Annotated in this window: 55 protein-coding genes and 1 tRNA gene (1 of these 56 only partly in view); 25 read left to right on the forward strand and 31 right to left on the reverse strand. The window is 60.0% G+C overall.

The features are described from left to right. Positions 1-75 precede the first annotated feature (75 nt). On the forward strand, positions 76-1653 hold the full coding sequence (nadB, locus tag AT959_RS12595) for an L-aspartate oxidase (protein ID WP_066883604.1): 1578 nt from the start codon (positions 76-78) through the stop codon (positions 1651-1653). Here the strand turns inward: nadB and AT959_RS21185 are convergent. The 9 genes from AT959_RS21185 to AT959_RS12635 form a co-directional block, all read right to left on the reverse strand. Next, positions 1628-2065: a protein YgfX gene (locus AT959_RS21185; RefSeq protein WP_157651295.1), complete on the reverse strand. Its 438-nt coding sequence runs from the start codon at positions 2063-2065 to the stop codon at positions 1628-1630. The genes nadB and AT959_RS21185 overlap by 26 nt on opposite strands. A 24-nt stretch (positions 2066-2089) precedes the next feature. Further along, positions 2090-3325, reverse strand: a complete 1236-nt coding sequence (fabF, locus tag AT959_RS12600; protein WP_066883605.1) for a beta-ketoacyl-ACP synthase II — start codon at positions 3323-3325, stop codon at positions 2090-2092. A 72-nt stretch (positions 3326-3397) separates the two neighbouring features. Beyond that, the gene (gene acpP, locus AT959_RS12605; protein ID WP_066883607.1) at positions 3398-3634 is read right to left on the reverse strand and encodes an acyl carrier protein; all 237 of its coding nucleotides are present in this window, start codon (positions 3632-3634) and stop codon (positions 3398-3400) included. Between the two features lie 73 nt (positions 3635-3707). Next, on the reverse strand, positions 3708-4448 hold the full coding sequence (gene fabG, locus AT959_RS12610; RefSeq protein WP_066883609.1) for a 3-oxoacyl-ACP reductase FabG: 741 nt from the start codon (positions 4446-4448) through the stop codon (positions 3708-3710). Positions 4449-4451: 3 nt separating this feature from the next. Further along, a complete protein-coding gene (fabD, locus tag AT959_RS12615) occupies positions 4452-5378 on the reverse strand; it encodes an ACP S-malonyltransferase (RefSeq protein ID WP_066883611.1) in 927 nt (308 codons plus the stop codon). A 17-nt stretch (positions 5379-5395) separates the two neighbouring features. Then, entirely contained in the window at positions 5396-6355 is a 960-nt protein-coding gene (locus AT959_RS12620; protein WP_066883613.1) for a beta-ketoacyl-ACP synthase III, read from the reverse strand. Further along, entirely contained in the window at positions 6356-7375 is a 1020-nt protein-coding gene (gene plsX, locus AT959_RS12625; protein WP_066883615.1) for a phosphate acyltransferase PlsX, read from the reverse strand. A 54-nt stretch (positions 7376-7429) separates the two neighbouring features. Continuing rightward, positions 7430-7609 carry a 50S ribosomal protein L32 gene (gene rpmF, locus AT959_RS12630; RefSeq protein WP_066883617.1) on the reverse strand — a complete coding sequence of 60 codons (180 nt, stop codon included), beginning with the start codon at positions 7607-7609 and terminating at the stop codon, positions 7430-7432. An 18-nt stretch (positions 7610-7627) separates the two neighbouring features. Continuing rightward, complete coding sequence (locus AT959_RS12635) at positions 7628-8191, reverse strand: YceD family protein (protein ID WP_066883619.1); 564 nt, start codon at positions 8189-8191, stop codon at positions 7628-7630. A 36-nt stretch (positions 8192-8227) separates the two neighbouring features. On the opposite strand from AT959_RS12635, the gene AT959_RS12640 reads away from it, so the two are divergent. After that, positions 8228-8812 (forward strand): Maf family protein, encoded by a 585-nt coding sequence (locus AT959_RS12640; RefSeq protein ID WP_066883621.1) that lies wholly within the window; start codon positions 8228-8230, stop codon positions 8810-8812. Next, positions 8809-9516, forward strand: coding sequence for an SAM-dependent methyltransferase (locus tag AT959_RS12645; RefSeq protein WP_066883623.1), 708 nt, complete (start codon positions 8809-8811; stop codon positions 9514-9516). The genes AT959_RS12640 and AT959_RS12645 overlap by 4 nt, the downstream gene beginning before the upstream one ends. 4 nt (positions 9517-9520) lie before the next feature. Here the strand turns inward: AT959_RS12645 and AT959_RS12650 are convergent, their stop codons facing one another. From AT959_RS12650 to AT959_RS12660, 4 genes are read right to left on the reverse strand one after another with little or no spacing between them, the layout of a single operon-like run. Further along, the gene (locus tag AT959_RS12650; protein ID WP_066883625.1) at positions 9521-10483 is read right to left on the reverse strand and encodes a S49 family peptidase; all 963 of its coding nucleotides are present in this window, start codon (positions 10481-10483) and stop codon (positions 9521-9523) included. Beyond that, positions 10476-10832, reverse strand: a complete 357-nt coding sequence (locus AT959_RS20560) for a Rieske (2Fe-2S) protein (RefSeq protein WP_083518388.1) — start codon at positions 10830-10832, stop codon at positions 10476-10478. Before AT959_RS20560 ends, AT959_RS12650 begins: the two co-directional genes overlap by 8 nt. Further along, on the reverse strand, positions 10811-11461 hold the full coding sequence (locus AT959_RS12655) for an HAD family hydrolase (protein ID WP_066883627.1): 651 nt from the start codon (positions 11459-11461) through the stop codon (positions 10811-10813). The genes AT959_RS20560 and AT959_RS12655 overlap by 22 nt, the downstream gene beginning before the upstream one ends. A 5-nt stretch (positions 11462-11466) precedes the next feature. Then, on the reverse strand, positions 11467-12474 hold the full coding sequence (locus AT959_RS12660) for an RluA family pseudouridine synthase (protein ID WP_066883629.1): 1008 nt from the start codon (positions 12472-12474) through the stop codon (positions 11467-11469). Between the two features lie 399 nt (positions 12475-12873). On the opposite strand from AT959_RS12660, the gene AT959_RS12665 reads away from it, so the two are divergent. Beyond that, positions 12874-15588: an Rne/Rng family ribonuclease gene (locus AT959_RS12665; protein ID WP_066883630.1), complete on the forward strand. Its 2715-nt coding sequence runs from the start codon at positions 12874-12876 to the stop codon at positions 15586-15588. An 80-nt stretch (positions 15589-15668) separates the two neighbouring features. Here AT959_RS12665 and AT959_RS12670 read toward each other — a convergent pair whose 3' ends face one another. After that, on the reverse strand, positions 15669-16151 hold the full coding sequence (locus AT959_RS12670; RefSeq protein WP_066883632.1) for a low molecular weight protein-tyrosine-phosphatase: 483 nt from the start codon (positions 16149-16151) through the stop codon (positions 15669-15671). Positions 16152-16164: 13 nt separating this feature from the next. Beyond that, positions 16165-18222: an excinuclease ABC subunit UvrB gene (gene uvrB / locus AT959_RS12675; protein WP_066883634.1), complete on the reverse strand. Its 2058-nt coding sequence runs from the start codon at positions 18220-18222 to the stop codon at positions 16165-16167. Between the two features lie 75 nt (positions 18223-18297). Here uvrB and AT959_RS12680 point away from each other — a divergent pair, with 75 nt between their 5' ends. After that, complete coding sequence (locus AT959_RS12680) at positions 18298-19506, forward strand: amino acid aminotransferase (RefSeq protein ID WP_066883635.1); 1209 nt, start codon at positions 18298-18300, stop codon at positions 19504-19506. Between the two features lie 48 nt (positions 19507-19554). On the opposite strand, the gene AT959_RS12685 is transcribed toward AT959_RS12680, so the two are convergent. Continuing rightward, positions 19555-21219: an AsmA family protein gene (locus AT959_RS12685; protein ID WP_066883637.1), complete on the reverse strand. Its 1665-nt coding sequence runs from the start codon at positions 21217-21219 to the stop codon at positions 19555-19557. Between the two features lie 78 nt (positions 21220-21297). Here AT959_RS12685 and AT959_RS12690 point away from each other — a divergent pair. The 3 genes from AT959_RS12690 (at position 21298) to AT959_RS12700 (ending at position 24823) form a co-directional block, all read left to right on the forward strand. Next, positions 21298-21373 (forward strand) — tRNA-Asn (locus tag AT959_RS12690). A 472-nt stretch (positions 21374-21845) separates the two neighbouring features. Continuing rightward, on the forward strand, positions 21846-22922 hold the full coding sequence (gene moaA, locus AT959_RS12695; protein ID WP_083518389.1) for a GTP 3',8-cyclase MoaA: 1077 nt from the start codon (positions 21846-21848) through the stop codon (positions 22920-22922). A 17-nt stretch (positions 22923-22939) separates the two neighbouring features. Beyond that, a complete protein-coding gene (locus AT959_RS12700; RefSeq protein ID WP_157651296.1) occupies positions 22940-24823 on the forward strand; it encodes a putative bifunctional diguanylate cyclase/phosphodiesterase in 1884 nt (627 codons plus the stop codon). Positions 24824-24976: 153 nt separating this feature from the next. Here the strand turns inward: AT959_RS12700 and AT959_RS12710 are convergent. Both AT959_RS12710 and AT959_RS12715 read right to left on the reverse strand, forming a co-directional pair. Beyond that, positions 24977-26451, reverse strand: a protein-coding gene (locus AT959_RS12710; protein WP_240481704.1) for an IS1182 family transposase whose coding sequence is annotated in 2 segments (ribosomal slippage) — positions 24977-25303 and positions 25306-26451 — 1473 coding nt in all. Because the reading frame shifts where the segments join, the coding sequence is not laid out codon by codon here. A gap of 104 nt (positions 26452-26555) precedes the next feature. Continuing rightward, positions 26556-28793, reverse strand: a complete 2238-nt coding sequence (locus AT959_RS12715; RefSeq protein ID WP_066883641.1) for an NADP-dependent isocitrate dehydrogenase — start codon at positions 28791-28793, stop codon at positions 26556-26558. Positions 28794-29017: 224 nt separating this feature from the next. Between AT959_RS12715 and aceK the strand changes: the two genes are divergently transcribed. Beyond that, a complete protein-coding gene (aceK, locus tag AT959_RS12720; RefSeq protein ID WP_066883643.1) occupies positions 29018-30790 on the forward strand; it encodes a bifunctional isocitrate dehydrogenase kinase/phosphatase in 1773 nt (590 codons plus the stop codon). A gap of 65 nt (positions 30791-30855) precedes the next feature. Here aceK and dut read toward each other — a convergent pair whose 3' ends face one another. Continuing rightward, positions 30856-31305 (reverse strand): dUTP diphosphatase, encoded by a 450-nt coding sequence (gene dut, locus AT959_RS12725; protein ID WP_066883645.1) that lies wholly within the window; start codon positions 31303-31305, stop codon positions 30856-30858. Beyond that, entirely contained in the window at positions 31305-32495 is a 1191-nt protein-coding gene (gene coaBC / locus AT959_RS12730; protein ID WP_066883647.1) for a bifunctional phosphopantothenoylcysteine decarboxylase/phosphopantothenate--cysteine ligase CoaBC, read from the reverse strand. The genes dut and coaBC overlap by 1 nt, the downstream gene beginning before the upstream one ends. Before the next feature lie 46 nt (positions 32496-32541). Here coaBC and radC point away from each other — a divergent pair, with 46 nt between their 5' ends. The 3 genes from radC to rpmG all read left to right on the forward strand — a co-directional run bounded on the left by radC (position 32542) and on the right by rpmG (position 33720). After that, entirely contained in the window at positions 32542-33222 is a 681-nt protein-coding gene (gene radC, locus AT959_RS12735; RefSeq protein WP_066883649.1) for a RadC family protein, read from the forward strand. Between the two features lie 76 nt (positions 33223-33298). Further along, positions 33299-33532 (forward strand): 50S ribosomal protein L28, encoded by a 234-nt coding sequence (gene rpmB / locus AT959_RS12740; RefSeq protein ID WP_066883651.1) that lies wholly within the window; start codon positions 33299-33301, stop codon positions 33530-33532. Positions 33533-33552: 20 nt separating this feature from the next. Further along, positions 33553-33720 carry a 50S ribosomal protein L33 gene (gene rpmG / locus AT959_RS12745; RefSeq protein WP_066883653.1) on the forward strand — a complete coding sequence of 56 codons (168 nt, stop codon included), beginning with the start codon at positions 33553-33555 and terminating at the stop codon, positions 33718-33720. A 66-nt stretch (positions 33721-33786) separates the two neighbouring features. Here the strand turns inward: rpmG and AT959_RS12750 are convergent, their stop codons facing one another. Continuing rightward, positions 33787-34242, reverse strand: coding sequence for a disulfide bond formation protein B (locus AT959_RS12750; RefSeq protein ID WP_240481826.1), 456 nt, complete (start codon positions 34240-34242; stop codon positions 33787-33789). Positions 34243-34520: 278 nt separating this feature from the next. Here AT959_RS12750 and AT959_RS12755 point away from each other — a divergent pair, with 278 nt between their 5' ends. Next, positions 34521-35666 carry an ABC transporter substrate-binding protein gene (locus tag AT959_RS12755; protein WP_066883655.1) on the forward strand — a complete coding sequence of 382 codons (1146 nt, stop codon included), beginning with the start codon at positions 34521-34523 and terminating at the stop codon, positions 35664-35666. 58 nt (positions 35667-35724) lie between these two features. Here the strand turns inward: AT959_RS12755 and cysS are convergent, their stop codons facing one another. Next, entirely contained in the window at positions 35725-37095 is a 1371-nt protein-coding gene (gene cysS / locus AT959_RS12760) for a cysteine--tRNA ligase (RefSeq protein ID WP_066884404.1), read from the reverse strand. A 106-nt stretch (positions 37096-37201) separates the two neighbouring features. Between cysS and AT959_RS12765 the strand changes: the two genes are divergently transcribed. From AT959_RS12765 to AT959_RS12795, 7 genes are read left to right on the forward strand one after another with little or no spacing between them, the layout of a single operon-like run. Beyond that, the gene (locus tag AT959_RS12765) at positions 37202-38326 is read left to right on the forward strand and encodes a L,D-transpeptidase Cds6 family protein (RefSeq protein WP_066883657.1); all 1125 of its coding nucleotides are present in this window, start codon (positions 37202-37204) and stop codon (positions 38324-38326) included. Further along, positions 38326-39663, forward strand: a complete 1338-nt coding sequence (locus tag AT959_RS12770) for a L,D-transpeptidase family protein (protein WP_240481827.1) — start codon at positions 38326-38328, stop codon at positions 39661-39663. The genes AT959_RS12765 and AT959_RS12770 overlap by 1 nt, the downstream gene beginning before the upstream one ends. After that, entirely contained in the window at positions 39663-40235 is a 573-nt protein-coding gene (locus tag AT959_RS12775) for a peptidylprolyl isomerase (RefSeq protein ID WP_205629913.1), read from the forward strand. Before AT959_RS12770 ends, AT959_RS12775 begins: the two co-directional genes overlap by 1 nt. A 10-nt stretch (positions 40236-40245) precedes the next feature. Continuing rightward, positions 40246-40737, forward strand: coding sequence for a peptidylprolyl isomerase (locus AT959_RS12780; RefSeq protein ID WP_066883659.1), 492 nt, complete (start codon positions 40246-40248; stop codon positions 40735-40737). A 53-nt stretch (positions 40738-40790) separates the two neighbouring features. Beyond that, complete coding sequence (locus AT959_RS12785; RefSeq protein WP_240481828.1) at positions 40791-41471, forward strand: UDP-2,3-diacylglucosamine diphosphatase; 681 nt, start codon at positions 40791-40793, stop codon at positions 41469-41471. Positions 41472-41475: 4 nt separating this feature from the next. Beyond that, on the forward strand, positions 41476-43302 hold the full coding sequence (gene recQ / locus AT959_RS12790; RefSeq protein WP_066883663.1) for a DNA helicase RecQ: 1827 nt from the start codon (positions 41476-41478) through the stop codon (positions 43300-43302). A gap of 1 nt (position 43303) precedes the next feature. After that, complete coding sequence (locus tag AT959_RS12795; protein ID WP_066883665.1) at positions 43304-43915, forward strand: DUF2238 domain-containing protein; 612 nt, start codon at positions 43304-43306, stop codon at positions 43913-43915. A 92-nt stretch (positions 43916-44007) separates the two neighbouring features. Here the strand turns inward: AT959_RS12795 and AT959_RS12800 are convergent, their stop codons facing one another. The 7 genes from AT959_RS12800 to AT959_RS12830 are packed head-to-tail and all read right to left on the reverse strand — an operon-like array spanning position 44008 to position 50325. Then, entirely contained in the window at positions 44008-45081 is a 1074-nt protein-coding gene (locus AT959_RS12800; RefSeq protein ID WP_066883667.1) for a tetratricopeptide repeat protein, read from the reverse strand. A 1-nt stretch (position 45082) separates the two neighbouring features. Further along, entirely contained in the window at positions 45083-45889 is an 807-nt protein-coding gene (locus AT959_RS12805) for an ExeA family protein (protein WP_240481829.1), read from the reverse strand. A 45-nt stretch (positions 45890-45934) separates the two neighbouring features. Next, complete coding sequence (gene mshL / locus AT959_RS12810; protein ID WP_066883671.1) at positions 45935-47668, reverse strand: pilus (MSHA type) biogenesis protein MshL; 1734 nt, start codon at positions 47666-47668, stop codon at positions 45935-45937. Beyond that, on the reverse strand, positions 47665-48057 hold the full coding sequence (locus tag AT959_RS12815; protein ID WP_066883673.1) for a hypothetical protein: 393 nt from the start codon (positions 48055-48057) through the stop codon (positions 47665-47667). Before AT959_RS12815 ends, mshL begins: the two co-directional genes overlap by 4 nt. Further along, the gene (gspM, locus tag AT959_RS12820; RefSeq protein WP_066883675.1) at positions 48054-48746 is read right to left on the reverse strand and encodes a type II secretion system protein GspM; all 693 of its coding nucleotides are present in this window, start codon (positions 48744-48746) and stop codon (positions 48054-48056) included. Before gspM ends, AT959_RS12815 begins: the two co-directional genes overlap by 4 nt. Beyond that, complete coding sequence (locus AT959_RS12825; RefSeq protein WP_066883677.1) at positions 48743-49402, reverse strand: PilN domain-containing protein; 660 nt, start codon at positions 49400-49402, stop codon at positions 48743-48745. Before AT959_RS12825 ends, gspM begins: the two co-directional genes overlap by 4 nt. Then, entirely contained in the window at positions 49399-50325 is a 927-nt protein-coding gene (locus tag AT959_RS12830) for a type IV pilus biogenesis protein PilM (protein WP_066883679.1), read from the reverse strand. The genes AT959_RS12825 and AT959_RS12830 overlap by 4 nt, the downstream gene beginning before the upstream one ends. A 55-nt stretch (positions 50326-50380) precedes the next feature. Here AT959_RS12830 and AT959_RS21190 point away from each other — a divergent pair, with 55 nt between their 5' ends. The 5 genes from AT959_RS21190 to AT959_RS12855 are packed head-to-tail and all read left to right on the forward strand — an operon-like array spanning position 50381 to position 56266. After that, complete coding sequence (locus AT959_RS21190) at positions 50381-54094, forward strand: DUF6701 domain-containing protein (RefSeq protein ID WP_157651297.1); 3714 nt, start codon at positions 50381-50383, stop codon at positions 54092-54094. Beyond that, positions 54094-54546: a type II secretion system protein gene (locus AT959_RS12840; RefSeq protein WP_066883683.1), complete on the forward strand. Its 453-nt coding sequence runs from the start codon at positions 54094-54096 to the stop codon at positions 54544-54546. Before AT959_RS21190 ends, AT959_RS12840 begins: the two co-directional genes overlap by 1 nt. After that, on the forward strand, positions 54533-54988 hold the full coding sequence (locus AT959_RS12845; RefSeq protein WP_066883685.1) for a type II secretion system protein: 456 nt from the start codon (positions 54533-54535) through the stop codon (positions 54986-54988). Before AT959_RS12840 ends, AT959_RS12845 begins: the two co-directional genes overlap by 14 nt. Beyond that, entirely contained in the window at positions 54988-55836 is an 849-nt protein-coding gene (locus AT959_RS12850) for a prepilin-type N-terminal cleavage/methylation domain-containing protein (RefSeq protein ID WP_066883687.1), read from the forward strand. Before AT959_RS12845 ends, AT959_RS12850 begins: the two co-directional genes overlap by 1 nt. Next, positions 55817-56266, forward strand: coding sequence for a hypothetical protein (locus AT959_RS12855; protein WP_157651298.1), 450 nt, complete (start codon positions 55817-55819; stop codon positions 56264-56266). The genes AT959_RS12850 and AT959_RS12855 overlap by 20 nt, the downstream gene beginning before the upstream one ends. A gap of 175 nt (positions 56267-56441) precedes the next feature. On the opposite strand, the gene AT959_RS22005 is transcribed toward AT959_RS12855, so the two are convergent. Together AT959_RS22005 and AT959_RS22010 are read right to left on the reverse strand one after the other, a co-directional pair. Beyond that, on the reverse strand, positions 56442-56855 hold the full coding sequence (locus AT959_RS22005; RefSeq protein ID WP_088178975.1) for a type II secretion system protein: 414 nt from the start codon (positions 56853-56855) through the stop codon (positions 56442-56444). Between the two features lie 23 nt (positions 56856-56878). Then, positions 56879-57298, reverse strand: partial view of a type II secretion system protein gene (locus AT959_RS22010; RefSeq protein WP_066884411.1) — the 3' portion only. Its footprint extends 156 nt past the window's final position; only the last 420 of its 576 coding nucleotides appear in the window; its start codon lies off the right edge, out of view — the gene reads right to left on this strand; it ends in the stop codon at positions 56879-56881.

Below are 57298 nucleotides of genomic sequence, written 5' to 3' on the forward strand. Positions count from 1 at the left end.
GTGACACTCTGTAACCAAGCGAAGCCTTTCTCACGTGCTATATTTCGAGCAAAACAAACCTACTTGAGAACAGCCGTGCAGAATTTTGATGTACTTATCATAGGCAGCGGTTTGGCCGGACAATCGGCCGCCCTTCGTTTGGCCAAGCATTGTCGTGTCGCCTTGGTCAGCAAACGAAGCCTTGAGGACTCGGCCTCGGGTTGGGCTCAAGGGGGTATTGCGGCAGTTCTCGACAGTCGCGACTCAATTGAAGCGCACATACAAGACACCTTGATCGCCGGCGCCTGGCTCAACGACGAACCCGCCACCCGCTTCGTTGTTGAAAACGGCCGCCATTCGATCGAATGGTTGATCGAACAGGGGGTGCCCTTCACAAAAGACGACGCCGGCTATCACCTGACCCGTGAAGGCGGCCACAGTGCTCGCCGAGTTATCCATGTCGCCGACGCCACCGGTCTGGCCGTACAGGATACGCTCACCAAGAAAGTTCGCGCTACGCCGAACATTACGGTCCTCGAAAGCCACATTGCCATTGATCTGATCACCGGCGAAAAACTGGGCACAGGTGAAAACCGTTGCTTCGGAGCCTATGTGCTGGATAGTCGCAACGGTGAAGTCATCACGATTGGCGCACCCAATACGCTGATCGCCACCGGTGGCGCGGGCAAGGTATACCTTTACACGACCAACCCGGACACCTCCACCGGTGACGGAATTGCGATGGCTTATCGTGCCGGGTGCCGGGTATCGAACATGGAATTTATCCAGTTCCACCCCACCTGCCTCTACCATCCGCAAGCCAAGTCGTTTTTGATTTCCGAAGCCGTGCGCGGGGAAGGCGGGCTTCTGCGCCTGCCCGACGGTACGCGCTTCATGCTGGAACATGACGAACGCGCCGAACTGGCGCCACGGGATATCGTGGCTCGCGCCATCGACTTTGAAATGAAAAAGCGTGGCCTGGACTGCGTCTTCCTCGATATCTCGCACAAAGGCGAGGATTTCATTCGCAACCATTTCCCAAATATTCACGCCCGTTGCCTTGAACTTGGCATCGACATCGCCAGCGAGCCAATTCCCGTCGTGCCGGCTGCGCACTACACCTGTGGCGGTATCGTCAGCGACCTGAAGGGAAGAACCGATGTCGCAGGCCTATATGTCGCAGGCGAGGCCTCATGCACGGGACTGCACGGCGCCAATCGCCTGGCCTCGAATTCGTTGCTTGAATGCCTTGTTTTCTCGGAGGCTGCGGTCAACGATATTTTGGCCAGCAAAACGAAAGCACTCCCTACCCTACCCCATTGGGACGAAAGCCGGGTTACTGATGCCGACGAAGAGGTGGTCATTTCCCACAATTGGGACGAACTGCGTCGTTTCATGTGGGACTATGTGGGCATCGTACGGACTACCAAACGACTGAAACGCGCCAAGCATCGGATCGGCTTGCTGATGCGTGAAATTGACGAGTTCTATGCCAATTTCCGGGTCAGCCACGACTTGATCGAGTTACGCAACCTTGTCGCGACTGCAGACTTAATCGTCCGCTGCGCCATGCAACGCAAGGAAAGTCGTGGTTTGCACTTTTCACGCGACTACCCGGAAATGCTCGGAAAGGCGAAAAACACCGTTCTCAGGCGTCGTCTGCCGAAGCATTGAAATCGGCCTGCCAGCGCAGGAAGACACGCAAGCGGCGGAAATCATCCTCTTTCAAGCCATCGACCGCAGCAATCAATGTAGATTGCTGCTTGGCATCAATTTCAAGGCGAATGATGGTCAGCCATGGATGCACACTCGACCCGGGCAATAAGCGGGCCGGGGCAAACGGAGCGCTGGCATCAATGGCAACGGAAATCTGCCCGCTTCGCTCAAGACGTAGCGCCGAGAATCGTGGTGTCAAACCTCGCCAAGCCATGGCCGCCAGAAACCATGTTGCCACCAGCACAAGCAATTGAGTTGTTATCGCCTGCGGCCAAAGCAGTATCGCCCCACTTGCCGACAATGCACTTAAAAGAACAAGCAGATCCAGAAAGCGCGAACGGTGCAGTCCGATGCTGATCGGAAACTGCACCGCTCAATTCCTTGCTGAAGAACGTCAGATGCGCTTGAAGACTAGCGATCCATTGGTTCCACCAAAGCCAAAATTATTTTTCAGGGCGATATCAATCTTCATCGGCCGCGCCACATTGGCACAGTAATCCAGGTCACACTCGGGATCCTGGTTGAAGATATTAATGGTTGGTGGAGAAATTTGGTGATGAAGGGCGAGCACCGTGAATAGCGACTCGATGCCACCAGCACCACCCAGCAGATGGCCGGTCATCGACTTGGTCGAATTGACCACCAATTTGTAGGCAGCATCACCAAAAGCCTGCTTGACCGCATCGGTTTCATTCTTGTCCCCAAGCGGCGTTGAGGTGCCATGCGCGTTCAAATACTGAACATCGGAAGGCGCCACGCCGGCGTTCCTCAAGGCGTTCAGCATTGATCGACGCGGACCATCCGTATTCGGCGCGGTGATGTGATAGGCATCGCCACTCATCCCGTAACCGGACAGTTCTGCGTAAATTTTTGCACCGCGCGCCTTGGCGTGCTCGTACTCTTCCAGCACCATGACACCGGCACCTTCACCCAGCACGAAGCCATCGCGGTCCTTGTCCCAGGGGCGACTAGCCGTGGCCGGATCATCGTTTCGAGTAGACAACGCGCGCGCGGCACAGAAACCGCCCATACCCAGCGGGGAAACGGTTGACTCGGCACCACCGGCAACCATTACATCCGCATCACCGTACTCGATGATACGAGCGGCTTCACCGATCGAATGCGTTCCCGTCGTGCAGGCGGTAACCAGTGCGATATTCGGGCCTTTGAAGCCGAACTGGATCGACAAGTTGCCTGAAATCATGTTGATGATCGAACCGGGCACGAAAAACGGCGACACCTTGCGCACACCACCGGCGATATATTCGTCTTTGGTTTGCTCAATCAGCGGCAACCCGCCAATGCCCGAGCCAATAGCGACACCGACTCGTTCGAGATCAGCGACGTTCTCTTTGTCCAGACCGGCATCGCGCACAGCCTGAATGCCTGCCGCCAGGCCGAAATGGATGAAATGATCCATGCGGCGGGCGTCTTTGGCCGGAATGTACTGAGTAATGTCGAAGTTCTTTACTTCCCCGCCAAACTGGACCGGGAAAGTGGAGGTATCGAACTTGGTGATGGGGGCAATGCCGGAGCGGCCAGCCAGAATATTCTGCCAGGCTTCTTCGACGGTGTTTCCGACCGGGCTAACGATACCCAGACCGGTAATTACGACTCTGCGACGTGCCAAGGTGCACTCCGAAAGCAAATGTAGCAAGGCCGGCCATGGGGGCCGGCCTTGCCTGGGTCAACCAGAATTGGATTATTTCTTGTTGGCGAGGATGAAATCGACAGCCTGCTGGACCGTGGTGATCTTTTCTGCCTGGTCGTCAGGGATTTCGCACTCGAATTCTTCTTCCAGCGCCATGACCAGTTCAACGGTATCCAGGGAATCCGCGCCCAGATCGTCCACGAAGGAAGACTCATTCTTGATGTCTGCTTCGTTCACGCCCAGTTGTTCGGCGACGATCTTTTTGACGCGCTCTACGATGTTATCCATTAGAAAAACTCCTTCCCCTCAGGGGTACGAAAAAAAACGTTACAAGTTTACCAAAAGCCGAGGCTTCAGGAAATCAATCCATGAACATACCGCCATTCACATGCACGGTTGTGCCTGTGACATAGGCGGCTGCCGGGGATACGAGAAAACCAACAGTACCGGCAATGTCTTCCGGCGTCCCAGCCCTGCCGAGGGGGATTGAAGCCAGCATTGCCTGCTTCTGCTCCTCCGTCAGAGCATGGGTCATATCTGTTGCAATAAAACCAGGGGCGACGCAATTTACAGTGATGTTACGACTACCCAATTCACGAGCCAAAGAGCGGCTCATGCCAGCCACCCCAGCCTTTGCCGCGCAATAATTAGCCTGCCCAGCATTGCCGGAGTAACCGACTACCGATGTGATATTAACAATGCGACCAAAGCGGGCCTTCATCATGCCACGCATCACGCCACGCGACAGTCGGAATACGGCCTTAAGATTGGTGTCGATCACCGCATCCCAGTCATCATCTCCCATCCGCATCGCCAGGTTATCGCGGGTGATACCTGCATTATTGACGAGGATGGAGATGGCACCGTACTCCTTGCTCAAGGCAGCAAGCGTCGCATCAGTCTGTGCCGCATCGCAAACATTCAACACAATTCCCTTGCCCTTGATCGATGCTTCAGCAAGATAGGCAGAAATCTTGGCAGCGCCATCTTCGCTGGTCGCAGTCCCGATGACGGTAGCTCCCTGCTTGCCAAGTTCCAACGCTATCGCGCGACCAATGCCACGGGTAGCTCCTGTAACAAGTGCGATATTGCTACTCAGCATTGTTCACTCCAGGTTCAGATTTGCATCGATGGCGGCAGCATCAGCCAAGGCAACGCCGGTGACACCGTCGGCACAACGCTTGGTCAGTCCAGCCAAAACCTTGCCCGGACCACATTCCGCAACCGTTGTTACCCCCAAGCCCGCCATCGATTGAATAGTCTCAACCCAGCGCACCGGATTGTAGGCCTGGCGGACCAATGCATCCTTGATCCGAGCCGGGTCATTTTCAATCGCCACGTCCACATTATTGATGACCGGAATCTGTGGCGCATTCAGCGTCAGCTCGGCCAGCCGGGCCGCCAGCTTGTCAGCCGCCGGACGAATCAAGGAAGAATGAAATGGCGCGGAAACCGGCAGGGCCTTTGCCATCTTGGCACCACGTGCCTTGCAGGCGTCCATGGCGCGCTCAACTGCCGCTTTGTGACCAGCAATTACCGTCTGGCCATTGGCATTGAAATTGACTGGCTCGACCACTTCACCTTGCGCCGCCTCGGCACAAGCCGCAACGATGCCTGCGTTATCCAGGCCAAGAATAGCTGCCATAGCACCCGTACCGACCGGGACAGCTTCCTGCATGGCAGCCGCCCGCAAGCGAACCAGGGGCACGGCATCCTTCAACTCGATGACACCGGCAACCACCAGTGCGGAATATTCACCCAGGCTGTGCCCAGCCACCAGCGCAGGCTTCCGCCCGCCTTTCTCTTGCCAGAGCCGCCATGCAGCCACCCCTGCGGTCAACATCACTGGCTGCGTGTTTACCGTTTGGGTCAAGACTTCTGCGGGGCCTTCAGCAACCATGGCCCAGAGATCCTCGCCAAGCGCGGCCGAAGCTTGTTCAAAGGTGGCGCGGACTACGGCAGCGTCACCGTAAGCCGACATCATGCCAACGCTCTGCGAGCCTTGGCCGGGAAATACGAAAGCAAAAGACATTCTCTACGTTTCCTGTATCAGAATTCGATGAGGGCTGCGCCCCAGGTAAAACCGCCGCCAACCCCTTCCAGCAGAACCTTTTGGCCACGCTGAATGCGTCCGTCACGCACCGCCTCGTCCAGTGCCAGCGGCACGGATGCGGCAGAGGTATTGCCATGCCGATCCACCGTCACAATCACATTTTCGCGATTGATACCGAGCCTCTTGCCCGTGGCCTCAATGATGCGGATATTGGCCTGATGCGGAATCAGCCAGTCCACGTCACCGGTTTCAATTCCAGCCACATGGCAAACCTCTTCGGCTATTTCAGCCAGCACGCGAACAGCGAACTTGAAAACAGCCTGCCCATCCATACGCAGGAAAGGATCGCCGGTGACTTGACCGCCGCAAATCTGCCCAGGGACATTCAAAATACCGCTCTGGCTGCCATCGGCGTGCATTGCGGTAGCGATGATTCCGGGCTTTTCCGAAGCTTCGAGCACGACAGCGCCGGCGCCATCGCCAAAGAGAACACAGGTGCCTCGATCGCTCCAGTCGAGGATGCGTGAGAACACCTCGGCGCCAATCACCAACGCCTTTTTGTGGCTGCCTGAGCGAATGAACTTGTCGGCAATCCCCAAGGCATAGGTAAAGCCACTGCAAACTGCTTGCACATCGAATGCAGCAGCCCCCTTATTACCCAGTCGGCCCTGAATCAGGCAAGCCGTGCTGGGAAAGATGAAATCGGGCGTCGAGGTGGCAACGATGATCAAATCGATTTCGCCCGCCGCCACCCCGGCCATCTCCAGAGCACGCTGCGCTGCGATCAGCCCCAACTCGCTGGAGGTCGTACCTGCATCTGCCAAGTAACGACTGCGGATGCCAGTACGAGTAACAATCCACTCATCATTGGTCTCAATGCCGCGTGCGGCAAGGTCGTTGTTGCTGACAGGACTTCCCGGAAGGCAACTGCCGGTACCGATCAAACGTGCGTACATTCAGACATTCTCCACAGCAATGGCTTGAGCCTGGGTCAGGCGCCCGGTGATGCGTTCAAGAACCCGGTTCTCCACCGCCTCGTACGCACGGGAAATAGCATTCCCAAAGGACAGAACATCGGCAGAACCGTGACTCTTCACCGAAATACCTTTAAGGCCGAGAAGAATGGCACCGTTGTAACGCCGGTGGTCAAAACGCTTCTTGAAATTATTAAGAACCGATATGGCGATCAATGCCGCAATCTTGGTTAACCAATTGCGCTTGAATTCGCTACGCAGCGAGGATGCCAGCATTTGCGCCAGGCCTTCCGAAGTCTTCAGGGCGACATTGCCGACAAAACCGTCGCAAACAATGACATCGGCCTCGCCCTTGTAAATCCCGTCGCCTTCGACATTGCCCACGAAGTTCAGATCGGAAGCACGCAGCAACTCGGCCGCCGCTTTGACGACTTCATTGCCTTTGATCTCTTCTTCGCCAATATTGAGGATGCCGACCGTCGGCCTATCCTTGTGCTCCATGGCTGAGACCAGCATGGCCCCCATGATACCGAACTGCAGCAAATGCTCTGGACCGCAATCGACGTTGGCACCGAGGTCCAGCATATGGGTGTGACCGTTAATGGTCGGCAATGGCGCGCAAATTGCCGGGCGCTCAATGCCAGGCAGCATCTTGAGCACAAAACGGGAAATTGCCATCAGCGCGCCAGTGTTTCCGGCAGAAACGCACGCGTCCGCCTCCCCTGCTTTAACGAGGTTGATGGCGACACGCATGGACGAGTCTTTTTTATTGCGCAGGGCGAGCGCCGGCGACTCGTCCATCCCCACAATCTCTGAGGCATGAACGATACGTAGACGAGGATTATCGACCTGAGACCCAAGCAACGGACGCAAAACATCCTCCTGACCAACAAGGATCAGCTTTGCTGCCGGATACTCCACAAGAAAATGGATAGCCGACGGAACCGTCACTGACGGACCGTGGTCACCCCCCATGCAATCAATAGCAATGCGGGCTGTCATGGCAAAAGAAAAGGCAGGCGGCTCACCAGGAACCGCCTGCCTTTCTATGAACGATTACTCGCCCTTGGCCTTCAGGACCTTCTTGCCACGGTAGAAACCGTTGGGGGAAATGTGGTGACGCAGATGCGTCTCACCAGTCGTCGGCTCAACGGCCAGCGGCGGGTTAACCAGGAAGTCGTGAGCGCGATGCATGCCACGCTTGGAAGGGGATTTTTTGTTCTGCTGAACGGCCATGTTGATACTCCAAAAAAATCAGTTCGGCTTGCCTTTAAGCCCCGACAACGCGGCAAACGGATTAATCCGCTCACCAGCACCGGCGGCACCAGGCAAACCACATTTTTCGTGCCGCGGCGCGACTGGCAGGGCCAGGAGAATTTCATCCTCCACCAATTCGGCCACATTCAGTTCGCCCGCCACCGGCAGGAAATCACGAGTGTCGTCTTCCAGCTCATCTTGCGACATATCGGCACCTTCCGGAACAATCTCCAGCAGGCTATCGACATCAAGATCAAAAGGGATGGCTTCCAGGCAGCGCTGGCAGGCCAGCGGCAGCAAACCGGTAACCACCAGATGCAGCAGATGCTCACCACGCTCGCCCTTGAAACCATGAAGCCGGAAACTCACCTCTCCCGAAACTTCTGCCAGCAAATCCTGCAGGCGTTCCAAACTGGAGATCGCCAGCGTTCCCTCGAGAACACGGCCATCTCTGGCAAACATGAAAGCGTCCGAAATCCTTTTCACTTTTGAGCTGTTGCGACTTAAACGCGAGATGATATTATTTTTGGCTTTCCAAGTCAAAACAAAGTGCCGCTTCAAGAAGTCAGCGCAACACCTTGTTGTATTGAAACTTTCATGCCCCAAACCCTGATCCTCGCCTCAACCTCTCCGTATCGCCGCGAACTCCTTGCCCGGCTTGGCCTCCCTTTCCAGGTAGCCAACCCCCAAACGGACGAGACACCATTACCCGCTGAACCACCCGAGGCCATGGCCCTTCGCCTATCCGAAGCCAAGGCTCGCGCCGTTGCAGACAGCTTTCCCGACGCACTCATTATCGGTAGCGACCAGGTTGCCACGGTAGACGGAAAAATATATGGAAAACCAGGCACCCATGAGCGGGCCGTCGATCAATTGCGCAACCTTTCCGGCAAGACCGTCAATTTTTTTACCGGGTTATGCCTGTACAACGCCCGCACCGGGCAAGCCGAAGTGCGTGGCATACCAACACTGGTCAGCTTTCGCCATCTAAGCGACAGCGAGATTGAAAACTACCTGCGCCGTGAGCCTGCCTACAATTGTGCCGGCTCAGCCAAATCGGAAGGACTGGGCATTGCCCTGCTGAGCAAAATGCAGGGCGAGGATCCGAATGCACTGGTCGGTTTGCCGCTGATCGCACTGTGCGACCTCTTGCGCAATCAGGGCCTGGAAATTCTGCAATGACCGGCACGCTATTCCTGATTCCGGTTCCACTGGGACCAACCCCCCCCATCCAATCATTGCCCGCCAACGTACTGACCACCATTCGCCCACTGACCCACTTTGTCGTCGAACAGGCAAAGACAGCGCGCGCCTTTCTGAAAGCAGCAGGAACCGACAAACCCCTGCAGGAGCTGCAACTCGAGGAGCTGAACGAGCACACTAAAGCCGATGCACTGGACCGCCTGTTGGCACCGCTGCGCGCCGGCAACGACGTCGGCCTGCTTTCCGAGGCTGGCTGCCCCGCCGTCGCCGACCCGGGCGCCGATCTTGTCGCACTAGCCCAAAATGAAGGCATTCGGGTCGCACCACTAATTGGCCCGTCGTCACTATTGCTGGCCCTGATGGCTTCCGGACTAAACGGCCAACGCTTCGCATTTCAAGGCTATTTACCCGCAAAGGATGGCGAGCGCAGCAAGGCGCTACAGGATCTTGAGAGCGAATCGCGCAAGCGCAAGCAGACCCAACTCTTCATTGAAACCCCTTATCGCAATCGCGCCATGTACGACTCCATTCTGCAGGCTTGCCAGCCGACAACCCGGCTGAGTGTGGCGACCGACCTGACATTGCCCGGCGAGTCGGTGGTGACGCGCACAATCCAGCAATGGAAAAAGCAAACGCCGCCCGAAATCGAGCGGCGTCCGACGGTATTTCTACTGCTGGCCTGAACTCTTAGCGCAGGCGAGCACTCAGCGCGCTTGCTGAAAACCCCTGCCAGAAGCCGTGCACCGCACCAGCCCCAAGCCGCTTGGCAAAGCGCTCGGCGATGTTGTCCTTGACTGAGTAATCAAGCACTTTCTCGGCCTGAATGACATCACGGGCAACCGAGTCGACGCTACCGAAGTCATCGGCCAGGCCCAACTGAACGCTCTGCACCCCGGTCCACATGAACCCGGAGAACATTTCCGGCGACTCTTTCAGGCGTTTGCCGCGCCCAGTTTTAACAACATCGATGAACTGCTGGTGAATGTCGTTGAGCAGCAACTGGGCGTGCGCTTTATGCGGCTCAGCCTGTGGCGAAAACGGATCAAGGAAACCCTTGTTCTCACCCGCTGTTAACAAGCGACGCTCGACACCCAGCTTGTCCATGGTTCCAGTAAAACCAAAACCATCCATCAAAACACCAATCGAGCCAACAATACTGGCCTTGTTCACGTAAATCTTGTCGGCCGCAGCCGCCACGTAATAACCACCCGAGGCGCACATGTCCTCGACCACTGCATACAGCGGCTTGTCCGGGTACTTGCCACGCAAGCGACGAATTTCATCGTTCACCATCCCAGCCTGCACCGGACTACCCCCAGGGCTATTGATCCGCAAGACAACGCCGGCCACATTTTTTTCCTCGAAGGCGCCATTCAAGGCGGCAATCAGGTTTTCGGCGCTGGCCTCACCCTTGGCCTCGATGACGCCGTTCAGCGTCACCATGGCCGTGTGGCGCTCCTGATGCTCGGCACCACCACCCCAGTCAACCACGGCAATCAGCACCACCAGCAAATAGACGAAGCCGAGCGCCTTGAAAAAAATCCCCCAGCGTCGCCGAGCCCTTTGCTCATCAAGCGCAGCAAAGGCCAGTTTTTCGAGAGCTTTTCGCTCCCAGGTCGAGTTGTTGTCGGGCTGTTGGGGGTTATCCATTATCTTGTTGCTCTAGAAATATTTGCTCTTCGATCTCGCAGACCTTCAGTGGTTTCAAACCCTTCCCCTGACAGCGCCCACCAAGACATCTACCCGTGTCAGGAGCATAAAGTGCGCCATGAATCGAGCAGATCAAGTATAGCTTGGAATCATCGAAGAACTCGCCAGGCTGCCAGTCAAGTTCGGCTGGAACATGGGCACATTCGTTGAAATAGCCATAAACATGGCCGTGATAGCGAATGACGAAGGCCGGCGCATCCCAGCCATGGCGCTTTATCGTAAAGCGGAATCCCTTGCCCGACTCGACCAGTTCACCACTTGCACAAATCAGGCGTAATTCTTTAGCCACAGATCGAGTTCCCGGACAGTGTGCAGGCAAGCCAGCGGCTTGTGCTCAAGCAGGTGCTCATGCGGATGCGCGCCATAAGTGACCGCCAGACTATCGACCCCGGCATTGCTGGCCATTAACAGGTCGTGCGACGTGTCGCCAATCATTACGGTCGACTCGAATGGAACGGCAAATTCGGCCACCAATTGATCAAGCATCTGCGGATGCGGCTTGGAGTGACATTCGTCGGCGCAGCGGGAGGCCTGGAAAAAGGAGCGTAAACCTGAATGATCGAGGGCACGATCCAGGCCGGCACGGCTTTTCCCGGTTGCGATGGTCAGAATATGACCGGCCGACTGCAGGGACGTCAGCATGTCGCGCACGCCCTCAAACAAAACCAACCGGTGATCACCGGAAAGATAATGAAAGCGATAGCGCTCGACCATGGCCTGGTAGTTTTCCGGCTCCAACTCAGGCACCGCGTGGCGCATGGCATCCACCAGGCCAAGGCCGATCACGTGCCGGGCCTGGGCATCACTGGGCTCAGGCAATTGCAGATCGCGACAGGCCGCCTGAATCGCTTGCACAATAGCGCCTGCGGAATCGAGCAAGGTGCCATCCCAATCAAAAACAACAAGCTCATACTTCATTTGCTTCAGCGCCCTTTCTCAAGAATGGCTTGCAGATCATCAACGGTGAATTCCCGTGTTTTTCTGACGTCGACCGCAGCAATATAAGCACCAATACTCTCCGGCAGCGGCGCCAGGCACTCCATTGGCGCCGCTGTCAGTGGATGCCGAAAAGCCATCCGCCAGGCATGCAACGCCATCCGTTTCAAACCGTCTCGCTTGAGGGTTTTGTTCAGCGCAAAATCGCCGTATTTTTCGTCACCAAGGATCGGAAAACCCAAATGCGAAAGATGGACACGAATTTGATGTGTTCGCCCGGTCTTTAGTTGCGCCTCAAGCAGGCTCATGTCCGGCCAGCGGGCCAGCAGGCGAAACACCGTGTGCGAAGCCTTGCCCTCGGGAGCCACGGAAACCCGGCGCTCGCCACCTTCCGTCAAATACTTATGAAGCGGCAACTTGACGTGCTGGGTATTATTCATCCAGCGCCCTTTGACCAATACCAGATAGCGCTTATCGGCCCCCGCCCCGTGCTCGCGGAACATGTCGTGCAGCGCAGTCAGCGCCAGACGCTTCTTGCCGACGAGCAAAACACCAGAAGTTTCACGATCAAGGCGATGCGCCAACTCAAGGAACTTGGCCAGGGGGCGCTGCCGACGCAGCGCCTCGATCACGCCAAAGCTGACTCCGCTGCCGCCATGAACTGCAATGCCTTCCGGTTTATCGATAACCAGCATCGCCTCATCTTCATAGATGATCGGCAGGTCGACACGCTGCTTGGCAGCCTCATCAACCTCGTTTTGGGGTCGCTCCGCGATGCGCATCGGCGGGATACGCAAATTATCGCCCTCGCATAGCCGATGGGTTGCATCGACCCGCTTACTGTTCACTCGGACCTCACCACTGCGCAGAATTCGATAGATGTGGCTCTTCGGAACGCCCTTGCAGCGGCGAATCAGGAAGTTATCCAGACGCTGGCCCTGCTCTTCTTCTGTGATCACGACATGGGTGACCGAATTGTTACCAGCACTGTTCATTTTCTAATATACTGCCCACGTTTTACGTCTCGGTTTGCAAGAGATTCAGAACCGTCAGACCGCTTGCCTCGCGCCACTAGCGCGACTGCCACGCGGCAGGCTCCGAAGTCTCACTTGCGCCACTTGCTCAAGCCAGACCAACGTAAAACGACTGGTTAAGTTCACTCACCAAAAGTAGTGATGTTAATGGATTAGCCCGCTGTAAGCACGCACGGATTGCCCGTTGCAGGAATTTTCAGGTTGCGCATTTCAATAAAAAACACGCAACCGTTTGTTGATCAGCACATTCATCGTCGCCTTTGCCCTCATCCTTAAATGACGCAACCCGATAAAGAACCTGTCGCTGCCTGAACGGGCGTTTCGTTGCCGCGTGCCCAAGCGCGCTGGAGCCCCAAAATAATGAAACGCATGCTTTTCAATGCGACACAGGCCGAAGAACTCCGTGTCGCCATTGTTGATGGTCAGAAACTAATTGATCTAGACATTGAATCGGCCGCCAAGGAACAACGCAAGAGCAACATCTACAAAGGGGTCATCACCCGCATCGAACCGAGTCTCGAAGCCTGCTTCGTTGATTACGGTGCCGATCGGCATGGCTTCCTTCCTTTCAAGGAAATCTCCCGCGCCTATTTCCAGCCAGGTGTCGAAGTCAGTCGTGCCAAGATCAACGAAGCCTTGAAAGAAGGCCAGGAGTTGATCGTTCAGGTCGACAAGGACGAACGTGGCAACAAGGGCGCCGCCCTCACCACCTACGTCTCGCTGGCCGGTCGTTACCTGGTCCTGATGCCGAACAATCCGCGCGGCGGCGGCGTTTCCCGCCGCGTTGACGGCGACGAACGCGCCGAACTGCGCGAAACCATGGATCAGCTTGAAGTGCCCAACGGCATGAGCCTGATCGCCCGCACCGCCGCCATCGGCCGCCAGGCCGAAGAACTGCAGTGGGACTTGAACTACCTGTTGCAACTGTGGAGCGCCATCGAAGGTGCAGCCAAACAACAGAACGGCGCTTTCCTGATTTATCTGGAAGGCAGCCTGGTCATCCGCGCTATTCGCGACTACTTCCACTCGGAAATCGGTGAAATCCTGATCGATACCGACGAGGTTTACGAACAGGCCCGCGCCTTCATGGGCACCGTGATGCCGGCCAACATCAATCGCGTTAAGCGCTATCGCGACGATGTGCCGCTGTTCTCCCGCTTCCAGATCGAACACCAGATCGAAACTGCCTTCGTCCGTCAGGTCAACCTGCCGTCCGGTGGCGCCATCGTCATCGACCACACCGAAGCGCTGGTCGCCGTCGACGTCAACTCCGGTCGCGCCACCAAGGGTGCCGACATCGAGGAAACCGCCTTCAAGACGAACCTGGAAGCCGCCGAAGAACTGGCGCGCCAGTTGCGCCTACGCGACCTCGGCGGCCTGATCGTGATCGACTTCATCGACATGGAGAACACCAAGAACCAGCGCGAAGTCGAAAACCGCCTGCGTGACGCGCTGCGCTTCGACCGTGCCCGCGTCCAGATGGGCAAGATCAGCCGCTTTGGCCTGATGGAACTATCCCGTCAGCGCCTGCGCCCCGCCCTGGCCGAAACCAGCTACATTTCCTGCCCGCGCTGCACCGGCACCGGCCACATCCGCTCCTGCGAATCGGCCGCGCTGCACATCCTGCGCATCCTCGAAGAGGAAGCGATGAAGGAAAACACCGGCGCCGTTCATGTTCAGGTTCCGGTCGATGTCGCCACCTTCCTGCTCAACGAAAAACGCCCGGACATCCAGGCCATCGAGTTGCGCCACAAGGTCACGATCCTGCTGATCCCCAACGTCCACCTGGAAACACCGGCTCACACGATCACCCGCCTGCGTCACGATGACCTGAACAACGACGATGCACGCGAACCATCTTACAAGATGGTCGACGCGCCGGTCGAAGAAGCCTCCAAGCCGGGCAATGGCAAGGACGAAGCAACCAAACCGCGCCAGGAAGCCGTGATCAAAGGCATTTCCCCGGAACAGCCGGCCCCGATCATGCCGGAAAAGGCCGAGCCAATCCCGCAGCCGGCTAGCACCCTGGTCGACCAGCCGGGCTTGTTTGCCCGCCTGTTTTCCTGGCTGCGCAGCGAGCCGAAGCCCGTTGCGCCGGAACCCGTTGCCCAGCCCGCCCCGAAAAAAGGACGCGAAGGCCGTGATAGCCGTCGTGAACGTGGCGAAGGTCGCGATGGCCGCCGCAATGGTCGCAATGCCAATCGACGCGACGAGGGCGAGCGCCAGGAACGCGGCAATCGCAACGAGCGTGGCGAACGCAATACCGAGAAAGCACCGCGCGAGGAAGCGGCTGTCGCACCGAGCGAGCAACGCCCGGAACGCCAGGAGCGCCGTCCGCGCGGCGAGCGCAAGGAGCGTCGCGAACGCCAGCAACCGGAAATCGCCGAGAACAAGCTGGCTCCGGAAGTCGTTGCCGCCGCTTCGCTCAACGCCCCGGCAAACAATGCCGAAGCACCGGACGCCGGCAACGCTGACGAACAAGGCAGCCGTCGCCGTGGTCGTCGCGGTGGTCGTGGCCGCAACGAACGTCGCAATGAAGGCGAGAACGGCAGCGTAGCAGCCGAGAGCACCGTTGAAGCGAATGTTGTCGCCCCCGCCATCGCTGAAGCGGCCTCTGCCGAGACGGTGAATCAGGAACCATTGCTTGTTGTCATTCCGGCTACGGAATCCAGCACGCAAGCTGAAGTTACGGCAGCAGCTCCGGTAGAAATTCCGGCCGCACCAATCGTCGAGGCCCAGCCTGTCGTCGAGGAAGTTGCCACTACTCTCACCGAAGAAGCTCCGGCTCCGGCCCCGGTCGTTGAAGCCGCGCCAGAAGCAATGCCGGCGGTCAACGTGATGGAAAGTGCAAAAACTATCGAAATCGCAACACCTGCCGCAGCTGCACCGGTTGTTGAGGCGGTCGACCTGGAAAAGACTTTGACCGAAAGCGGTCTGGTCATGGTTCAGACGACATCGGCTGCTGTTGTTGCCCAGCCGGAAGCACCGGTCAAGCTCGGCCGCCCGCGCAAGCAGAAGCAGCTTGCCGAGCAAACTGAAAGTGCACCGCTGGTCATGGTGGAAACTCAGAAGTAATACCCGGCGGCTACTGCCGACAAAAAGAAGGGGCGCCCGAGGGCGCCCCTTCTTTTATTGCATAAAGCAAATTGGCGGAATCAGGCGCGCCCCAGCTTTTGCTTGATCTCGTCGACCAGCCCGAGTGAGGCATCCTCGACCATATCCAGCACCAGGTCAAAGCCATGGCCCAGACCATAATAAGGGTCTGGCACTTCGTCGTCATCGAAGTTTCTGGCGTACTCCATGAACAGCTTGATCCGCTCCTGCTGCTCGGGTGCCGCCATGCGTTGCAGGTTATCGAAGTTGCTTTTATCCATCGCCAGAATCAGGTCGAAATAATCCAGATCCTGCCGGGCCACCTTGCGAGCCCGGAGTTGAGAAAGGTTATAGCCGCGCACCGCCGCCGCCCGCTGCGTCCGCGAATCTGGCGCCTCACCAACGTGATAGCCGTGCGTCCCGGCAGAGTCAACTTCAACTTTGTCGCCTAAGTTATTGATTTTTATAAAATGACGCAGCACCCCCTCGGCGGTTGGCGAGCGGCATATATTGCCCATACACACCAGTAGCACGCGAAAAGTCATCTTTTTGCCTCCGTCAGTCAGGGTCGTGGGGCGCCGCGCCGAACACTCGTTCCCTGAGCCGGAAGAGATCGTCGCGGGCCGCCGCCGCTTTTTCGAATTCCAGATTTTTTGCACATTCAAGCATCAGTTTTTCGAGACGCTTGATTTCCTTGGCTACGGTCTTTTCGTCCATGGCCTCATAGACTGCCTGCTGCTGCGCCGCCTTCAACTCAGTCTGGACAGACCCGGCGTCGTAGACGCCATCGATAATGTCCTTGATCTTCTTGGAAACCCCGCGCGGCGTAATGCCATGTTCCGAATTGAAACTGATCTGCTTTTCACGCCGCCGCCCGGTTTCAGCAATGGCACGCTGCATGGATTGTGTAATCGTATCAGCATAGAGGATTGCTGTGCCATGGATATGGCGCGCGGCCCTGCCCATTGTCTGGATTAGTGAACGTTCCGAGCGCAAAAAGCCCTCCTTGTCGGCATCAAGCACGGCGACCAAAGAAACTTCCGGGATATCCAGCCCCTCACGCAGCAAGTTGATACCAACCAGCACATCGAACTCACCGAGACGCAGGTCGCGAATGATTTCGACCCGTTCCACGGTATCAATATCCGAGTGCAGATAGCGCACCCTGATTTCGTTGTCCGCCAGAAAATCGGTCAGATCTTCAGCCATGCGCTTGGTCAAGGTGGTAACCAGCACGCGCTCCTCGACTGCGACCCGTTTCTTGATTTCCGAAAGCAGATCATCGACCTGAGTCGAGGCGGGCCGAACGATGACTTCCGGATCAATCAGTCCGGTCGGCCGGACCACCTGCTCGACGACCTGGCCGGCATGCTGATTTTCATAATCGGCCGGGGTTGCGGAAACGAAGACCGTTTGCCGCATGTGCGCCTCGAACTCGTTGAATTGCAACGGACGATTATCCAGCGCCGACGGCAGACGAAAACCGTAATCGACCAGGTTTTCCTTGCGCGAACGGTCCCCTTTGTACATCCCGCCCACCTGGCCGATGGTGACATGCGACTCGTCGATGAACATCAGCGCATCGGACGGCAGGTAGTCGATCAGCGTCGGCGGCGCCTCCCCGGCTTTTCTGCCGGAAAAATGCCGGGAGTAATTCTCGATGCCCTTGCAGAAACCGATCTGGTCCAGCAACTCGAGATCGAAGCGGGTGCGCTGTTCGATCCGTTGGGCCTCGACCAGCTTGTTGTTTTTGCTGAATAAATCGACCCGATCACGCAGTTCGCTTTTGATCGCCTCGACCGCCCGCAAAACAGTATCGCGCGGCGTTACGTAGTGCGAAGCCGGGAACACGGTAAAGCGGAGAGCCTTATGCAGCAAATGGCCGGTCAGCGGGTCAAAAAACTGCAGCGCCTCGACGTCGTCATCGAACAGCGAAACCCGAATGGCGTGCTCGGCGTGTTCGGCTGGAAAAATATCGATGATATCGCCACGTACGCGGAAGGTGCCACGATGGAAGTCGAGATCGTTTCGCTCGTACTGCATTTCGATCAGGCGCTTGACGATGGCCCGCTGATCCAGTTTGTCACCGACCCGCATGGTCAGGATCATGTTGTGATATTCGTCGCGATCGCCGATACCGTAGATGCAGGAAACCGTAGCGACGATAACGACATCGCGCCGCTCGATCAAGCTCTTGGTCGCCGACAGGCGCATCTGTTCGATGTGCTCGTTGATCGCACTGTCCTTTTCGATGAACAGGTCGCGCGACGGCACGTAGGCTTCCGGCTGATAGTAGTCGTAGTACGAAACGAAATACTCGACCGCATTTTCCGGAAAGAACTCCTTGAATTCCGAATAGAGCTGCGCCGCCAGGGTTTTGTTTGGCGCCAGAATCAAGGCCGGGCGGCCGGTGCGGGCGATGACATTGGCCATCGTATAGGTCTTGCCCGAGCCCGTTACCCCCAACAGCGTCTGGAAGGACAAACCATCCCCCAGCCCTTCGACCAACTGGCGAATGGCTTCCGGCTGATCACCGGCCGGCGGAAAGGGTTGATGAAGACGGAACGGGCTCCCTTCGAAGCAGACCACGGGAGTGCTGGCGGCGGTTTCTATCATGCTAAAATTCTTCGGTTTCTCTCGCGCGGCAAGGTTGCGGCGTGAATATTGTGCCTATTATTCCATGGAGTCCTTATGTCCTCTTCGATCTTTGCTGCGGTGGAAATGGCCCCGCGTGATCCGATCCTCGGTCTGAACGAATCATTCAATGCCGACACCCGTAGCACCAAGGTCAACCTCGGCGTTGGCGTTTACTTCGACGACAATGGCAAGATTCCCTTGCTGGCCGCCGTCAAGGCCGCCGAAGAGGCCCGCCTGAAAGCCGCCCCGCCGCGTGGCTACCAGCCGATTGAAGGCTCGCCGGCCTACAACCAGGCCGTGCAAAACCTGCTGCTCGGCAAGGATTCCGCCCTGATCGCCAACGGCCAGGTCATCACCGCCCAGGCCCTGGGCGGTACCGGCGCCCTGAAAATCGGCGCTGACTACCTGAAGCGCCTGTCGCCGAACGCCAAGGTTTACATCAGCGATCCGTCCTGGGAAAACCACCGCGCGCTGTTTGAATCGGCCGGTTTCGTCGTTGAAAACTACCCGTACTACGATGCTGCCACCCGCGGCGTCAATTTCGCTGGCATGAAGGCCTGTCTGAACAGCCTGGAGGCAGGCTCGATCATCATCCTGCACGCCTGCTGCCATAACCCGACCGGCGCCGACCTGTCTGACGCCCAGTGGCAGGAAGTCGTTGACGTCTGCCGCGCCCGCGGCCTGGTGCCCTTCCTCGACATGGCCTACCAGGGCTTTGCCGACGGTATCGATGCCGATGCCGTTGCCGTCCGCGCCTTCTCCGCTTCGGGTCTGCAATTCTTCGTTTCCAGCTCTTTCTCCAAGAGCTTCTCGCTCTACGGCGAACGCGTCGGTGCCCTGTCCGTCATCACCGCCAGCAAGGAAGAAGCCGGTCGCGTGCTATCCCAGGTCAAGCGCGTTATCCGCACCAACTACTCCAACCCGCCGATCCATGGCGGCGCTCTGGTTGCCGCCGTGCTCTCCTCGCCGGAACTGCGCCAGATGTGGGAAACCGAACTGGCTGGCATGCGCGACCGCATCCGCGCCATGCGCACCGGTCTGGTTGAGGCGATCAAGGCACAAGGCGTCGCGCAGGACTTCTCCTTTGTTGTCCAGCAACGCGGCATGTTCTCCTACACCGGCCTGACCGCCGCTCAAGTCGAGCGCATGAAGGACGAATTCGGCATCTACGCCGTGTCGACCGGCCGGATCTGCCTTGCCGCCCTGAATACCAAGAACCTGGAATACGTGGCCAAGGCGATTGCTGCCGTCACCAAGGCCTGAGTTCAACGACGACAAGCTGAAAAGGCTGGACTGCGGTCCTGCCTTTTTTTATTTGCTGACCGCGCTTAGATCGGGAAGCTCTCCGCTTACCCGGACCGGTGTCCTGATCGTCGATACCGATGTCTGCATCGTGACCATCAGGTTGCCATCGACTACGCCATCCCGCCCGGCCTGAAACTGGCCGTTTGCCGTGACCATTCCCGCCGTCATCTGAATATCACGGGCGCTGACCAATCGTGGATTTATCGTCACATTGGCCCGCAAACGGTCGAACTTGGTCGAACCACCGCGCACCACCGCACCAGGGCCGCGTCGGGCCACCTCGCCAAGATCCAGACCGTGCAGATTGCCACGGGTAATCTCGGCATCAAGCAAGGCTTCAACATTGCGCCAGAGCGTCGACCAGTCCTGGCCGCTTGAACGCAAACGCAAGCTTCCGGCCAGTTCGCCATCGAGATTCAGTGCAGGGATGAACACTGCACTCAGCTTCCGGCAATCCAGACGGCTCAAGCTCACATCCCCGGCCATGGCCAGCGCTTTGCTCCAGTCAAGCAGCCAACTGCCCTTGATTACCCCTCCCAGAAAGCTGCTGTCGAACTCGTGGATAAGCAGCTTGCCCTTCTGCAAAAGCCCTTTGGCCTGAAGCGCATTGAAACTCACCGCACTCCCCGCCGGCTTCCAGGCAACACCATCGATATTGAGCAGAATTCCCTGGGGACTTGGTATGGCGGCCAGGCGAAGGCTGCGGTCGACGGTCTCAAAAGTCGCTTTTTCAACACTGCCGTCAGGCTTGAAGAGAATTTCGCCGGAAAGATCGCGCAGCGACAAATCAAGCACGCTGACGGTCATTCGCTCGACGCGTAATTGACGAATCAGCAATCCGCCGCTACCGGGTGTCGGCGGCGCCGCCCAGAGGGGCAGCGTTGCCAAGCGGTCGGCCATGAACGATGCCCCGACCACTTCCATACTGGGCAACACATGCGGTGGCCTGCCGAGCAGTGCGAGCGGCGAAGCAATCCTTACCTGCTCAACCGTTGAGTCGCCAGCCTCACCGATACGGAGGCGGTCGATGACCAGCACCGGACGCGGCCAGACTGAAACCCCAACCCCGCCAACATGCACCGGCGTTTGCAATAGCCGAGAAGCGGCAGCCTCGATGCCGGGTTTCAAACTTTGATAGGGGTAGAACAAAACCAGCAGTACAAGCGCCAGACAAAGGCCGCCGACCCCCAACAGGAACCACTGCAACAGGCTTTTCCGCTTGCCACTGGAGGTCGGCCCCGCCGGTTCGGAGCCGGCCTTTCCAGAACCGTCAGGCAGCCCGGCGCTAGGCAAAATCGGCTTACCGAAAGTTGAAAAGCTACTGGCCGCGCTTTCCTCGGCGACGAACTCGGGAATGGTTTTCGAGCGCGGACCGAAAGTGGAGAATTGGGAGAGTGCCGACACCTGCCCGGTTTTCTGTACCTGACGCTTGCTTTCCTCCCAAACCGAAGCCGCCTCAAGGGTTGGCGCGATGAAGCCTCCTTCTTCCAGTTCTCGCAGAGCGTTTTCAACGAGACGAGGATTGCCGATTTTCACCGCCAACTCTCCGGCGCTAAGTTTGCCGTCCACCTGGACCAGCACCATGCGCAAGTTGCGCTGAACGACACGCGTACTCTGCCTGACCGCCTCATCCCCGGTCGGAGTCTTTGCATAAACCAGGCTTGAATCCATGTCAGAGGGTTCTTTTTCTTAAAATGTTACAAAAAGCTTGACAGACAAAGGGCTCAAAACTATACTGCGCGCCTCTGTTCCTCGATAGCTCAGTCGGTAGAGCGCCGGACTGTTAATCCGTAGGTCCCTGGTTCGAGCCCAGGTCGGGGAGCCAAAATTTGAACGGCCCGCAGCAATGCGGGCCGTTTTCATTTTCAGCGCAGCCATCTCGATTTTCATCTCCCCGCTGCACACAATATATTCCCCACAAAGATCACCGCACATAAACAAGTCACCTTGTTTCGAAAAATCGTCTTTAATCCTGCAGTTAGACTAGCCCCATTCTAACCTGCGGGCAAGATTTGCCAAATACAACAAGACCTTGCCGACCGGCTCAACTCGACCAAGCCAAGGCTGCAAGTATCAGGCGAGCGAGAAATCTCCGGCATCAATGTGCCACCACCAACGATGGCCACGAAACAGCCCCAACCTCCGAAAGCACCGTCACGGCAGGCAAAGCACGTATAGAATGAACTTTTGCATTTTTGATGTCTCCACTTGTCTGGAGAGCGGTGGCTATTGATAATCCACGATCGCCGCACTAAGTCGCTCTCACCTTTGGTCGCACCTTATCTAACACCCCATTCATGCACAACGAAACCCTGAGGCCCGAATCCACGCCAGCCGACGCCACCGGCTTCAAACCGGTCATCAGCGCCGCTGCTGCCAGCAGCCACCCCGCGGGAACACTGGTGGATAAATACGGGCGCCGCATCAGTTACGTTCGGCTGTCGATTACCGACCGCTGCGATTTTCGTTGCACTTATTGCATGGCCGAGGAAATGACTTTCCTACCGCGCGACGAGGTGATGAGCCTTGAAGAGTGCCTGCGCGTTGCCACGGTTTTTGTCGGACTGGGGGTAAACAAGCTGCGCATTACCGGCGGAGAACCACTGGTTCGCAAGGATGCGATGTGGCTGATCGAACGACTGGGCACCCTGCCCGGCCTCGACAACCTGGTGCTGACCACCAACGGCTCCCAGCTCGACCGTTTTGCTACCCCATTACGTGCAGCCGGCGTCAAGCGCCTGAACGTCAGCCTCGACACCCTGCGCACTGACCGCTTCAAGGCCATTACCCGGATTGGCGATATCAAAAAGGTTTTCAGCGGCATCGAGGCGGTCCGGGCGGCCGGCTTCAAGCGCACAAAATTGAATACTGTGATGATGCGCGGCACCAATGATGACGAATTTGTCGACCTGGTCCGCTACGCCGTCGATAACGAACTCGACATCTCCTTCATCGAGGAAATGCCACTCGGCGAAATCCACGGTCGCAGCAACACCTACATATCCTCCGAGGAAACCCGCGACAAGCTGGCCGAATATTTTGAACTGATCCCCTCCACCGAATCCTCCGGCGGCCCGGCACGCTACTGGCGAATACCGGGCTCGGAGTCGCGGATCGGCTTCATCTCGCCCCACAGCCATAACTTCTGCGATACCTGTAACCGGGTCCGCGTTACAGCCAAAGGCGAGCTCTACCCGTGCCTTGGCCAAAATGATGCGGCCAACCTGATGCAGGTCCTGCGCGCCGACAACAGCGAAGAAGGGTTGCGCCAGGCGATTGTCGACAGTATGGGCATCAAGCCGCTCGGTCATGACTTCACGCAGCAGATGGACTCACCGCAGGTTGTTCGCTTCATGTCGATGACCGGCGGCTGAGTACCGGACGCTCGGCAGTGCTATTTTCCCGGCTCTCCCGCTCAGCCTCGCTGAAGAACCGCAAGCGGCTTGCCGCCTTTCTTTTCGCTATGATCGTCGCCAGCCTGCTTGGTTCGCTACTGGCGCCGGGCAGGCTATTTTCCGTCTTGTTGGTAGCCAGCCTGCTGGGCTCGGCACTGTTTGCCTACGGCGGATGGCTGGACTTCCAGTCGATCCGCCGAGCCTACGACATGGCGATGCTCGCCGCACATGACGGTTTCTGGGAATGGGATCCGAGGACCAAAAAACTGCACGTGGGCACCCGCCTGCTCGAGATTCTCGGCTATCGCGAAGACTTTCTTCCGGATACGAATGCCTGGCTCAAGCTGGTCCACCCCGACGATATTGCGGTCTACAACAAGGCCGTCGCACAGCACCTGAAAGGGGAAAGCGATTTTTTTTACTGTGAGTATAGGGTGCTTGCCAGTGATGCCAACTATCGCTGGATAGCCTCCCGCGGACTGGCGGTTCGCGACCGGAAGGGAAAGGCTTACCAGATGGTCGGCTCAGTCACCGATATCACTGACCGTCGCCAGCACCAGGAGGAAATGGAGTTTCTCGCCCAGCACGACGCGCTGACCGGCCTGCCCAACCGCCTGCTCTTCGCCGAACATTTGCAGGAGGCGATTGGCCTGGCCAAAAGCTCGGGCAACAAGCTGGCCGTCCTCTTCATCGATCTCGACCGATTCAAAAACATCAACGACACCCTCGGTCACCGGGCCGGCGACCAGTTGCTGCAACTGGTCGCGCAATGCCTGCGCAGCGAGATGCCCACCGGGTGCAGCCTGTACAGACAAGGTGGCGATGAATTCATCGTGCTGATCACCTCGATCAGAGACGCCAAAGAGGCGACCGATACAGCCCTCCTGCTCAAGGAAAAAATCACCGCACCGCTCGCCGGCGGCGACAACGATTTCTTCACCAGCGCCAGCATCGGTATCAGCATTTTTCCCGAAGACGCCAGCGACGGCGAAACCCTGCTCCGCCATGCCGACACCGCCATGTACGAGGCCAAAGCGGCAGGCGGCAACGCCATTCGCTCGCATACACCGGTCATGGATCAACGGGTCACCTTCCGGATGTCACTGGAAACACGGCTGCGTCGCGCCTTGCAGGAAAAACAGTTCGAGTTGCATTATCAGCCGCAGGTTGATGCGACAAGCGGCAAGCTGATCGGCGCCGAGGCACTGATTCGCTGGCACGACGGTGAAAACTCGATTCGCCCGGACCAGTTCATTCCGGTTGCCGAAGAAAGCGGCCTGATCATCCCGATCGGCGAATGGGTGATCGATTGTGCCATTACCCAGATTGCCGCATGGCGCGAGTGTTTTGGCGAGATTCCGCCAATTGCCATCAATCTGTCACCCCGCCAGTTTTGGCGCCCATCGGTTTCGCGCCACATCATCGAGCACATGCAGGCTGCTGGCCTGCCCAGTTCAGCCCTTGAGGTCGAGATCACCGAGTCGGTGCTGCTCGATGCCGACGGTGGCAGTGTCGAAGAACTGATGCAGCTGCGCGCAGCGGGCATCGCCATTGCACTGGATGATTTCGGCACCGGCTATTCCTCGCTGTCCTACCTGCAGCGCCTGCCGATCAGCACCTTGAAAATCGACCGCTCCTTCATCAACAACCTCGTGCTGGATGATGGATCGTCGGGGAGCGAGCCACTGGTCCGCGCCATTATTGCAATGGCCAAGAGCCTATCGCTCAGCATTGTCGCCGAAGGTGTCGAAACCCAGCCCCAGCACCGGCAACTGAGAACGCTGGGCTGCGACATCATTCAGGGCTACTTGATCAGCCGACCGCTCGCTGCGACGGAATTTGCCGACAAATTTCTGGTTGACCGCAGCACTCCAGGCTAAGCCCGACCATGCAGGGTTAAACGCGCCCGACTTCAATCAACAAAGAGCAGAAATATAAAAGGCGACCCATTGGGTCGCCTTCAGACTGCTGACGAACCCCCGATTTTTCGGGGGTTTTGTTTTTCTGTTTGGAAATCAGGCTGATTTCCGGATTCAAGACGAAACGAGGCGGATTGTGAAGTTTGCCTGGAGAAACCCGACCTGCCAGCGATAGCGGGCGGATTGGGCGGAAAACTGGGTTCGGGCAAGGATTTTGAGCAGTAAGGCGGCGGCCTTCCTGGCCAGCAACAGGGCCATCTTCTTCATGTTCTGACAGGCAGCCGAGAGCAGGCACTGCGCCTGCACCTTGGCCAGCCCCCGGAAACGGGCGTAACGGTGGCCGTGCAACTCCTTGGCATCGGCAAAGCTGCGCTCCACGGTTTCCTTGCGTCGGGCGTACAGCCGTTTGCCCAGGTCGGTCAGGCGATTGGCGTTGATCGCGCTTCCTTGCACGCTTCCCAGAGATGCCGGGTGACGAGCTTCTGGTGACTCCTGCTCTGCGTACATTGCGCTCGTTGGGCACAATCGGCGCAATGTTTGGGATTTGAGGCATATTCCCGATAGCCCAGCCGGTTGGTCGTCCGGTACGGCAGGACTTCACCGGTCGGGCAGCGGTAGCAATCCTGTACCGCATCGTAGAGATAGTCCCGCTTGTAGAAATAGCCATCGCGGTGGCTCGGTCGCTTGTAGCCCATCACCCCGAACAGTTCCCGGTCAAGGATGCCCTTGCAGACTTGGGGAGTGAAATACCCGGCATCCAGACCGACGGCACCCACAGCCAACTCAAAGCGTTCCTTGGCCCGATCCAGGCGGGCAAGGTACGGTTGGCTGTCGTGGACATTGCCCGGCGTGACATGGGTATCGACGATCAGGGCATGCACGCCATCGACGGTGCGGTGATCCAGATAGAAGAAGCCGGTCGGCTTGTTGTCGCGGGCCATGAAGCCTGCGTCGGGATCGACCGTACTGACCTTAATTTCCTTGGTCGGCGGGGCCGAGTCATCGTCATCGCGCTTGAGCGGCTTCTTGCCGGCAGCGACCCGATCAGCCTCGATCGCCGCATCGAGTTCGGCCAGGTAGGCCGCCGGGGTTTGTTCAAGCTGATGGATTTCAAAGTGCCGTTTGTTGGCGTTGGCCTTCAGGTGGGTGCTGTCGGTGTAGAGCACACGCCCACCAATCAGCTTGTGCTCGATGGCTTGCTCGACAATACCGTCGAAGATGCGTTGCTCGATGTCCGTGCCGACAAACCGGCGACGACGGTTCTGCGACAGCGTTGAGGCATCCGGGACCTTGTCCGTCAGGCGAAAGCCGAGAAACCAGCGGTAGGCAACATTGACTTCGATTTCCTTGACCAGTCGCCGCTCGGAGCGAATCCCGAACAGATAGCCGATGAATAGCATTTTGAACAACACCACCGGATCAACGGCCGGTCGGCCATTGTTCTCGCAGTAAAGGTGCTGGGTCGCTTCGCGGATGAAATCAAACCGGATGTGCTGGTCGAGCAGTCGGAGCAAGTGGTCTTTCGGGACCAGTTGCTCCAACGTCACCATCTCCAGTTCCGTCTGGGCAGGGGAGGCAGGCTTGAGCATGCCAACATTATAAAAAAACAAAGCCCCCAAACGATTGGAGGCTTTGTCAGCAATCTGAGGAGGTCCGAAGACCTCCTCTGCCAACACGATCAGGACACAGCCGGTCAGGCGTTCGCGGCCTTCAGTGCAGCGTTCAGCGTCGGACTCGGGCGCATCACGGCCTTGGTCTTCTCCGGATCGGCCTTGTAGTAGCCACCGATATCAACCGGCTTGCCCTGCACCGTCTTCATCTCGGCGACGATCTGGGCTTCGTTGTCGGACAGGGCCTTGGCCAGCTTGACGAAATGGTCGGCCAGTTCCTTGTCCTCGGTCTGGGCAGCCAGTTCCTGCGCCCAGTACATGGCGAGGTAGAACTGCGAGCCGCGGTTGTCCAGCTCACCGGTTTTCGGCGACGGCGACTTGTTGTTGTCCAGCAGCTTGCCGGTCGCGGCATCGAGGGTCTTGGCCAGCAGCTTGGCACGGGCGTTGTTTTCCTTGATGCCGAGCTCTTCGAGCGACACGGCCAGGGCCAGGAACTCGCCGAGCGAATCCCAGCGCAGGTGGTTTTCCTGGGTCAATTGCTGGACGTGCTTCGGGGCCGAACCGCCGGCACCGGTTTCGTACATGCCGCCGCCGTTCATCAGCGGCACGATGGAAAGCATCTTGGCCGAGGTACCCAGTTCCATGATCGGGAACAGGTCGGTCAAGTAGTCGCGCAGAATGTTGCCGGTCACCGAGATGGTGTCGAGTCCGCGGGCGACGCGTTCCAGCGTGTAGCGCATGGCACGGACCTGCGACATGATCTGGATGTCGAGGCCGCTGGTATCGTGATCCTTGAGGTACTTCTGGACCTTCTTGATCAGCTCGTTTTCGTGCGGACGATAGGTATCCAGCCAGAAGATGGCCGGCATGCCAGAGTTGCGGGCGCGGGTAACAGCCAGCTTGACCCAGTCGCGAATCGGGGCATCCTTGACCTGGCACATGCGCCAGATGTCGCCAGCTTCGACGTTCTGGGTCAGCAGAACTTCGCCGGTATTGATGTCGACGATGTTGGCGATGCCGTCCTCGGCAATTTCGAAGGTCTTGTCGTGCGAGCCGTATTCCTCGGCCTGCTGGGCCATCAGGCCAACGTTCGGCACCGTGCCCATGGTCCGCGGATCGAAGTTGCCATGCCATTTGACGAAATTGATCATCTCCTGGTAGATGCGGGCGAAGGTCGATTCCGGCATGACACACTTGCTGTCGTACTGCTTGCCATCGGCACCCCACATCTTGCCGCCCTGGCGGATCATCGCCGGCATCGAGGCGTCGACGATGATGTCGTTCGGCGAGTGGAAGTTGGTGATGCCCTTGGCTGAATCGACCATGGCCAGACGCGGACGGTGTTCCTGGCAAGCGTGCAGGTCACGGATGATTTCGTCGCGCTTGGATTCCGGCAGGGTCTTGATCTTGTCGTACAGGTCGACCATGCCGTTATTGACGTTGATGCCCAGTTCGTCGAAGGTCTTGCCGTGCTTCTCGAAGGCGTCCTTGTAGTAGATCTTGACGCAGTGGCCGAAGACGATCGGGTGCGAAACCTTCATCATCGTCGCCTTGACGTGCAGCGAGAAGAGGATGCCGGACTCGCGGCAATCTTCCAGTTGGGCTTCGTAGAAGTCGCACAGCGCCTTCTTGCTCATGAACATCGAGTCGATGATCTCGCCTTCGAGCAGGGCGAGCTTCGGCTTCAGCACCGTGGTCTTGCCGCCCTTGGCGATCAGTTCCATGCGCACTTCGCGTGCCTTGTCGAGGGTCATCGACTTTTCGCCGTGGTAGAAGTCACCGTGTTCCATGTGCGAAACATGGGTCTGCGACCACTGCTTCCATTCGCCCATCGAGTGCGGACGCTTCTTGGCGTAATTCTTCACGGCACCCGGTGCGCGGCGGTCGGAGTTGCCTTCGCGCAGCACAGGGTTGACGGCGGAGCCGAGACACTTGCCGAAACGGGCCTTGAGAGCCTTCTCTTCATCGGTATTGGCCATTTCCGGATAGTCGGGGATGGCGTAACCCTTTTCCTGCAGTTCCTTGACGCAAGCCTTCAGCTGGGCGACGGAAGCAGAAATGTTCGGCAGCTTGATGATGTTGGTGTCCGGCAGCAGGCACTTCTTGCCCAGCTCTGCCAGGGTATTCGGCAGACGCTGCTCTTCGGTCAGGAACTCCGGGAATTCGGCGATGACACGGGCAGAAACCGAAATGTCAGCCTTTTCAATCTCGATGCCGGCCGGGCCGGTGAAAGTGCGGATGATCGGCAAAAACGCGCACGTCGCGAGCAACGGCGCTTCGTCGGTCAGCGTGTAAATGATTTTTGACTTTCCACCAGCCATAAATATCCCCTTGCGTTGGATTGAATTATTGGTCCGGGCGGGCCCCGGAACTTTTGTAAACCGGTTTGCAATAGCAAAACATTGGAAGTATCGACCTCCAGCGCATCCCAGTCAACGAAACAGCTTTTCACATCGCGGGCGAAACGCCGGCCAAGCACGACGCATCGGGCATCTTCGTCCATTGGCGGTGCTAAGATCAGCGCTTCTGCAGGAGACAAGACACAATGAAGATATCCGTGGGTCTCTACGGCACCAATGCCCACCAGATAGCGCTCGCCCTGATTCAGGGCTTCAACAAGCACTACACCCTGTTCCGCCAGACCTGCCGGGAGGCGAAGACCCGTTTCGAGCAAGGCGACTGGCTGGGTGTACACAAGGCAGTCAAGGAACGCATCCGTTTCTACGACGACCGGGTCGATGAATGCGTCGAACGCCTGCGCAACGATTTCGACGCCGGCACGATCGATCAACCGACCTGGCAGCAGATCAAGCTGCTCTACATTGGCCTGCTGCTCAACCACAAGCAGCCGGAACTGGCCGAAACCTTCTTCAATTCGGTGACCACCAAGATCCTGCACCGCAATTACTTCCACAACGATTTCATTTTCGTCCGGCCGACGGTGTCGACCGAAAACATCGAAGCCGACCACGATCCAACCTATCGCAGCTACTACGCCAAAGACGACGGGGTGCGCGGCGCGATGCTGGCCATCGTCCGGGACTTCGACTGGCAGCGCCCGTTTGCCGACCTGGAGCGCGACGTGGACCATGTTTATCAGGCGATTCACCGCTTTCTGAACGGCATCCCGCGGCGCGAAGTCAATTTCCAGATCCAGGTGCTGGCCTCCGCCTTCTATCGCAACAAGGCGGCCTACATCATCGGCAAGGCGGTCAACGGGGCCGCGGAGTATCCGTTCGCCATCCCGGTTATGCACGACGAAGACGGCAAGCTTTATCTCGACACCGTACTGCTCGACGCCTGGCGAATCGGCCTGCTTTTCTCGCTGTCACGGGCCTATTTCATGGTCGACATGGAAGTGCCCTCCGGCTACGTCCAGTTCCTGCGCTCCATCCTGCCCGCCAAGCCGCGTTCCGAGCTCTACATCATGCTCGGCCTCGGCAAGCAGGGCAAAACCATGTTCTTCCGCGACTTCATCTATCACCTGCACCATTCGGAAGACAAATTCATCATGGCCCCCGGCATCCGCGGCCTGGTCATGCTGGTCTTCACGCTACCGTCCTACCCTTACGTCTTCAAGATCATCCGGGATGTTTTCGGCGCCTCGAAAAACATGGATCGTGCCACCGTCAAAAAGAAATTCATGCTGGTCAAGCAGGTCGACCGCGTCGGTCGGATGGCCGACACGCTGGAATTCTCGAACGTGCTGTTCCCGCTCGACCGGTTCGACCCGGAGATACTCGACGAACTGGAAAAGCTTGCCCCCTCCTGCTACGAAATCGACGGAGAGCAGTTGATCATCAAGCACCTCTATATCGAGCGCCGGATGGAGCCGCTCAACATCCACCTCGAACGGATGGAACGCAGCAACAATATCGAAGGCCTCGAACACGCCATCAAGGAATACGGCAGCGCCATCCGCGAACTGGCGCAAGCCAACATCTTCCCCGGCGACATGCTGTGGAAGAATTTCGGCATCACCCGGTTCGGCCGGGTCGTCTTCTACGACTACGACGAAATCGAATACATGACGGACTGCAATTTCCGCCGGATTCCGCCCGCCCCCGATTTCGAAACCGAAATGTCCGGCGAGGTCTGGTACGCCGTGGCCAGAAACGATGTCTTTCCGGAAGAGTTCGCCACCTTCCTGCTCGCCTCACCCGTCGTCCGCAAGATTTTCTACAAGCATCACGCCGACCTGCTGTCCCCAAAGTTCTGGCAGGAGGCGCAGCAGAAAATCCGCGCCGGTCATGTCGAAGACTTCTTCCCCTACCCGCAGGAACTGCGCTTCGGCAACAGCAAGCCGGACGCAGCCTGAAGCTCCAAAAGAAAAAAGGCCGCAAGGCGACCTTTTGTCTTTCCAGCAGCCCGAATCACTCGGGTTCAGGCGTGCCCGGTACTCCCGAAGCCGCCTTCGCCCCGCTTGCTGGCATCGAACTCATCGACAATATTGAAGCCAACCTGCAGCACCGGCACGACCACCAACTGGGCAATACGATCGAGCGGATTGAGCGTGAAACTATCGTGCCCGCGGTTCCACACCGAGACCATCAACTCGCCCTGGTAATCGCTGTCGATCAGGCCGACCAGGTTGCCGAGCACGATGCCGTGCTTGTGACCAAGCCCCGAGCGCGGCAGGATCATCGCCGCCAGGCCGGGATCGGCCAGGTGAATCGCCATCCCGGTCGGGACCAGCGTCGTCTGCCCCGGCGCCAGATGCAGCGGTGCTTCGAGACAGGCGCGCAGGTCGAGGCCGGCCGAACCGGGCGTGGCATAGTGCGGCGGGTTGTCGCGCAGGCGGTTGTCGAGGATTTTTACGTCAATACGGTGCATCAGTGTTTTCCTGTCAAATGAGCGATATGTTCAACCAGTTGCCGGGCCAGCACCGATTTTGGAGCCGGGGCCAACGGGTGCGAACCGGCATCATCAAATAAAACCAGCCGGTTATCCTCGCCGCCGAAACCATCCTGAATCAGGTTGCCGGCGATCAGCGGGATCTTCTTCTTGCGCCGCTTGGTCTGCGCATATTCTTCGAGGTTCCGGCTCTCGGCGGCAAAGCCGACACAGAACGGGCCGTTCTTGAGAGCAGCCACTTCGGCCAGGATATCGGGATTCTCGACCAACTCGATCGGCGGGATGCCGCCAGTATCCTTCTTCAATTTGTGCTCGGCGGCATTGGCCACCCGGTAATCGGCCACCGCCGCCACGGCAATGAAGACATCCGCGCCAGCAGCCTGCGCCATCACCGCCGCATGCATATCAAGCGCACTTTTGACATTAATGCGGTCGACCCCTTGCGGCGGGCAAAAACCAACCGGCCCGGAAACCAGCGTCACCTCGGCACCGGCCTGCCGTGCCGCCCGCGCCACGGCGTAACCCATCCGCCCGGAGGACAGATTGGTAATGCCGCGCACCGGATCGATCGCCTCGAAAGTCGGCCCGGCGGTAATCAGCACCTTCCGGCCAGCCAGCAGCTTGGGCGTAAAGAACGCGATCACCTCTTCGAGAATTTCTTCCGGCTCCAGCATGCGACCGGCACCGACCTCGCCGCAGGCCTGCTCGCCGGAAGCCGGACCAAGAATATGGATGCCATCGGCCAGCAACTGATTCACGTTGCGCCGGGTGGCCGGGTTTTCCCACATCTGCCGGTTCATCGCCGGAGCCAGTAACAGCGGACAATCGCGGGCCAGCACCATGGTCGCCAGCAGGTCATCGGCCATGCCGTGGGCGATGCGCGCCATGAAATCGGCCGAGGCCGGGGCGACCAGGATCAGGTCGGCCTGCCGCGACAGATCGATATGCGCCATCGCATTCGGCATCCGCGCATCCCATTGGTCGGTAAATACCGGCCGGCCGGAGAGCGCCTGAAAAGTCGTCGCGGTGACGAAGTGGCTCGCCCCCTCCGTCATCGCCACTTGCACCTCGGCGCCCTGCTTGCCCAGCAGGCGAACCAGTTCGGCCGCCTTGTAGGCCGCGATACCGCCGGTCACGCCAAGAACGATGCGCTTTCCCTGTAATTCCATTGTCTTACCATTAGAATGTGAGCCTGCCAATTCTACTGGAAATAGCATGGCGATCACCGACTGGCCCGAGGGCGAACGACCGCGCGAACGCCTGCTCGCCCATGGCGCAGAAGCCCTGTCCGACGCCGAGTTGCTGGCCATCTACCTGCGCGTCGGCGTGCGTGGCAAAAGTGCCGTCGATCTCGCCCGCGACCTGCTGCAACGCTTCGACGGCCGCCTCGGCGTCCTGGCCGAAGCAACACTCGAAGAACTGGCCAGCGTCTCCGGGATCGGCATGGCCAAGGCGGCCCAGCTGAAAGCCAGCTTCGAACTGGCCCGCCGGGCACTCAGCCAGGAAATGGCCAGTCGCGACACGTTCTCCGCTCCCGGCCAGGTCCGCGACTGGCTGCGCCTGAAGCTGGGCAGTCGGCCGCACGAAGTATTCATGGCCCTGTGGCTCGATGCCCAAAATCGTCTACTAAGAGCAGAGGAATTATTTACCGGCTCGCTGACCCAGACTTCGGTCTATCCGCGCGAAGTGGTCAAGGCCGCGCTGGCCCACAATGCGGCCGCTGTCATCCTCGCCCACAACCACCCTTCCGGTGTCGCCGAGCCTTCGCGGGCCGACGAAATGCTGACCCGGACGCTGAAAGACGCGCTGGCCATGGTCGACGTCAAGCTGCTCGATCACTTCATTGTCGCCGGCACCCAGCCGCCCCTTTCTTTCGCCGAAAGAGGCTTGATTTAGAAAAATCGCTTGATATTTCCGGCTCTTATCCTTTAAAATCGCGGGCTTTCTTCTAGCAAATTCTGGAGCACCAATCATGGCGCGAGTCTGCCAAGTAACGGGTAAAGCCCCGATGGTTGGGAACAAGGTTTCCCACGCCAATAACAAAACGAAGCGCCGCTTCCTGCCGAATCTGCAGTATCGCCGCTTCTGGGTCGAAAGCGAAAACCGCTTCGTCCGTCTCCGCGTTTCCAACGCCGGTCTGCGTTTGATCGACAAGAACGGTATCGACACCGTCCTCGCCGACCTGCGTGCCCGCGGTGAAGTCTGATTTAAGGAAGGATAGATAAAATGGCTAAAGGCGGTCGCGAAAAAATCAAGCTGGAATCTACAGCTGGTACCGGTCACTTCTATACCACCTCCAAGAACAAGCGCACGACGCCTGAAAAGCTGGAGATGATGAAGTACGATCCGAAGGCCCGTAAGCACGTCGCTTACAAGGAAGTGAAGCTGAAGTAATTCAGCCCCCTCCAGCTTTCGACAAACCCGCCTTTCGGCGGGTTTTGTTTTTTCGGCAGCGGAAAATCAGAACTTCCGCCGCAACAGAAAAGCGGCATAGCCGACGATGCCGGCAAAGATCAGCAAGGACCAGTTGGCCATCGACAGGCCGAACATTTCCCAATCGCGGCTGCTGCAAAAGCCCGTCGCCAGGAACATCGAGGGAAATTGCATACCCAACCAATCAACCAGGCTTTCGATCAGGTTCGGATCGGTATAGCTGCACTCGCTGGCCAATTCAGGAAAAGCCTGCATCCAGGTCTGATAGCCGGCAACCCCCACTCCCAATACCGCCAGCAGCGCAACCAGGCCAGCCCACAATTGACGCAGCTTCGGCCACAGCGCGCCGATTAGCGCCAACACCCCGATCACGATGTAGAGCAGGCGCTGAAAAATACACAGCGGACAGGGCGCCAGACTCAGCATCGCCTGCAAGGCCATACCGACACCAACCAGACCGAAACAGCTGAGGGCCAGCGTCAAGAACCACGCCCTGAGCGGCACATTTGCAAAGACCATGAACAATACCCATTGAAAACGCGACCAAGGGCTGGAACGCCATATCGCACAAACGGAATTCTACGACACCGCAAGACTCGCACTCCTTAAAAGCGATGCACTTTGGAGACGAGCGCACTTGCCGAAAACAGGCAGCACTGACAGGGAATGGCGATTTATCACTTAAGTAAGCCTTGCAGCGCTCCCCACGCCGACTGGCGACTGTTAGAATCCCTGAAATAGTCAAATCGGGAGACAAAACAATGCGAGCCCTCAAGCGACTGGCCTGCCTTGGCGCCATTGCGTTTTCTACACTCAGTTGGGCGAGCGACCCCGGCATTACCGAGACCAGCATCACGCTCGGCATGTCCGCCCCACTCTCCGGCCCGAACGGCGCCTACGGGATGGACATGCGGCAAACCATCCAGACCTATTTCGAGCAGGTCAACAAATCCGGTGGCATCAATGGCCGCAAGCTGGAACTGGTCGCCCTCGACGATGGCTACGAAACAGAAAAAACGCTGAGCAACACCAAAACCCTGCTCAACGAGAAACACGCCTTTGCACTGCTCGCTTACTACGGCTCAAGCCCGACCACCGAGGCCATGAATACCATTTTCGGCCCGGCCAAGGTGCCGCTGGTCGGCACCATTTCCGGCGCCAGCAGCCTGCGCGAACCGATCGCCAGCAATCCGAACTCGCGCTACATGTTCAACGTGCGCGCCAGTTACGCCGACGAGACCGAAGCCATCGTCAACCAGATGGTCTCGCTCGGCCTGAAAAGCGTCGCCGTGCTCTACCAGAACGACGGTTTCGGCAAATCGGGACTCGATGGCGTCAGTGCCGCCCTCAAAAAACATGGCCTGACCCCCTCGGCAGTCGGCACCGTCGAACGCAACTCGCTGGATATCAGCAAAGCGCTCGACCCGATCAGCAAGGCCAATCCGCAGGCCGTCATCATGGTGACGCTTTACAAGCCGACTGCCGTCTTCGTCAAGGCGATGAAAAAGGCCGGCCAAAACCCGATGTTCATGACCCTGTCCCCGGTCGGCACCGAACAACTGGTCCAGGAACTTGGTGCCGACGCCCGCGGCATCGGCATCTCCCAGGTTGTCCCCTACCCGTGGAACGACATCATTCCGGTCGTCCGCGAATACCAGCGCCTGATCAACAAACCGGGCGCTTACTCCTATTACGGCATGGAAGCCTACCTGATGGCACGCACCATGGTCGAAGGCCTGCGCCGCGCCGGCAAGGATCTCAGCCGCGAAAAGCTGCAAAGCGCCCTGGAAAGCCTGAACAACATTGACTTCGGCGGCTATCGCATCAACTACGGCAACAATGGCCGCCAGGGGTCGCGCTACGTCGAACTGACCGTCGTCGGTCCAGGCGGCAAGATATTGAAGTAAGGCCTGCGGTAGACATCAAAAAACGGCCCTTTTTCAGGGCCGTTTTTATTTGTCGATTTCAGGCTCGGCGCCAGGTCGTGCCTTGCGCACTGTCATCGAGCGCAATACCGGCCGCCTTCAGCTCGTCGCGAATGCGGTCAGCCTCTGCAAAGTTGCGGCCCTGCTTCGCAGCCGCACGATCCGCGATCATTTGCTCGATAGCAGCCTCGTCGAGACCGCCCGCCGCAACATCCCCGCGCAGATAAACCATCGGCTCGCGCTCGAGCAGGCCAATGACGCCGCCCAAAGCCCTCAGCAAACCGGCCAGTGGCGCGCTGCGCTGCCGATTGACCTCGCCGGCCAGTTCGAAAAGCACCGAAATCGCGCCATGCGAGTCAAAGTCCTCGTTCAGCGCCACAGCAAAACGGGCCGCAAAATCGGAATTCCAGTCAATTTCGACGTCAACCGGCGGCACATCGCGCAGCGCGAAATACAGGCTATCCAGACTGCGCTTGGCGTCGTCGAGATGCGCATCGGAGTAGTTCAGCGGGCTGCGATAGTGAGCGCGCAGGATAAAGAAGCGGATCACTTCGGCATCGTAGCGTTCCAGCACCTCGCGGATGGTGAAGAAGTTGCCCAGCGATTTCGACATCTTTTCGTTATCGACCCGGACGAAACCGTTGTGCATCCAGTAATTCACATAGGAACACTGGTGTGCGCCTTCCGACTGGGCGATTTCATTTTCATGGTGCGGGAACTGCAGATCCTGGCCGCCACCGTGAATATCGAAATGCTTGCCGAGAATGCTCGAACTCATTGCCGAGCATTCGATATGCCAACCCGGACGGCCTTCGCCCCACGGTGACGCCCAGGCTGGCTCACCCGGCTTGGCATGCTTCCAGAGCACGAAGTCGAGCGGGTCCTGCTTGGCCGAATCGACCTCGACCCGCTCGCCGGCGCGCAGGTCGTCGAGCGACTTGCCGGACAGCTTGCCGTAGCCCTCGAACTTGCGCACCGCGTAATTCACATCGCCATCGACCGCCTGGTAAGCCAGGCCGTTGGCCTGCAGCCTGCCGATCAGGTCGAGCATCTGCGGCACGTACTCGGTCGCCCGCGGCTCGTGATCGGGACGCAGCACGCCCAGCGCATCGGCATCCTCATGCATGAAGGCGATGAAGCGATTGGTCAGCTGCTGGATGGTCTCGCCGTTCTCGATGGCCCGCCGGATGATCTTGTCGTCGATGTCGGTGATGTTTCGAACGTAAGTCACGTCATAACCGGCCGCCTTCAGCCAGCGGTAAACCATGTCGAAAACGACCATCACGCGCGCATGCCCGAGGTGGCAATAGTCATAAACCGTCATCCCGCAAACATACATGCGGACCTTGTTGGGCTCGATGGGCGTGAACGGCTGTTTTTCCCGTTGCAGGGAGTTGTAGATTTTTAGCATGGCGGAAGGCATTCCCGGCGCCGCCAGCGCAGAGCAAAACTATGGGAAGGGCGGCGTTTTTGGTAGAATCGAAAGATTGTAAAACACCGAAAATTATAGCATAGCGATGACCTCAACTTCCCTGCTCCAGCCCCGTTTCAAACAGCTGAAAACGCTGCGTGCACTGGCGATTGGCCTGGCGATTGGCCTGGCCATCGGCTTTGCCGTTCCGGCCTTTGCCGACAACCTGCCGGAAGTTCAGCGCCTGATCAAACAAGGTCAGTACCCGCAAGCCATGGAAAAGGTGGACGCTTATTTGAGCAGCAAGCCCAAGGATGCCCAGGGTCGCTTCCTCAAGGGTCTGATTTACACCGAAATGAACAAGCCGGCCGAGGCCATCGCCGTCTTCACCAAGCTGACCGAAGACTATCCGGAACTGCCGGAACCCTATAACAACCTGGCCGTGCTCTACGCCCAGCAGAAGCAGTACGACAAGGCCCGCACCGCGCTTGAAATGGCGATCCGGACCCATCCGTCCTACGCCATCGCCTACGAGAACCTCGGCGACATCTACGCCAAGCTGGCCAGCCAGGCCTACGACAAGGCCCTGCAGCTCGACAACGCCAATGCGGCAACGCAGAACAAGCTGGCGCTGATTCGCGACCTGATCACCACCTCCGGCAAGGGCAACGTCAAGCCCAGTGCCGCCCCCAGCTCCGCCGGGCTGGCCGTCCCGGCACCGACCGCCGCAGCGCCGGCCGCTGCCGTCAAGCCGGCCGCCGCGCCGAGCGCCAGCGTCGTCACCAGCACCCAGGGCGCCGCCTCGACCACCCCGGCCAAGCTGGTTGAAGCCAAACCGACCCCGGCCGCCGCACCGACCCCGCCGGCCCCGGTCGCCAACAAGGCCGACGCCGCCAGCGAAGATGTCGCCAAGGCGATCGCCGCCTGGGCCAACGCCTGGTCGCGCAAGGACGTCAAGGGCTATCTGGCGGCCTACGCCAACGATTTCAACACGCCCAAGGGCATGCCCCGCAAAGCCTGGGAGTCGGAGCGCGAAGACCGCATCGCCGGCAAGCCGGGCAAGATTTCGGTCACTTTCGATGAGCCGAAGATTTCGGTCAGCGGCGACAAGGCCAGCGCCAAGTTCCGCCAGCACTATCAGGCACCCGGCCTCTCCAGCTCGACGACCAAGACCCTGGTTTTTGTCCGCTCGGGTAACAAGTGGCTGATCAAGGAAGAAAACTCCCGTTGATGCAGGGTCGCAAGTTAATCCTTCTCGGATTGGCGGCTTGTCTGGCCGGCAGCGCGCTGGCCAAGCAGGCAAAAACGCAAACGCCGGTCGGCAAGACGGCGTCCAAAGCCGGCAAGAAGACAGGCAGCTCGGCTTCGCTAGCCAAGCTCGCCGCGCCGGTTGCCTTGGCCACGGCGGCCAAGGTAGCAAGCACGGCACCCGCCAAGCGTCTGCCGGTGACCGTTTCGGACTCCGGCCCGGAAGCCCAACTGGCCAAGATTTTCAAGGAAATCGAAGGCAACCGGCTGGGCAATGCCCTGCAACTGACCGAGTCGCTGCTGCAGCAACACCCGAACTACCGGCTGGCCCACCTGATCCGTGGCGACCTGCTGCTCGCCCGGACCCAGCCGATCCAGACTTTCGGTGCTCTGAATGGTGCTCCGGCCGACAAGGTGGCCGACCTGCGGGCCGAAGCCGTCGTCCGCCTGAAGGGCTATCGCGAAAAGCCGGAAGCCAATTTCGTGCCGCGCTACCTGCTGCAGATGCAGGCCGACCAGCGCTACGCCATTGTCGTCGACACCAAACGCTCGCGGCTCTACCTCTACGAGAACGACGTCGCCAACGGCGGGCGGCCGCGCTTCGTCGCCGATTACTACATTACGCAGGGCAAGCTGGGCGCCGAAAAGCTGGTCGAAGGCGACAAGAAGACACCGGTCGGCGTCTATCACGTCACCGCCAACCTGCCGCGGCAGAAGCTGGCCGACCTTTACGGTAGCGGCGCCTTCCCGATCAACTACCCGAACGAATGGGACAAGCAGCAAGGCCGCAAGGGCAGCGGCATCTGGCTGCACGGTACGCCATCTGACACCTTCGCGCGGCCGCCGCGCGCCTCCGACGGCTGCGTCGTGCTGACCAACCAGGATCTCGATGCCGTTGCCAAGAACCTGCAGGTCGGCCTGACCCCGGTCATCATCAGCAATTCAGTCGAATGGCTGTCGCTCGATGACTGGGCCAGGGAACGCAACGATCTGAACAAGACGATCGATGCCTGGCGGGCCGACTGGGAAAGCCGCGACACCGATCGCTACCTGCGCCATTACTCGAAGCGCTTCAAGTCGGCCGAGCAGAACTTCGACCAGTTCGCCGCCCAGAAAAAACAGGTCAATGCCGGCAAGGAGTGGATCAAGGTCAAGCTCGACAACCTGTCCGTCTTCCGCAACCCCGGCAAGGAAGAAGTCGTCGTCGTCACCTTCGACCAGGACTACCGCAGCAACAATCTGAACAACCAGATGAAGAAGCGGCAGTACTGGCTGCGGGAAGACGGCAAGTGGAAAATAATCTACGAAGGAAGTGCCTGATGCTGAAAAAAATCTCCGTGCTGGCCGCTGGTCTGCTCGCCTCGATCGCCGTCTGGGCGGCCCCGACGGTCGAAATGACGACCAACCTCGGCAAGTTCACCCTTGAGTTGTTCCCGGAAAAAGCGCCGAAGACGGTCGAGTTTTTCCTCTACAACGCCAAGCATGGCTTCTATGAAGCGACCATCTTTCATCGCGTCATCGACGGCTTCATGATCCAGGGCGGCGGCTTCACCAAAGCCATGGAAGAAAAGAAGACGCTGACCCCGGCCATCCAGAACGAATCGACCAGCGGCCTGGCCAACGAGCGCGGCACGGTCGCCATGGCCCGCACGCAGGATCCGCATTCGGCCCGTGTCCAGTTCTTCATCAACCTGAAGGACAACAGCTTCCTCAACCACCGTACTTCAGCCGACCCGCGCGGCTGGGGCTACACCGTGTTCGGCAAGGTGGTCCAGGGCATGGATGTCGTCGACAAGATTGCCAAGGTGCCGACCGGCAACGCTGGCTATTACGAAAACGTTCCGACGACCCCGGTTGTCATCCAGAACGTCAAAATCATCTCCGAGAAATAAGGATTACCCAATGATCAAGCTCACCACCAACCACGGTGTCATCACCCTCAACCTGGATGCCGAGAAGGCCCCGAAGACGGTTGCCAACTTCATCTCCTACGTCGAAGCCGGCCACTACAACAACACCATCTTCCACCGCGTCATCAAGAACTTCATGATCCAGGGCGGCGGCATGGAACCAGGCATGAACCAGAAGGAATGCCAGGCGCCGATCGAAAACGAGGCCGCCAATGGCCTGAAGAACAAGCGCGGCACCATCGCCATGGCCCGCACCAATGACCCGCACTCGGCCACCGCCCAGTTCTTCATCAACACCGTCGACAACGACTTCCTCGACTTCAAGGCACCGAGCGGCCAGGGTTGGGGCTACTGCGTATTCGGCGAAGTCGTCGAAGGGATGGACGTCGTCGACAAGATTCGCGCCGTCAAGACCGGCAACAAGGGCTTCCACCAGGACGTGCCGGCCGAAGACGTGATCATCGAAAAAGCTGAAATCGTTTGATCCTCTTCATTTCCGATCTGCACCTGTCGCCCCGGTCGCCCGGGGCGACTTGTTTGTTCCGCCAGTTTCTCGCCGGGCGTGCCCGGCAGGCGACGGAGTTGTTCATCCTCGGCGACCTGTTCGAAGCCTGGGTCGGCGATGACGACATCGACGAGCCCTACCATGCCGAACTGGTTGCCGCGCTCCGCGCCGCCAGCGAGGCCGGCCTGCAGATCAGCCTGCTGCATGGCAACCGCGACTTCCTGCTCGGCGCCGGCTTTGCTGCCGCTACCGGTGTCCGGCTGATTGGCGATCCTTACATCCTGTCCACGCCGGAATGGCAGTTTGTGCTCTCGCACGGCGATGCGCTGTGCCTGGACGACACTGCCTACATGGCTTTCCGCGCCCAGGTGCGCAATCCGGAATGGCAGGCGGCGCTGCTCGCCAAGCCGCTCGCCGAGCGCCGGGCGATCGCCGCCCACATGCGCGAAGTCAGCGAAGCCAGCCAGCGCGGCAAGGACAACCCCTATACCGACCTCGACCCGACCGCTACCGACGATTTCCTGCGCCAGCACGGCTACGCCACCTTCATCCACGGCCACACGCACCAGCCGGCCAAACATGATCACATCGTCGATGGCATTCACGTCGAACGCTGGGTGCTGGCCGACTGGCACGAAGCGTGTGGCGAATGCCTGGTCTGGGACGGCGAAGCGCTGAGCCGCGAAGCCGTGCTGCCTGAAAATCGGTCTTAAAGCAGTGTCGACCGCAGCACAACCCGCCAGCCGCGCGCTGACCATCCTGCGCGACGTTTTCGGCTACCCCGCCTTCCGCGGCGCCCAGGCCGAGATCATCGACCACGTCGGCAACGGCGGCGATGCATTGGTGCTGATGCCGACCGGCGGCGGCAAGAGCCTCTGCTACCAGATCCCCGCCCTGCTCCGCCCGGGCTGCGCCGTCGTCGTTTCGCCACTGATCGCGCTGATGCAGGACCAGGTCGACGCCCTGACCCAGCTCGGCGTCAAGGCCGCCTGCCTGAACTCGACGCTCGACTGGCGCGAGGCGCAGGCCATCGAACAGCAGATGTTCAGCGGCGGCATCGACCTCGTCTATATTGCCCCCGAGCGCCTGCTGCTCGACCGCACGCTGTCGATGATCGACGCCCTGTACGAGGCCGGCAAGCTGGCCCTGTTCGCGATCGACGAAGCGCATTGCGTCTCGCAATGGGGCCACGACTTCCGCCCTGAATACCTGCAGCTGTCGACGCTGCACGAGCGCTACCCGGACGTGCCGCGCATCGCGCTGACCGCCACCGCCGACACCGCGACGCAGAACGAAATGCTGGCCCGCCTCGGCCTAACCGAAGCCCGCGTGTTCCTGTCCAGCTTCGACCGGCCGAACATCCGCTATACCGTCGTCGAGAAGGACAACGCCAAGAAACAGCTGCTCGGCTTCCTGGCAGGCCGCCGCGGCCAGGCCGGCATCGTTTATTGCCTGTCGCGCAAGAAGGTCGAGGAAACCGCCGAATGGCTGTCGACCCAAGCCTATCCGGCGCTGCCTTACCACGCCGGCCTGCCCGCCCCGGAACGCGCCGCCAACCAGCGCCGCTTCCTGCGCGAGGAAGGCCTGATCATGTGCGCCACCATCGCCTTCGGCATGGGCATCGACAAGCCGGACGTGCGCTTCGTCGCCCACCTCGACCTGCCGAAGAGCATCGAGGCCTACTACCAGGAAACCGGCCGGGCCGGCCGCGACGGCGAACCGGCCGAAGCCTGGATGACCTACGGCATGCAGGACGTCGCGCTGCAACATGCGCGCATCGCCGAATCGGGCGCCGGCGAAGGCCAGAAAATCCTCGAATCGCAACGCTTGACCGCGCTGCTCGCCTACTGCGAAGCACCGCGCTGCCGCCGCCAGGTGCTGCTCAACTATTTCAGCGAAAGCCGCGAGCCTTGCGGCAACTGCGACGTCTGCCAGGAACCACCGGAACTGTGGGATGGCACGCTGGCCGCCCAGAAGGCGCTGTCGGCCATTTTCCGCACCGGCATGCGCTTCGGTGTCACCCACCTGACCGATATTCTGCGCGGCAAGGCGACCGACAAGGTCAAACAGTGGAATCACGACCAGCTACCGACTTTCGGCGTCGGCGGCGATCTCGACGATCATGGCTGGAAGAGCGTTTTCCGCCAGCTCGCCGCCGCCGGCCTGGTCCATGTCGACATGGCCGAGCACGGCGCGCTGCAACTGACCGATGCCGCGCGCAAGGTGCTGAAGGGGGAGCAGAAGGTGGAACTGCGCCGCCCGGTCAAGCGCAAGTCGGCACCGTCCAAAAGCAGCAACACCGTGGTCAGCGACCTGGCGCCGGCCGACGAAGCGCTCTTCCAGTTGCTGCGCCGCTGGCGGGCCGATACGGCCAAGGAACAGGGTGTCCCGGCTTACGTCATCCTGCACGACAAGACGCTGCGCGAACTGGCCGAAGTCCGCCCGGTCAGCCACGGCCTGCTGGCCAGCATCACCGGCATGGGTACCGCCAAGATCGAGCACTATGGCGAGGAACTGCTGCAGCTGATCCGCAACGAGGCCTGAAATGGACGCGCGCCAGTTGCTCAATGGCAGCCTGCTGACCGGCGTTGTCATCGCCCTCGTCATTTCCGGTATCGCCCCCTTCGAACGCCTGACCTGGCTGATGGAAGTGGCACCGGTCCTGATCGCGCTGCCCGTGCTGATCGCCACCCGCCAGCGCTATCCGCTGACGACGCTGCTCTACGTGCTGATCGCCGCCCATGCGCTGCTACTGATCGGCGGCGGCGCCTATTCCTATGCCCGCGTCCCGCTCGGCTTCTGGCTGCAGGATCTGCTCGGCACGATGCGCAATCCGTATGACAAGATCGGCCACTTCATGCAAGGCTTCGTGCCGGCCATGGTCGCCCGCGAAATCCTGCTGCGCGGCGGCCATGTCTGCGGCCGCCGGATGAGCGCCTTCCTGTGCCTCTGCGTCGCGCTGGCGATCAGCGCCAGCTACGAGCTGATCGAATGGGTGGCCGCCCTGTCGCTCGGCCAGGGGGCCGATGAATTCCTCGGCACTCAGGGCGATGTCTGGGATACCCAATCCGACATGTTCATGGCCCTGCTCGGAGCAAGCAGCGCGCTGCTCATGCTCAGCGGCTGGCACGACCGCCAGTTGGCAAAACTGCGCTAAGCACGGGCATTCCGGCGGTCGACCGGTCAAAACAGGCAAAATTCACCAGACAGTAAGCGCCCGCTCACTCGCGGCGGGCGGGCAAAGCCGATTCAGCGCAAATGCTGCTCGGCCACCGCCGTCAGTTCGCTCGACAAGGTCGCGCTGGCCAACGCCCGGCGCAACGCCTCCTTGCCCTCGCCGGGGCGACCGTCGGCTTCCAGCGCCAGGCCCAGACCAAGCCACCAACGCCCCTCCTGCGGAGCCAGCCGCGTCGCCCGCTGGTAATGGGCGGCTGCCTGGCGATGCGCATTCTGGCGCGATTTCAGATGGCCCTGGAAGCCGGCGTAATCGGCATAATTTTCGGCATAGGCCTGCGAGCGGGCCAGGGTCCGGTCGGCTGCGGCGAGATCGCCCTGCTCCAGTTGCAGGCGGGCCAGCGACATCGCCCAGCCGGTTTGCGCCGGCTGCAGTTCCAGACCGTCCTGCAGGACGACGATGGCCTCCTCCACTTTGCGGCTGTCGAGCAACTGGCGGAGCAGTGCCTGGCGCACCTGGACGTAGCCGGGGTCGTGCTTCAGGGCGGCCTTCAGAGCCTCCAGCGCTTCGCCGCTGCGGCCGGCGGCCTGGGCCTGCTCGGCCCGCCGGTATTCGGCATCGGCCCGGTCGCGTGGTGTCGCCAGTACCGGGCTTTTCTCGATCTTGACCGGGCCGCTCGGCTGCGCCGGCGCCGGCTTGATGGCCTCCGCCTCGACCTTGGCCGGAACGGCTGCCGGCAACGGGTCGTGCACCGCCAGCACCGGTGGCACCGGGCTCGGCAAGGCCGCCAGATCCTGGGCCAGGCGCAGGTTGTCGGAAATCAGGGCAGGCTGGACGTCGACCGCCGGATCGACCGCTGGAACGGGTGCTACCGGGCTGACCACCGGCGCTGGCGGCGCCGGCACGACCACCGCGACGACCGGCTCGGCTGGCAGGCCGGGCAGCGGCAGCAGTTCGCCTTTGGCGTGCAGCACGGCGGCAGCAACACCCAGCGTCGGCAAGCCGAGCAGCAGGAAAAGTTTGAAGAGGCCACCCCGGCGGGCCTGGGCGGCCGGCAGCGAACGGATCTCGCGCTGCAGGTTCTGCTTGGCCAGATCGTCCGGGCGCTTGGCCTCGAGATTGCGCAGCATGTCGTTGATCAGGCTCATCTCACCACCAGCCGGGCGCCCCGGCCCCTTCGGTATCGGCTGCCGCCTGCCGGACATGGCTGGCGCGCACGCTGTGCCGCCCTTCGCCAAAGACCGCGAGCAGCGACTTGTGGGCCAGGATGTTGAGCAGACGCGGCGTGCCGCGACTGGCCCGCAGCAGGCAGCGCACGGCGCGCGCTCCGAACACCCCTTCGCCACGGTAACCGGCGACCCGCAGGCGGTGGGCCAGATAGTTATCCACTTCCTGGCGATCCAGTCCGTCCAGCCGGTAATGGAAGGCGATCCGCTGCAGCAACTGGCGTACCGAGGGCTCGGCCAGCTTGCGGTCGAGTTCGGGCTGGCCGAACAGGATGATCTGCAGCAGCTTGCGCTTCTCGGTTTCCAGATTGGAGAGCAGGCGCAGCGACTCCAGGGTTTCGAGCGGCATCGCCTGTGCCTCGTCGATGCAGACAACAACCTGAGTGCCGGCCGCCGCATGCGCCATCAGCGCGCGGTTGACGCTCTGCAGCAGGTGATAATCGTCGCAGTCGATGCTGACGGCGAGCCCCAGTTCCTCGGCCAGCGCCAGCAGCAGGGTGCGCGGCGCCAGATAGGGATTGGGCAGGTAAGCCGAAATGCTGCCGGCCGGCAGCGCCTGCAACAGCCGGCGACAGAGCAGCGTCTTGCCGGTGCCGACTTCGCCGGTGATCTTGATGAAGCCTTCGCCGCTATTGAGTGCCACCAGCAGCGTGTTCAAGGCTTCCTGGTGGCTGCGGGTAATCACCGTAAAACTGGTATCCGGCGTAATGCCGAACGGCAGTTCGCTCAAGCCGAAATGGTCAAGGTACACGGCAAACGACCTGCAGCGACGGGCTTATTGCCATTCGAGCCGGCGGCGCTGGCTCGGGTCCAGCCCCTGCATGCGATCCTGAACTTCGCCGGCGGCCTCGCGCCAAGAATTTTCGCCCTTGATAACGGTCGACCGCATCAGGATGACCAATTCGCGCTTGCGGCTGGCGCCAGCCTTCTGGCCGAACAGCAGCCCTACCCCCGGCACATTGCTGATCCCCGGCAGGCCGAAACGGCTGGTCGTCTGCTCCTGGCTCATCAAGCCGCCGATGGCGACGATGCTGCCGTCCTGAACGCGGACGATGGAGTCGGTTTCGTTGATGCTGCTCGACGCGAGCGGCAGGGTGAAGGTGCCGAGATCGCCGAGATTGACGTTCTTGGTCTTTTCCTCGACGACGCTGACCGAAGGATGGACGTGCAGGATGATGTTGCCTTCGTCGTCGATCTGCGGCGTGACGTCAAGCGCGATGCCGGAGAAGAACGGTTGCAGCGTGATGTTCGGTGTCACGACATTGCCGCTGCTGCTGGCGGTCGTCGTGGTACTGACGCCGGTAACGAAATAGTCGTCGGTGCCGACCTTGAGTACGGCCTTCTGGTTGTTGGTGGTCGCAATGCGCGGGCTGGACAGCACCTGGACATCGCCCTGCCCTTCGAGGAAGGAGAGCAGCGCGGCGAAATCCTTGGACTGGAAGGATAGCCCGAAGAAACCGCGACCTGAGGACGAGGTCGCTATTGAACCATTCAGGCCGGGCGTGGCCGTGACCACCGAGCCGGCGGTAATACCGGTGGCCGAACCACTGAGCACGCCAGAGCCGGACAGCGCCGCCCCCGGTGCCAGCACGCCGAGCGCAAAACGGTCGGCGACGCCGGCGAACTGCGTCCAGTTGATACCGGTCTGGTAGGAATCGCTGAGCGACACTTCGATGATCTTGGCCTCCAGCATGACCTGGCGCTCGACGACCAGTTGCGTCGCCTTCAGGTAATCGTCGACGGCACGCAATTCGTTCGGCATGGCCTTGACCAGGACGACGCCGGAAGCGGCATTGACGATCACGTTGCGGCCCTCCTGGGTGCCGACGATCATGTTCAGCGCATTGCCGAGATCTTTCCAGAAGTCGAAATCGGAAGTGGTCTGGACACGCGAACTATCCGGTGTCCGCTGCTGCCCAGTGCTGCCGGGCCCCCCGGTGCTACCGGGCGTCTGCTGACCGGTACTCGAAGTAGTGCCGGTGGTCGGGGCCGCTGCCGTCGGCGAACTGCCGGTGACACGCATGTCGCTGACCCCCTGACGCCGGTTGGCCAGGTAATTGATCTTGAAAATACGGGTCTGGATGGTGTTGGACAAGACCGTGATGCGCTTGCCCTGCACCCGATAATCGTAACCATAGACATCGCGCAGCGTATCGAGCGCCTCGCGCACCGTCGCGTTCTTGAGATTCAGGCTGACCGTGCCGCCAACATCCGGGGAAAAGAGCATGCTGTAGGGCGTACCGGAAACCAGCGCGGTCAACACCTGGGTGACCGGCGCATTATTGACCGCCAGATTGAAGCGCGGCTCGGGCTTGGCGGCGGGCGGCGTCTCCTGCAGTAGCGGCGGCAGCATGGCCTGACCAACGGCATCGGCCGGCGTCCGCCGGGCGTTTTTGGATGCCTCTAGCTCCTGGCCGATGCGATCAAACGTATCGGCACGGCGCACCGGCTCACCGGTGCAAGCGGCCAGCAGCAAGCCCGACAAGGCGACAATCCCAATCCTGCTCATGGCAAATCCTTCCCCTGCCTGCTTTTCTTCGCGGAAGCAGCAGGCAACACAATCATTTGTTTCTTTACATCGGGCGTCAGATAGAGGCGAGTCAGCCCCTCCGGCCCCTGCAGCACGGCTGCGTGCTCGGTCAAGCGGATCAGGCGGGCTTCACCCAGCCGCCCGCCGAGTGGAACCGTCCTGCCGCCGATGATGGCGACCGGCTTGCCGCGCTGCGGCCACAAGACCGACTGCAGGCGCCAGTCGACTTTATCTTTGGCCGTTTCGGCGGCGTCCGGTCTGCCCTGCAGCCAGCCGGCTGGCGGCCGGGTCGGATCGCCTTCGGCCAACGCCGGCAGCGCCGCCAAGACACCCAACACGATGGCGAGGTAACGCAGACGCGCGTTCATAAGGCGAGCCATGCCCGTTCCGGACTCAGCGTGTATACCATCAGGCTCATTTCGGCCTGCGGATACTCCCGGACCTTGTAACGCAACGCCCCCCACAGCAAACCTTGCTGAAGTTGTTCCAACTGGCCGAGATAGGCCTGCAAATCGGCGTAATTGCCTTCGAGATGAATCTCGACGCCATGCCGGTAGAGATCATATTGCTTGTCGGCCGCTGGAGCGCTTGCCCCCTTGGCGGGCACCTTGCTCTGATCGGCCAGCACACTGCTCGGCGCCAGCGTCTTCAGGCTGATCAGGCGCAAACCGGCGTGCCGGGCGAGCAGGCGCTCAAGCAAACCGTTCATCTGTTCCGGCCGAACCAGCGTCGACGCATAGCGCAGCAAATCGTCGTCGAGTTTCTTTTGCTCGGCCTGCAGCGTCGCCAGTGCAGCCTTGTTGGCGGCATCCGGGTCGGTCGCCATCTTCTGCTGCAAGGTCGCCAGTTGCGCCTGCATTTCGGCCAGCGTGGCCGACTGGCTGGCGATACTGTGTTGCAGGCTGCCGGCCTTGGCCAGTTGCGGATCGATCATCAGGGCATTGCCGATCAACAGCGGCCCGAGGACCAGGGCCGCCGCGACCAGGCCGCGCTCACGCCGACTGAGCGCGACATAGCGGGCATTCAGGTGCTGCCAATGCGAGCGTAAAGCCTTCATGGGGTTTTCTCGGGCGGCGGCGCCAATTCGGTGCGCAGCACAAATTCGGTATAACGCTTGCCAACCGGCTTGGCCGCGGCCGTGCGATCGGCTTCGGGCTTCTCGGCGGCCGGGTCGACACCCTTCATTTCCAGTGCAGCAAAACGTCGACCGGCGAAGGCTGGATCGGCATTCAGTCGGGAGATATAGGCCGGCAACAGCGCCGGATCGACCAGGCGGCCCCTGATCTCGACGCCGTCCGGGCTCAACCCGAAGGCGACCAGCCACACACCATCGAGCGCCTGGCGCGAAAAGCCCTGCAAGATATTCAGAAAACCGCCGCCCTGGCTCTTGTCGTGGCGCCCGATGAAGTCGAGGACTTCCTGGCGCTGGGCGACGCCGGTCTTGGCATAGTCGATTTCCGGCAGCAAGGCCGCATTCGGTTGGCGATTGCCGAGAACCTGCCCCAGCGCCTGGACCTGCTGCCGCAGATTCAGCAACTGACCATTGAGCGTCGCCTCTTCTGCCTTTAGCCGGGCAACCCGCATCGACTGACTCTGGGCCAGAGCAAGCAGCAGGAGCAGCGCGAGCAAAGTGGCAGCGGCGACGACCGGCAGGGCCAGCCAGTCGAAACGGGGCCGCAACTCCGGCAGCAACAGGTTGATCTGCTGACTCATGCGGCAGCCCTCAAGGCAGCGCCAATCGCCAGCAGCCCCTGCACCTGCCGTTCAAGCTGGCGCAACTCCGGCAAGCTGTCGAAATCGGCGACCTGCACCAGATCCATGGCCTGCACCGGGACGTAGAGATTATCGGCCAGCCCGGCGACCAGGCCGGCACTGTCATGCTCGGTGGCGACCATCAGGCGCGACACCGAAATGAAGCTGTATTGGCGGTCGAAGGTATCGAGGGTGCGCTGCAGTTCAAGAGCCAGACGTTCCAGCATCTGCTGCCGCCGCTCCGGATCTTCCGAGGCCAGCGCTTCCGGTGACATTTCGATGCGCCGCGACAGGCACAACTCGCCCTGATAGGTAATGATCAGCAGACTGACGCCCTTATTCAACGCCAAGAAAGCCAGGCCACGATTGCTTTCCTCAAACAATGCCGCGACATTGCGCAACGCCATTTCAGGAATGTCGATCGCCTCCAGCGCTACCTTGGCTTCGCGGAACAACGCCATCCGCTCACCAATCACAGCGGACGGCGCGGCCACCGCAAACACGTTGGCCTGGCGGTTGCCTTCAGTCGGAATATCGGCCACAGCCAGCGCCGCGCTCTCGGCAGGAAAATCGAGTTGATCCTTGAGTCGCCAGCGGGTGGCCTGAACACGCTCCTCGGCCGGCACATTCGGCGCTTCCACCTGGACGATGCGATAGTCGCTCTCGGCCAGGAGGGTGGCGCAGCGATAGCGCTTCAGATTGCGGCTCTGGGCCAGACGGGACAGGGCATCACTCTCATCCTTCTCGATGCGAAACGAGTCGCAGAGCCGGACCTCAGGACGCTTGCCGACAGCGCGTATGACATGCGCAAGGTCGAGACGATCACCCTGCCGGACTACCGCCAACCACCCTTCGTCATATTTTGCCGCAAACTTCGGCCACATCGTCCCTATACCTCATGTTTTTTCGCAAGGATAGCCAGTAACACTTTATTTTTCAATGAAATTCCACAAAAATAAGTTTACTGAAGATAAAGTAGAAAAAGCTGCTGCCGCAGATTTCCCTCATCCATTCGCACCACCCCATTCCGACGCATGCCAGGCATTACTTGGGGCAACCACCCAATCGAATTATCCTTGCCATATGAAACAACAGTTACTCACCTGTTTGCGCCGCCAGCCTCCCTGCGGAGTGTCAGTCCGCGTCTGTTTGCTGCTCCGCGGACTTGCTTTGAGCATTCTGCAGTTGCTGTTCGCCCCTGTCGTATGGGCTGCCAGCTACACGCTCCCCAGTAGCCCATTACCGAGCGGCTGCACCGCCAACGGCACGCAGATCAACTGCACCAACGTCTCGCTGGGTAATAACGATGTCGTCACAATCAGTGGCAACGTCACGTGGAACGTCGTTAACCTGACGGCCGGCAACGGTGTTCGCATCAACAGTGGCGGCATTGCCGGCGCGCTGACCTTGAACGTCACATCAAACCTCAACGCTGGCAACAACTTCGTGCTGACGGCCAACCTGCAAAGCCCCAACATCAGCATCGGCAATGACGCGACCATCCGCGGCAACATCGTCTCCTCAAGCAACCTCACCTTCGGCAATAACCTCGACCTGCAAGGCAACCTGCAAGGTGCCAACATCAATGTTGGAAACAATGGCCAGATAATCGGCAACATCACCGCGTCGGGGGCGCTTAATCTGAACAACAATACAGTCGTCCAGGGCACATGCTCCCCCAGTCGGCCCAATTGCTGGAGCAATACAACACCCATTCTCGGCTGCTCAAGCCCGCTCAAGAATGCCGTACCGAAGATGGAAGTCGCCGCCGTGACGGTCATCGACACCTACACCAAACCCACACCGACCAGCGTTAATTTCACCCAGACCTTCACCTCGCCCCCGCTGGTGTTCACCTTGCCGACGACCGACGGCAGCAATTCCGCCGCCCATCGCATCCGCAACGTCACTGCCACCGGCTTCCAGATCATGACCGTGGAACCGGACGGCGAGGATGGCGAGCACGTCTCAATGAGTCTCAACTTTCTCGCCATCGAACCCGGCCGCTACCTTTTACCCGACGGCAACAAGCTCGAAGCCTGCTACATCGAAACGACACGTGCCCAACAGGCGAATGGCACCCACAACTGGGAAACCCTCAGCTTCCTGTCCGGCTTCACCGGCACGCCAGCCGTCCTCGGTCAGATCCAGACAATGCGCAACGAAACCGGCAATTTGCCGAGCGAGCCTTCCCGCCCCTGGCTGACAACCGCCATCACCGGCGTCACCAGCGGCACCATGAAGGTCGCGCTGGAACGCTCCGAAACCACCGCCGGCACGATCAGCCAGAGCGAAGCCGTCGCCTACCTCGCGGCGATGCCGACCAACGGCCGCAGCAGTCTGCAAGGCAGCACCAAGACGGTCGATTACGAAATTATCCGCACGAACGAAGTCGTCCAAGGTTGGGATAGTTGCAACATCATCAACTACAGCTCGCCATGGCAAAAGGCGGACGGCACACGTTTCCGCCCGATTCCGTTGGCCAGCATGAATACCCGCGACGGCGACAGCGGCACCGGCGGCGAAGACGACGGCGGCTGGTTCCGCCGCTGCACCACCGACGACAACAACGTCAATAACGCTTCGCAACGCCTGCGCCTGGTCGTCGACGAAATCCGTACCGGAAGCACCAACCGGGACAAAAACCGCACGCACACCAAGGCCGAACGTGCCGGTATCGTCATTTTCTCCGAAAATTTCGTCACCACCCCCGTCAACCTGCACCATTACGAACTCGAGCACACAGCCAGCGGCCTCACCTGCGAACCAGCGACGATCACCCTCAAGGCCTGCCAGGATGCCGCCTGCAACACGCTCTATACCGGCAACGTCACAGTCGATCTGACGCCAGCCGGCAGCAACAGCACCTGGAGCGGCACCAACGTCCAAGCCAATCAGGTCGAATTTTCCGGCGGACGCGTCACGCTCCAGTTGGCCCAAACCATTGCCGCAACGGTAACGCTGGGCGCCAGCGGTACGCCGACAGCACCGAATGCAACCGTCTGCCTCAAGGATGGCGCGACGGGCAACTGTCAAATGACGTTTGCCGCCGGCGGCTCCAGTTTTACCCTGACCCCGCCAACCGACAACCTGAGCTGCAAGGCGGCCGACTGGACAATCACTGCCGCTTCCTGCGGCAGCAACAAACTCAGCGGCCAGAAAAACATCCGCCTTTGGTATGAATATGTTATCCCGGCTACTCCCTCCACACCGGCAGCTCCGACCCAGAATGGCACTGCCCTGCCGGCGACCGATCCCGGAGCAGGCAACGGCAGGCAACTTACTTTCACCAACGGCAGCGCCACCCTGCCTAGCCTGCGCTATGCCGATGCAGGCCGACTGCGCATCCAGGCCAGATACCAAGGCAGCGCCGCCACCGGTGATGCCGGCATCTCGTTGTCCGGCAATACCACCACCGTCTTCCGCCCACTGGCGCTGTGGGTCGACGACCCGGGCGCTTCGTGCACAGCCGGCAATGCGAGTTGCGCGGCTTATCGCAAGAGCGGCGACCCTTTTAACCTCACCGCCAAGGCTGTGTGCTGGGAAGCCGCGGATGATACCGATAACAACGGCATCGCCGATCCCGCCGCCAATCTCGGCAACAACCCGCTGACCCCCAATTTCTCGATCACCGACGCCTTGCTGACACCGGAACTGGCCGCACCGAGTGGTGGCGCCAACGCCGTGCTAACCGATGCGACCGGCACCCCAGGCAACGACAAGTTCTCGACCACCAACGGCAATGCGACGATCACCGACCTGCGCCTGAGCGAAGTCGGCGTTTTCCGCTTTACTGCCCAAGGCAGTTACCTTGGGAGCAACATCCCGGCGGCGCCGGGTACCGGCAAGCCGGTCGGACGCTTCTACCCGCATCATTTCGATACGGAAGTGACGCCGGCGCATGGAACCTTCACCTATTCCGGCCAACCTTTCCCGGTCAAAGTCTCCGCCAGGAACCTGTCCGGCAGCATCACCGCCAATTACACCGGCGCCTTCGCCCGCGTGACAACTCTGAGCGATGCCAACGGCAGCGCCGGCAGTTTTTCGCCCGCCACACTCGCCGCAATCGATTTCACTTCCGGGATCGCCGACGCCACTACACCGGCGCGCATTGCCTTCACCTTCTCCAATAAGCTGACCGCACCGGCCACGATCATCGTCCGAGCCGGAGACGGAGAAACGAGTTCCGCCGGTGGCAGTGAAGGCAGTACATTGTTGCGCTCAGGGCGACTCGTCCTGTTGAACGCCCACGGCTCGGAGCAGCTCCAGCTATCGATGCCGGTCCAACTTCAGTACTGGAACGGAAGCGCCTGGGTGACCAACACACTCGATTCCTACACCTCGCTAAGCGGAATCATGGTCACCAACACCACCCCGTGCAGTCCCCCGGTGCCGAGTTCGATCAGCAATGGCAAGGGCAGCCTGACCTTCGCCCCCCCCGGCAATGCGTGCGGTGTGGATGTATGCGCTCACCTCGGCAACGACGCCAATCACCCGCTGACGACCTGCCAGCCGGCAGTCGCCGGGCGCGCCGTGTGGCTGCAGGGCAGTTGGGACGGCGACGGCAATTACAACGACAATCCCGCCGCGCGCGCCACCTTCGGCATCTACTCGGGACGCAAGCCCGTTATCTATCGCCGGGAACGCTACTGATGACGGCATGCCGGGTTTTGGGCTTCACCTTGATCGAAATGATCGTCACGCTGGTGCTGATCGGCATCCTCGCCGTCGCAATCCTTCCCCGCTTTTTCGACCGCCGCGATTTCGACGAGCGCGCCTTCGTCGACCAGATCACCGGTGCCCTCCGTTACGCGCAAAAGGCCGCCATCGCGCAACGCCGCACGGTATGCGCCGCTTTCAGCGCCAATTCGCTGACCCTGCGCATCCGCTCGGCTGCCGGTAACGGTCCTTGCGATACCGATCTCTCCGGCCCGACTGGTGTCACCCCCTATACAGTAACGGCCAGCGGCGCGGTCGGTTTTGCGCCGACACCGGCCGCCTTCAGTTTTGATGCCGAAGGTCGGCCGAGCGCCGGCGCCGCCCTGCCCATCGGCACCGGGTTTGTGGTGACGGTAGAAGCGGAGACTGGCTATGTCACCTACTGAGCGCCAGCACGGCCTGACGCTGGTCGAACTCATCGTCTTCATCGTCATCGTCGGCGTAGCGCTGACCGGCGTGCTGGCCGTCTTCAACGAGACCACGCGCCGCTCGGCTGACCCGCTGATCCGCAAGCAGGCGATGGCGACCGCCGAATCACTGATGGAGGAACTTCAGGCTGTTCATTATCTTTGTCCGGGCGGCGCCACCTGCGCCAGTGCCACCACGGCCAACCGGACGGCATTGCATGCCCTCGACGACTACCACGGCTTCACGATGAACGGTATCGTGGCAATCGACGGCACGGCCATCGCACCGCTGGCCGGCTATACCGCCACCGTGGCGGTCATCAATGAAGTCCTGAACGGACGCAATGGCAAGAGAATCAGCATTACCGTCAGTCGCGGCAACGAAAGTCTCACCCTCGACGGCTGGCGGGGAGCCTACTGATGCGCTCCCGCGGCTTCACACTGATCGAAATGATCATCGTCATCACCATCACCGGCATCATCGCAAGCATCGTCGCCGTCTTCATGCGCGCGCCGGTTCAAGGCTATGCCGATGCGGCACGACGCGCCCACCTCACCGATACCGCCGACACCACGCTGCGCCGTATCGCCCGCGACGTACAGTCCGCCCTGCCCAACAGCCTGCGCCCGAACGCCGCCTGCATTGCCAATACGACCACCTTGTGCGGCATCGAACTGCTGCCGACGCTAACCGGCGGTCGTTACCGTCAGGACGACGCCTGTTTTTCCACCGGCTGCACCACGCTAACCTCCCTGGGCAGCGTCATCGCCGCCAACGACGAGCTCAGCGGCCGCCGGATCGCCATCTACAACCTGCACAACAACGACGGCGCCAACTGCGCATCTCTCAACCCGTCGGCCTGGTGCGGCCAGAATGTCGCGACGATTATCGCCAGCACCGACAGCAGCAACAACGACCAATTCAATTTCGCCTCCACTACCTTCGCCCCCGGCACCGGCTCGCCCTCGCGCAGCTTCTTTATTGTCGGCGGGCCGGTCGCCTACGTCTGCAGCAACGTTGGCACCATTGGCGACAACGGCACCGGCGAACTGCGCCGTTACGAAAACTACGTGGCCGCCAGCGCCCCTACCCTGCCCCCAGCCGGCACGAGCGGCCAACTGATCGCCCGCAATATCTCCGGCTGCAACATCAACTACGCTCCAGCCATCAGCGGTACCGACGGACTGTTGCAGATCTACCTGGAAATTACCGAAGCCGGCGAAACTGCCGGCCTCTACCACGAGGTCCATGTCGACAATGCGCCCTGAATGCCAGCGCGGCTTCGCCATCGTTTCCGCATTGTTCATCGTCGTCGCACTGGCTTCGCTCGGAGCGGCCATGATGTACTTCTCGACCACCCAGCACATCACCGGCCTGCAAGACCTGCAAGGCTCCCGCGCACTGGCGGCCGCCCGTACCGGCAGCGATTGGGTGGTTGCCAATATCATGGGCAGCGAAAGCGACAATGCCCCGCAATACGCCTGCCCTGCGGTTTCGCCTTTCACTTTCGCCGGCTTTACATTGACCGTCGGCTGCACCCACAGCACCCACGACGAAGAAGGCCACCGCATCCGCGTCTATGTCATCGCCGCTACGGCCAGCGCGGGCGGTGCTGTGGGAAGCCTGAGCTACGTCGAACGCCGGGTCGACACCGTCGTCGCCACCTGCAGGCTTAGCGACAACGGGCTGCTGTGCTGATTCGGTACAAATTGTGAGTGACGGTTTGGAACCCGGACCTCACGCGGTTGCGCTTCACTTCGTTCGCCATGATCAACTCATGGTGTGACTTTTACCCGCAGGAGCGCGCCCATGCTTGGCGCACAAAGGCAAACACCCGCCTTGCGGCGGGTGTTTGCGGGAAGTAGCAAGCTTACTACTGAACACAAATGACGGTTGCGGTGGCTGCCGTAGCACCGGCTTTGGTCGGCGTTACGGTACAGGTTGCGGCCGAACCGTCATTGGCGGCATTGGAGCAATCCATGGTGCCAGTCTGAGCAAAGGTGTAACCCGAGGTTGGCAACGGCGACTGCATGATGGTATTCAGCGCGGCTTCAGCGCAAGGCGTCGCCGATGCATAAGCCACCCCCTTGGCGGAATTTGCCTTGCGTGCTGCATAATTGATCGAAGCAGCCGAAGTAATTCCACCGGCAATCCCCGCCGCAGAAGCGTTGGTCGCCTCGGTGCTCAAATCAACGAACTTCGGCAAGGCCGTTGCGGCGAGAATACCGAGAATCACGATCACAACGATCAGTTCGATCAGGGTGAAACCTTTTTGCATCGCTTTCATTTGTTGCTCCTCAATATAAAAAGTCAGCACCCGGCAATAGTCAGCCCGCTAATCGTGGCGGCGGTATTGGCTGCGGCCGGCTGGGTGTAGGTAAAGAAACAGGTGCTTGGATCGGTCGCGCCGACGACACCGAAAGTCGCCACGCCGGCGGCGGCGGTATAGGTGTAGCCCTCGGCCTCCAGTTGGGCCTGGGTCGGGTTGTAGATACCCGTCAGGCCGGCCATCGCCAGAATGCCCGGATTGCCACCGAAGGCGGTCACTTGCGGGTAACCGAAAACCATGAAGATCAGGCCACTTTCAGTACACACAGTACCCGTTGCCCCATTGCTGTTATTGGCAGCAACACCGCTAGTGACACAACTGTTGGTATCGGCCACACCGCCGCGCGACAGGGTCGTGGCGTGAACCAGCGCTGAACCGGCCGAGACACTACCCCGCGCCGC

This window comes from Dechloromonas denitrificans, from assembly GCF_001551835.1.
GTDB classification, from domain to species: domain Bacteria; phylum Pseudomonadota; class Gammaproteobacteria; order Burkholderiales; family Rhodocyclaceae; genus Azonexus; species Azonexus denitrificans.

Coding starts and splice junctions, on each gene's coding strand:
- acpP (WP_066883607.1), bottom strand. CDS start 3,634: ATGGATAACATCGTAGAGCGCGTCAAAAAGATCGTCGCCGAACAACTG.
- fabG (WP_066883609.1), bottom strand. CDS start 4,448: ATGCTGAGTAGCAATATCGCACTTGTTACAGGAGCTACCCGTGGCATT.
- fabD (WP_066883611.1), bottom strand. CDS start 5,378: ATGTCTTTTGCTTTCGTATTTCCCGGCCAAGGCTCGCAGAGCGTTGGC.
- AT959_RS12620 (WP_066883613.1), bottom strand. CDS start 6,355: ATGTACGCACGTTTGATCGGTACCGGCAGTTGCCTTCCGGGAAGTCCT.
- plsX (WP_066883615.1), bottom strand. CDS start 7,375: ATGACAGCCCGCATTGCTATTGATTGCATGGGGGGTGACCACGGTCCG.
- rpmF (WP_066883617.1), bottom strand. CDS start 7,609: ATGGCCGTTCAGCAGAACAAAAAATCCCCTTCCAAGCGTGGCATGCAT.
- AT959_RS12640 (WP_066883621.1), top strand. CDS start 8,228: ATGCCCCAAACCCTGATCCTCGCCTCAACCTCTCCGTATCGCCGCGAA.
- AT959_RS12645 (WP_066883623.1), top strand. CDS start 8,809: ATGACCGGCACGCTATTCCTGATTCCGGTTCCACTGGGACCAACCCCC.
- AT959_RS12650 (WP_066883625.1), bottom strand. CDS start 10,483: ATGGATAACCCCCAACAGCCCGACAACAACTCGACCTGGGAGCGAAAA.
- AT959_RS12655 (WP_066883627.1), bottom strand. CDS start 11,461: ATGAAGTATGAGCTTGTTGTTTTTGATTGGGATGGCACCTTGCTCGAT.
- AT959_RS12660 (WP_066883629.1), bottom strand. CDS start 12,474: ATGAACAGTGCTGGTAACAATTCGGTCACCCATGTCGTGATCACAGAA.
- AT959_RS12665 (WP_066883630.1), top strand. CDS start 12,874: ATGAAACGCATGCTTTTCAATGCGACACAGGCCGAAGAACTCCGTGTC.
- AT959_RS12670 (WP_066883632.1), bottom strand. CDS start 16,151: ATGACTTTTCGCGTGCTACTGGTGTGTATGGGCAATATATGCCGCTCG.
- uvrB (WP_066883634.1), bottom strand. CDS start 18,222: ATGATAGAAACCGCCGCCAGCACTCCCGTGGTCTGCTTCGAAGGGAGC.
- AT959_RS12680 (WP_066883635.1), top strand. CDS start 18,298: ATGTCCTCTTCGATCTTTGCTGCGGTGGAAATGGCCCCGCGTGATCCG.
- AT959_RS12685 (WP_066883637.1), bottom strand. CDS start 21,219: ATGGATTCAAGCCTGGTTTATGCAAAGACTCCGACCGGGGATGAGGCG.
- moaA (WP_083518389.1), top strand. CDS start 21,846: ATGCACAACGAAACCCTGAGGCCCGAATCCACGCCAGCCGACGCCACC.
- AT959_RS12715 (WP_066883641.1), bottom strand. CDS start 28,793: ATGGCTGGTGGAAAGTCAAAAATCATTTACACGCTGACCGACGAAGCG.
- aceK (WP_066883643.1), top strand. CDS start 29,018: ATGAAGATATCCGTGGGTCTCTACGGCACCAATGCCCACCAGATAGCG.
- dut (WP_066883645.1), bottom strand. CDS start 31,305: ATGCACCGTATTGACGTAAAAATCCTCGACAACCGCCTGCGCGACAAC.
- coaBC (WP_066883647.1), bottom strand. CDS start 32,495: ATGGAATTACAGGGAAAGCGCATCGTTCTTGGCGTGACCGGCGGTATC.
- radC (WP_066883649.1), top strand. CDS start 32,542: ATGGCGATCACCGACTGGCCCGAGGGCGAACGACCGCGCGAACGCCTG.
- rpmB (WP_066883651.1), top strand. CDS start 33,299: ATGGCGCGAGTCTGCCAAGTAACGGGTAAAGCCCCGATGGTTGGGAAC.
- rpmG (WP_066883653.1), top strand. CDS start 33,553: ATGGCTAAAGGCGGTCGCGAAAAAATCAAGCTGGAATCTACAGCTGGT.
- AT959_RS12755 (WP_066883655.1), top strand. CDS start 34,521: ATGCGAGCCCTCAAGCGACTGGCCTGCCTTGGCGCCATTGCGTTTTCT.
- cysS (WP_066884404.1), bottom strand. CDS start 37,095: ATGCTAAAAATCTACAACTCCCTGCAACGGGAAAAACAGCCGTTCACG.
- AT959_RS12765 (WP_066883657.1), top strand. CDS start 37,202: ATGACCTCAACTTCCCTGCTCCAGCCCCGTTTCAAACAGCTGAAAACG.
- AT959_RS12770 (WP_240481827.1), top strand. CDS start 38,326: ATGCAGGGTCGCAAGTTAATCCTTCTCGGATTGGCGGCTTGTCTGGCC.
- AT959_RS12775 (WP_205629913.1), top strand. CDS start 39,663: ATGCTGAAAAAAATCTCCGTGCTGGCCGCTGGTCTGCTCGCCTCGATC.
- AT959_RS12780 (WP_066883659.1), top strand. CDS start 40,246: ATGATCAAGCTCACCACCAACCACGGTGTCATCACCCTCAACCTGGAT.
- AT959_RS12795 (WP_066883665.1), top strand. CDS start 43,304: ATGGACGCGCGCCAGTTGCTCAATGGCAGCCTGCTGACCGGCGTTGTC.
- AT959_RS12800 (WP_066883667.1), bottom strand. CDS start 45,081: ATGAGCCTGATCAACGACATGCTGCGCAATCTCGAGGCCAAGCGCCCG.
- mshL (WP_066883671.1), bottom strand. CDS start 47,668: ATGAGCAGGATTGGGATTGTCGCCTTGTCGGGCTTGCTGCTGGCCGCT.
- AT959_RS12815 (WP_066883673.1), bottom strand. CDS start 48,057: ATGAACGCGCGTCTGCGTTACCTCGCCATCGTGTTGGGTGTCTTGGCG.
- gspM (WP_066883675.1), bottom strand. CDS start 48,746: ATGAAGGCTTTACGCTCGCATTGGCAGCACCTGAATGCCCGCTATGTC.
- AT959_RS12825 (WP_066883677.1), bottom strand. CDS start 49,402: ATGAGTCAGCAGATCAACCTGTTGCTGCCGGAGTTGCGGCCCCGTTTC.
- AT959_RS12830 (WP_066883679.1), bottom strand. CDS start 50,325: ATGTGGCCGAAGTTTGCGGCAAAATATGACGAAGGGTGGTTGGCGGTA.
- AT959_RS21190 (WP_157651297.1), top strand. CDS start 50,381: ATGAAATTCCACAAAAATAAGTTTACTGAAGATAAAGTAGAAAAAGCT.
- AT959_RS12840 (WP_066883683.1), top strand. CDS start 54,094: ATGACGGCATGCCGGGTTTTGGGCTTCACCTTGATCGAAATGATCGTC.
- AT959_RS12845 (WP_066883685.1), top strand. CDS start 54,533: ATGTCACCTACTGAGCGCCAGCACGGCCTGACGCTGGTCGAACTCATC.
- AT959_RS12850 (WP_066883687.1), top strand. CDS start 54,988: ATGCGCTCCCGCGGCTTCACACTGATCGAAATGATCATCGTCATCACC.
- AT959_RS12855 (WP_157651298.1), top strand. CDS start 55,817: ATGTCGACAATGCGCCCTGAATGCCAGCGCGGCTTCGCCATCGTTTCC.
- AT959_RS22005 (WP_088178975.1), bottom strand. CDS start 56,855: ATGAAAGCGATGCAAAAAGGTTTCACCCTGATCGAACTGATCGTTGTG.